Annotated in this window: 44 protein-coding genes (2 of these 44 running past the window's edge); 21 read left to right on the top strand and 23 right to left on the bottom strand. The window is 64.5% G+C overall.

The window, feature by feature from the left end; translation table 11 throughout:
* Positions 1 to 11,713, top strand: the 3' portion of a protein-coding gene (locus FQ746_RS07190) for an AIDA repeat-containing protein (RefSeq protein WP_144108246.1). It extends 1,286 nt beyond the left edge of the window; the window shows 11,713 of its 12,999 coding nt (coding positions 1,287-12,999); its start codon lies beyond the left edge, outside the window; it ends in the stop codon at positions 11,711 to 11,713.
* A 142-nt stretch (positions 11,714 to 11,855) separates the two neighbouring features.
* Here the strand turns inward: FQ746_RS07190 and FQ746_RS07185 are convergent, their stop codons facing one another.
* A complete protein-coding gene (locus FQ746_RS07185; protein ID WP_409932377.1) occupies positions 11,856 to 14,753 on the bottom strand; it encodes an EAL domain-containing protein in 2,898 nt (965 codons plus the stop codon).
* Positions 14,754 to 15,195: 442 nt separating this feature from the next.
* Here FQ746_RS07185 and FQ746_RS07180 point away from each other — a divergent pair, with 442 nt between their 5' ends.
* From FQ746_RS07180 to FQ746_RS07165, 4 genes are read left to right on the top strand one after another with little or no spacing between them, the layout of a single operon-like run.
* Positions 15,196 to 15,864, top strand: coding sequence for an arylsulfatase (locus FQ746_RS07180; RefSeq protein WP_144108244.1), 669 nt, complete (start codon positions 15,196 to 15,198; stop codon positions 15,862 to 15,864).
* The gene (locus tag FQ746_RS07175) at positions 15,861 to 16,565 is read left to right on the top strand and encodes a molybdate ABC transporter substrate-binding protein (RefSeq protein ID WP_144108243.1); all 705 of its coding nucleotides are present in this window, start codon (positions 15,861 to 15,863) and stop codon (positions 16,563 to 16,565) included. The genes FQ746_RS07180 and FQ746_RS07175 overlap by 4 nt, the downstream gene beginning before the upstream one ends.
* 33 nt (positions 16,566 to 16,598) lie before the next feature.
* Complete coding sequence (locus tag FQ746_RS07170) at positions 16,599 to 17,012, top strand: RidA family protein (RefSeq protein WP_144108242.1); 414 nt, start codon at positions 16,599 to 16,601, stop codon at positions 17,010 to 17,012.
* Complete coding sequence (locus FQ746_RS07165) at positions 17,009 to 17,851, top strand: hydroxypyruvate isomerase family protein (protein WP_144108241.1); 843 nt, start codon at positions 17,009 to 17,011, stop codon at positions 17,849 to 17,851. The genes FQ746_RS07170 and FQ746_RS07165 overlap by 4 nt, the downstream gene beginning before the upstream one ends.
* Here the strand turns inward: FQ746_RS07165 and FQ746_RS07160 are convergent.
* The 7 genes from FQ746_RS07160 to FQ746_RS07130 form a co-directional block, all read right to left on the bottom strand.
* Complete coding sequence (locus FQ746_RS07160) at positions 17,829 to 18,794, bottom strand: LysR substrate-binding domain-containing protein (RefSeq protein WP_144108240.1); 966 nt, start codon at positions 18,792 to 18,794, stop codon at positions 17,829 to 17,831. The genes FQ746_RS07165 and FQ746_RS07160 overlap by 23 nt on opposite strands.
* 78 nt (positions 18,795 to 18,872) lie before the next feature.
* Positions 18,873 to 19,760, bottom strand: a complete 888-nt coding sequence (locus FQ746_RS07155) for an alpha/beta fold hydrolase (protein ID WP_144108239.1) — start codon at positions 19,758 to 19,760, stop codon at positions 18,873 to 18,875.
* Positions 19,761 to 19,793: 33 nt separating this feature from the next.
* The gene (locus FQ746_RS07150; protein WP_144108238.1) at positions 19,794 to 21,470 is read right to left on the bottom strand and encodes a hydantoinase B/oxoprolinase family protein; all 1,677 of its coding nucleotides are present in this window, start codon (positions 21,468 to 21,470) and stop codon (positions 19,794 to 19,796) included.
* Complete coding sequence (locus FQ746_RS07145) at positions 21,467 to 23,587, bottom strand: hydantoinase/oxoprolinase family protein (protein WP_186310663.1); 2,121 nt, start codon at positions 23,585 to 23,587, stop codon at positions 21,467 to 21,469. The genes FQ746_RS07150 and FQ746_RS07145 overlap by 4 nt, the downstream gene beginning before the upstream one ends.
* 49 nt (positions 23,588 to 23,636) lie before the next feature.
* Positions 23,637 to 24,941 carry a TRAP transporter large permease gene (locus tag FQ746_RS07140; protein ID WP_144108236.1) on the bottom strand — a complete coding sequence of 435 codons (1,305 nt, stop codon included), beginning with the start codon at positions 24,939 to 24,941 and terminating at the stop codon, positions 23,637 to 23,639.
* Between the two features lie 33 nt (positions 24,942 to 24,974).
* Positions 24,975 to 25,553 (bottom strand): TRAP transporter small permease subunit, encoded by a 579-nt coding sequence (locus tag FQ746_RS07135; protein ID WP_144108235.1) that lies wholly within the window; start codon positions 25,551 to 25,553, stop codon positions 24,975 to 24,977.
* Positions 25,554 to 25,603: 50 nt separating this feature from the next.
* Positions 25,604 to 26,596: a TRAP transporter substrate-binding protein gene (locus FQ746_RS07130; protein ID WP_144108234.1), complete on the bottom strand. Its 993-nt coding sequence runs from the start codon at positions 26,594 to 26,596 to the stop codon at positions 25,604 to 25,606.
* A gap of 255 nt (positions 26,597 to 26,851) precedes the next feature.
* Here FQ746_RS07130 and FQ746_RS07125 point away from each other — a divergent pair, with 255 nt between their 5' ends.
* The 5 genes from FQ746_RS07125 (at position 26,852) to FQ746_RS07105 (ending at position 31,621) form a co-directional block, all read left to right on the top strand.
* Positions 26,852 to 27,832 (top strand): LacI family DNA-binding transcriptional regulator, encoded by a 981-nt coding sequence (locus tag FQ746_RS07125; RefSeq protein WP_144108233.1) that lies wholly within the window; start codon positions 26,852 to 26,854, stop codon positions 27,830 to 27,832.
* A gap of 164 nt (positions 27,833 to 27,996) precedes the next feature.
* Complete coding sequence (locus FQ746_RS07120; protein WP_222105857.1) at positions 27,997 to 29,211, top strand: MFS transporter; 1,215 nt, start codon at positions 27,997 to 27,999, stop codon at positions 29,209 to 29,211.
* Entirely contained in the window at positions 29,208 to 30,350 is a 1,143-nt protein-coding gene (locus FQ746_RS07115; protein WP_144108231.1) for a Gfo/Idh/MocA family protein, read from the top strand. The genes FQ746_RS07120 and FQ746_RS07115 overlap by 4 nt, the downstream gene beginning before the upstream one ends.
* Positions 30,347 to 31,330: a BadF/BadG/BcrA/BcrD ATPase family protein gene (locus FQ746_RS07110; protein ID WP_144108230.1), complete on the top strand. Its 984-nt coding sequence runs from the start codon at positions 30,347 to 30,349 to the stop codon at positions 31,328 to 31,330. The genes FQ746_RS07115 and FQ746_RS07110 overlap by 4 nt, the downstream gene beginning before the upstream one ends.
* 39 nt (positions 31,331 to 31,369) lie before the next feature.
* The gene (locus tag FQ746_RS07105; RefSeq protein WP_260853925.1) at positions 31,370 to 31,621 is read left to right on the top strand and encodes a hypothetical protein; all 252 of its coding nucleotides are present in this window, start codon (positions 31,370 to 31,372) and stop codon (positions 31,619 to 31,621) included.
* A 48-nt stretch (positions 31,622 to 31,669) separates the two neighbouring features.
* Here FQ746_RS07105 and FQ746_RS07100 read toward each other — a convergent pair whose 3' ends face one another.
* The 5 genes from FQ746_RS07100 to efeU form a co-directional block, all read right to left on the bottom strand.
* Entirely contained in the window at positions 31,670 to 32,350 is a 681-nt protein-coding gene (locus tag FQ746_RS07100; RefSeq protein ID WP_144108229.1) for an MgtC/SapB family protein, read from the bottom strand.
* A 183-nt stretch (positions 32,351 to 32,533) separates the two neighbouring features.
* On the bottom strand, positions 32,534 to 33,361 hold the full coding sequence (efeO, locus tag FQ746_RS07095) for an iron uptake system protein EfeO (protein WP_144108228.1): 828 nt from the start codon (positions 33,359 to 33,361) through the stop codon (positions 32,534 to 32,536).
* 38 nt (positions 33,362 to 33,399) lie between these two features.
* A complete protein-coding gene (efeB, locus tag FQ746_RS07090) occupies positions 33,400 to 34,752 on the bottom strand; it encodes an iron uptake transporter deferrochelatase/peroxidase subunit (protein WP_144108227.1) in 1,353 nt (450 codons plus the stop codon).
* 18 nt (positions 34,753 to 34,770) lie between these two features.
* A complete protein-coding gene (efeO, locus tag FQ746_RS07085; protein WP_144108226.1) occupies positions 34,771 to 36,027 on the bottom strand; it encodes an iron uptake system protein EfeO in 1,257 nt (418 codons plus the stop codon).
* 3 nt (positions 36,028 to 36,030) lie between these two features.
* On the bottom strand, positions 36,031 to 36,870 hold the full coding sequence (efeU, locus tag FQ746_RS07080) for an iron uptake transporter permease EfeU (protein WP_144108225.1): 840 nt from the start codon (positions 36,868 to 36,870) through the stop codon (positions 36,031 to 36,033).
* A 59-nt stretch (positions 36,871 to 36,929) separates the two neighbouring features.
* Between efeU and FQ746_RS07075 the strand changes: the two genes are divergently transcribed.
* The 7 genes from FQ746_RS07075 to FQ746_RS07045 all read left to right on the top strand — a co-directional run bounded on the left by FQ746_RS07075 (position 36,930) and on the right by FQ746_RS07045 (position 42,782).
* A complete protein-coding gene (locus FQ746_RS07075; RefSeq protein WP_144108224.1) occupies positions 36,930 to 37,334 on the top strand; it encodes a hypothetical protein in 405 nt (134 codons plus the stop codon).
* Between the two features lie 11 nt (positions 37,335 to 37,345).
* The gene (locus FQ746_RS07070; protein ID WP_144108223.1) at positions 37,346 to 37,939 is read left to right on the top strand and encodes a nitroreductase family protein; all 594 of its coding nucleotides are present in this window, start codon (positions 37,346 to 37,348) and stop codon (positions 37,937 to 37,939) included.
* Between the two features lie 166 nt (positions 37,940 to 38,105).
* Complete coding sequence (locus tag FQ746_RS07065; RefSeq protein WP_186310662.1) at positions 38,106 to 38,528, top strand: MarR family winged helix-turn-helix transcriptional regulator; 423 nt, start codon at positions 38,106 to 38,108, stop codon at positions 38,526 to 38,528.
* Positions 38,525 to 39,949 carry a DHA2 family efflux MFS transporter permease subunit gene (locus FQ746_RS07060; RefSeq protein WP_260853924.1) on the top strand — a complete coding sequence of 475 codons (1,425 nt, stop codon included), beginning with the start codon at positions 38,525 to 38,527 and terminating at the stop codon, positions 39,947 to 39,949. Before FQ746_RS07065 ends, FQ746_RS07060 begins: the two co-directional genes overlap by 4 nt.
* Before the next feature lie 94 nt (positions 39,950 to 40,043).
* Entirely contained in the window at positions 40,044 to 41,090 is a 1,047-nt protein-coding gene (locus FQ746_RS07055) for an aldo/keto reductase (protein WP_144108222.1), read from the top strand.
* Between the two features lie 106 nt (positions 41,091 to 41,196).
* A complete protein-coding gene (locus FQ746_RS07050; RefSeq protein WP_144108221.1) occupies positions 41,197 to 41,880 on the top strand; it encodes a TetR/AcrR family transcriptional regulator in 684 nt (227 codons plus the stop codon).
* Between the two features lie 206 nt (positions 41,881 to 42,086).
* Entirely contained in the window at positions 42,087 to 42,782 is a 696-nt protein-coding gene (locus tag FQ746_RS07045) for a mobilization protein (protein ID WP_144108220.1), read from the top strand.
* Between the two features lie 79 nt (positions 42,783 to 42,861).
* Here the strand turns inward: FQ746_RS07045 and FQ746_RS07040 are convergent, their stop codons facing one another.
* A complete protein-coding gene (locus tag FQ746_RS07040; RefSeq protein ID WP_144108219.1) occupies positions 42,862 to 43,695 on the bottom strand; it encodes an aldo/keto reductase in 834 nt (277 codons plus the stop codon).
* A gap of 170 nt (positions 43,696 to 43,865) precedes the next feature.
* On the opposite strand from FQ746_RS07040, the gene FQ746_RS07035 reads away from it, so the two are divergent.
* Entirely contained in the window at positions 43,866 to 44,456 is a 591-nt protein-coding gene (locus tag FQ746_RS07035) for a TetR/AcrR family transcriptional regulator (RefSeq protein WP_144108218.1), read from the top strand.
* 40 nt (positions 44,457 to 44,496) lie between these two features.
* On the opposite strand, the gene FQ746_RS07030 is transcribed toward FQ746_RS07035, so the two are convergent.
* Positions 44,497 to 45,084 (bottom strand): hypothetical protein, encoded by a 588-nt coding sequence (locus FQ746_RS07030; protein ID WP_144108217.1) that lies wholly within the window; start codon positions 45,082 to 45,084, stop codon positions 44,497 to 44,499.
* A gap of 625 nt (positions 45,085 to 45,709) precedes the next feature.
* Here FQ746_RS07030 and tkt point away from each other — a divergent pair.
* The gene (gene tkt, locus FQ746_RS07025) at positions 45,710 to 47,761 is read left to right on the top strand and encodes a transketolase (protein WP_144108216.1); all 2,052 of its coding nucleotides are present in this window, start codon (positions 45,710 to 45,712) and stop codon (positions 47,759 to 47,761) included.
* A gap of 54 nt (positions 47,762 to 47,815) precedes the next feature.
* On the opposite strand, the gene FQ746_RS07020 is transcribed toward tkt, so the two are convergent.
* The 5 genes from FQ746_RS07020 to FQ746_RS07000 all read right to left on the bottom strand — a co-directional run bounded on the left by FQ746_RS07020 (position 47,816) and on the right by FQ746_RS07000 (position 52,933).
* Positions 47,816 to 49,132: an MFS transporter gene (locus FQ746_RS07020; protein ID WP_144108215.1), complete on the bottom strand. Its 1,317-nt coding sequence runs from the start codon at positions 49,130 to 49,132 to the stop codon at positions 47,816 to 47,818.
* 23 nt (positions 49,133 to 49,155) lie between these two features.
* A complete protein-coding gene (locus tag FQ746_RS07015; protein WP_144108214.1) occupies positions 49,156 to 49,920 on the bottom strand; it encodes an enoyl-CoA hydratase in 765 nt (254 codons plus the stop codon).
* Positions 49,917 to 51,083, bottom strand: a complete 1,167-nt coding sequence (locus tag FQ746_RS07010; protein ID WP_144108213.1) for a CaiB/BaiF CoA transferase family protein — start codon at positions 51,081 to 51,083, stop codon at positions 49,917 to 49,919. The genes FQ746_RS07015 and FQ746_RS07010 overlap by 4 nt, the downstream gene beginning before the upstream one ends.
* 201 nt (positions 51,084 to 51,284) lie before the next feature.
* On the bottom strand, positions 51,285 to 52,181 hold the full coding sequence (locus FQ746_RS07005; protein ID WP_144108212.1) for a LysR family transcriptional regulator: 897 nt from the start codon (positions 52,179 to 52,181) through the stop codon (positions 51,285 to 51,287).
* Positions 52,178 to 52,933 (bottom strand): IclR family transcriptional regulator, encoded by a 756-nt coding sequence (locus tag FQ746_RS07000; RefSeq protein ID WP_144108211.1) that lies wholly within the window; start codon positions 52,931 to 52,933, stop codon positions 52,178 to 52,180. The genes FQ746_RS07005 and FQ746_RS07000 overlap by 4 nt, the downstream gene beginning before the upstream one ends.
* Positions 52,934 to 53,084: 151 nt before the next feature.
* On the opposite strand from FQ746_RS07000, the gene FQ746_RS06995 reads away from it, so the two are divergent.
* Complete coding sequence (locus FQ746_RS06995; RefSeq protein WP_186310661.1) at positions 53,085 to 54,314, top strand: multidrug effflux MFS transporter; 1,230 nt, start codon at positions 53,085 to 53,087, stop codon at positions 54,312 to 54,314.
* A 95-nt stretch (positions 54,315 to 54,409) separates the two neighbouring features.
* The gene (locus tag FQ746_RS06990) at positions 54,410 to 54,811 is read left to right on the top strand and encodes a hypothetical protein (RefSeq protein WP_144108209.1); all 402 of its coding nucleotides are present in this window, start codon (positions 54,410 to 54,412) and stop codon (positions 54,809 to 54,811) included.
* Positions 54,812 to 54,833: 22 nt separating this feature from the next.
* On the opposite strand, the gene FQ746_RS06985 is transcribed toward FQ746_RS06990, so the two are convergent.
* The 3 genes from FQ746_RS06985 to FQ746_RS06975 form a co-directional block, all read right to left on the bottom strand.
* Entirely contained in the window at positions 54,834 to 55,793 is a 960-nt protein-coding gene (locus tag FQ746_RS06985) for an AraC family transcriptional regulator (RefSeq protein WP_144108208.1), read from the bottom strand.
* Positions 55,794 to 55,859: 66 nt separating this feature from the next.
* Entirely contained in the window at positions 55,860 to 56,963 is a 1,104-nt protein-coding gene (locus FQ746_RS06980; protein WP_144108207.1) for a porin, read from the bottom strand.
* A gap of 299 nt (positions 56,964 to 57,262) precedes the next feature.
* Positions 57,263 to 57,671 carry the 3' portion of an IclR family transcriptional regulator gene (locus FQ746_RS06975; protein WP_144108206.1) on the bottom strand. Its footprint extends 368 nt past the window's final position, so 409 of the gene's 777 nt are visible here — the last part of the coding sequence; its start codon lies beyond the right edge, outside the window; its stop codon occupies positions 57,263 to 57,265.

The raw sequence follows: 57,671 nt of genomic DNA, 5'->3' as shown, positions 1-57,671 counted from the left end.
GCAAAGCGGCGGCGTCGCCAGCAACACGGTGGCGGCCGGCGGCACGCAGAACGTCGCCGCAGGCGGCAGCGCCCTTGGCGCGAACATCACGAGCGGCGGTGTGCAGAACGTCGCCGGCACCGTTACCGGCACGACCGTATCGGCCAGCACGCAGAACGTGTCCGGCACGGGCGTCGCCAGCGGCACGACCCTCACCTCCGGCAGTACCCAGAACGTGACCTCGGGCGCCATGGTGTCGGGCACGACCCTGACGTCGGGCAGCACCCAGAACGTGGATAACGGTTACGCGCTCAGCTCGACGCTAACGTCGGGCAGCACGCTCAACGTGTCGAATGCAGGCGTCACCTCCAGCACCGTCCTCAACTCGGGCAGCACCGAGAACGTGCTGAGCAACGCCGGGGCTTCCACGACGACGGTCAACTCGGGCAGCACGCTCAATGTCCTGTCGGGCGGTAACGCGGACGTCGTCAGCGTCAATAACTCGGGCAACGCGATCGTCGCCGGATCGGCTGCCGCCGTCACGGTCAACAGCGGCGGCTCGCTCACTGTCAGTGCGGGCGGCTCGCTGTCGAATGCGGTGCTGTCCGGCACGATCGTCTACTTCGCGCAGGAAACCAACAGCGGTACGGAACTGCACACCTCGGTCGGCAACTACTCGACCGACACGGTGGTATCGGGCGGCGTCGCGACCAGCTCCGTCGTGTCCGGTTATTACGCGGAACAGATGGTCTACGGCGGCGCGCAGACCAATAACGCGACGGTCGTGAGCAACGGCGGGATCTACCTGCAGTCCGGCGCCAGCGCGGATTCGACGACCATCGATGCGAATGGCACGCTGAGCGTCGCGGCGGGCGCGACGGCCACCAACGTCATCCAGAACGCGAGCGGCGGCCTCGTGGCCAACACTTCGTCGACGGTCGACGGCAACAACACGCGTAGCGACGGCACCGCATTCACGATCGCCAACGGCGTCATCTCGCACGGGCAATCGGTCGACACGGGTCACCTCACGGTGCTCGCCGGCGGCAGCGGCATCGACAACGTCTACTCGGCGGGCGGCATTTTCGAAGTCGACGCGGGCGGTGTCGCCGATTCCCTGGTACAAGGCGCCAGCGGCCAGATCATCACCAACACGTCGGCGACCATCACCAACGCGACGAACACGTCGGGCGCGTTCACCGTGCAGAACAACGTCGCGTCGAACCTGGTGCTCGATGGCGGCAGCGCGAAGCTCGAAGTATTCAGCGGCGGCCTGGCGAGTAACACGGTGGTCAGTGCCGGCACGCTGCAGGTGGATGCAGGCGGCACGGCCGATCTGGTCGCGATGAGCGCGAATGCCGCGCTCATCACCAATACTTCGGCGCTCATCACCAATGCGACGAACCGCCTCGGCAGCTTCACGGTCAGCGGCAACTTCGCGTCGAACGTGGTCGCGGAAAACGGCGGCGCGCTCACCGTGCTGGACGGCGGCTCGGCGACGTCGACCACGGTCGGCACTTATGGCAGCGCCACGGTCAGCAGCGGCGGCATCGCGACCTCGGTGACGGTAGCCAATTCGGGCGGTCTCGAAGTGGATGCGGGCGGCGTCGCGGATACCGTCGCCATCTCGTCGGGCGGCGCGCTCGTCACCAACACGTCGGCCACCATCACCAACGCGACGAACCGCCTCGGCAGCTTCACGGTGAGCGGCAATGTCGCGTCGAACGTGGTCGCGGAAGACGGCGGCCAACTGACGGTGCTGACCGGCGGCACCGCCAGCGCGACCACCGTCGGCAGCGCCGGCACCATCACCGTGTCGGGCGGCCTTGCGCAGGACGTGACGATCGGCACGTACGGCACCGGCGTGGTCCGCGGCGGCACGCTCAACAACGTCAGCGTCGGCAGCGATGCGCAGCTCTATGCCTACGGCGGCGTGACCAGCGGCGCGGTCATCGGCGCGTCGGGCTTCCTGATGGTGTCCGGCACGGCCTCCGTGCAGGACACGCAACTGAAAAGCGGTGCAGAAGAATACGTGCTCGGCGGCACGACCACCGGCACGGTCATTTCGGCCGGCGCGGTGGACTACGTCGAAGGCGGCGTCACGAGCGGCGCGACGCTGGCAGGCGGCACCCAGGTCGTCTACGACGGCGTCACCAGCGACACGCAATTCAACAGCGGCTCGCTGACCGTGAACGGCGGCACGGCCGTCGGCACGGTCGCGGCATCCGGCACCACGGTCAACCTGATCACCGGCACGACCGTCGGCACGCTGCTGTCGGGCGGCGCGACGGAAACCGTCACGAGCGGGATGGCTAGCGGCACCGTCGTGAGCAGCGGCGCCAGCCAGACCATCGGCCAGTACGGCGCCGAATCGGGCTCGCAGATCCAGAACGGCGGCACGGTCACGGTCAACGGCCAAAGCACCGGCTCGGTCGTTTCGAGCGGCGGCACGCTGACGGTCGCCAACTCCGGCGCGCTGGCCACCTCGGCCACGCTGCTCGCGGGCGGTTCGATGACGGTGCAGAACAGCGCGACGGTCGATTCGACCCAAGTGGACGGCGGCACGCTGTCCGTGCTGACCGGCACGACGGCGAGCAACACCGATGTAAGCAACGGCGGCAGCCTGCTGCTGTCGGGCGGCGTCGGCTACGGCACGACGGTGTCGAGCGGCGGGACGGAAACGGTGTCGGCCGGCGGCTACGCCAGCGGTACGACGGTCGAGGACGGCGGCAACCAGTTGATCAGCGCAGGCGGCCTCGCCAGCGCGACGACGGTGTCGGGCGGCACGCAAACGGTGACGAGCGGCGGTGTCGCGGCCGGCACGCAAGTCCAGTCCGGCGCGCAGATCGTCGCCTCGGGCGCGGTGGCGACCGGCGCGACCATCGACGGCGGCGAACAGCAGGTGCTGTCCGGTGGACGCGCTTCCGGCACGGTGGTCAATGCCAGCGGTTCGGAACAGGTATCGTCGGGAGGCTACGCGTCGGGCACCACGGTCGCCTCGGGCGGCAACCTGACGATCGTCGCGGGCGGCTCGGCGCTCGGCGTCACGCAGCAGAGCGGCGCGGCACTGTACGCCGATACCGGCGCGCTGGTGTCGGGCACCAACCCGGACGGATCCTTCCGCATCAGCGGCAACGTCGCGTCGAACGTGGATGTGGAGAACTCCGGGGTGCTCACCGTGTTGTCCGGCGGCACGTCCATCAACACCCACGTGGGCAGTTCGAGCGCGGAGGTGGTGAACTCCGGCGGCGTGACCAGCGGCGCGACGGTGGACGCCTTCGCGGAACAGTACGTCTCGGCCGGCGGCACGACGGTATACGCCGACATCGCCGGTTATCAGGACGTCGACGGCACCGCGTCCGGCACCACGGTGCTGGCGGGCGGCAATCAGAACGTGCATAGCGGCGGCGTCGCCTCCGGCACGACCGTCGAAGCCAACGGCGCGATGACGCTCGGCGACGGCGCGAGCGGCACCGACGCCATTCTCGCCGGCGGTACGCAGGTGGTGCAGTCGGGCGGCACGGCAACGGGCACCACGATTTATAGCGGCGAGCAGGACGTCGAAGGGTCGGCGAGCGGCACGCTGGTGAGCGGCGGGACGCAAAACGTCAGTTCGGGCGGCAGCGCGGGCGGCACGCAGGTCTTCGCGGGCGGTACGCAGAACGTCACGGGCGGCACGGCCACCACCACCACGGTCTCTTCCGGCGGCGTGCAGGCCGTCACCGGCAACGGTATCGCGACCGGGACGACGGTTGCGACCGGCGGTTCGGCCAGCGTCGGTTCGGGCGGTACGATGAACGCGGCCACGGTAGCGGGCGGCACGCTCGAAGTGGCCGACGGCGGCGTTGCCTCGGCCACCACGGTGCAAAGCGGCGGCACGCAGCAGATCGACAACGGCGGGCTCGCCAGCGCGAGCACCGTGAACAGCGGCGGTCAGACCGTCGTGCTGGCAGGCGGCAGCGCGGCGGCGACCACGGTGGCCGCCGGTGGCGCGCTGTCGGTGCAGGGCGGCGCAACGGCCACCGACGTTAATCAGATGTCGGGCGCGGCACTCGTCGCGAATACCGACGCGACGGTCAGCGGCACCAACGCGAACGGCAGCTTCTCGGTGGCGAACAATTCGGCCACCAACGTGCTGGTCGAAAACGGCGGCGCCTTCACCGTCGAAGCGAACGGCACGGCCAGCAACACGCACGTCGGCTCCGCGGGTCTCGAAGACGTGGCATCGGGCGGCGTCGCCACGGGCACGATCGTGTCCTCCGGCGGCTCGCAACTGCTCGACGCGGGCGGTTCGAGCACGGCCACCACGGTCCTCGCAGGCGGTGTGCAAACCGTCGCCGCGGGCGGCGTGGCGAGCGGCTCGCTGTTGTCGGGCGGCAATCAGATCGTCGACGGCACGGCCGTCGATACCTCGGTCGTCTCCGGCAGCAAGCAGATCGTGTCCAGCGGCGGCACGGCGAGCAACACGAGCGTCGGCGCGAGCGGCATCCAGCAGGTGCTGTCGGGCGGCGTCGCGAGCGGCGGCACGGTCGCCACGGGCGGCGAGCAGGTGGTCACCGGCGGCAGCACGGTGAACACGGTCGTGACGGGCGGCGAACAGAAAGTCACTGCCGGCACGGCGAGCGGCACGGTGGTTTCCGCAGGAACGCAGGTGGTGGCCAACAGCGGCACGGCCATCGGTACGGACGTGAAGTCCGGCGGTATCCAGACCATCAACGCGGGTGGCACGGCAGCCGGCGGCGAAGTCGAAAGCGGCGGCACGCAGACCGTCAACGCGTCCGGCACGGCGTCGGACGGACTGATCGATGCGGGCGCGACGCAGGTCGTCTCCGGCAGCGCGGTGAACACCACCGTGTCGGGCACACAGACCGTCTACGGTACGGCCTCCGGTACCACCGTCGACGGCGCGAGCGCGCTGCAAACAGTCGCCTCGGGCGGCCTCGCGGCAGGCGGCAGCGTCGACGGCGGCGGCTCGCAGACCGTCGCGCTCGGCGGCACGGCAAACGGCACGACCATCGGCGCGTCGGGCACGCAGAACGTGTCGGGCACGGCGAACGACACGGTCGTCTCGGGCGGCACGCAGAACGTCGCGGCCGGCGGTCAGTCGATCGGTGCGAGCTTCACGGGCGGCGTCGAAAACGTCGCGGGCACGGCGTTCGGCACCTCGCTGACCTCGGCGACGCAAAACGTCCAGGTCGGCGGCACGGCGGTTTCCGCACAGGTCGGCGACGGCGCTTCACAACAGGTAGCCGGTTTGGCATTGGCCACCACCGTCACGTCGGGCGGCTCGCAGACCGTGACGGCAACCGGCGACGCGACCGGCACCAGCGTCGTCGCGGGCGGCCTCGAGACGGTTCAGTCGGGCGGTCACGCGACCTCGTCGACCGTATCGTCCGGCGGTCAGTTGACGCTGGCGGCAGGCGGCACGGTCGCCGGCCTCGATCAGCAGGCGGGCGCCACTCTGGTCGCCGATACGTCGGGCACGATCACCAGCGGCACCAACGCGTCGGGCGCGTTCTCGATCGTCGGCAACGTCGCTTCCGGCGTGCTGGTCGAGAACGGCGGCAGCTTCACGGTGCTGTCCGGCGGTCAATCGTTCGGCACGCAAGTAGGTAGCGCCGGGACGGAAATCGTCGCGGCAGGCGGTAGCGCCACCGGCGCGCAGGTCGACGGCGGCACGCAACGCGTGAGCGGCACGGCCACCGGCACCACCGTGCTGGGCAACGGTCAGCAGACGGTCGCGTCGGGCGGTATCGCCAACGGCACGTCCGTTAGCGCAGGCGGCGCGGTGACGGTTCAGGCGGGCGGCACGGCCAACGACGCGCAGATCGGCAGCGGCGGCGCATTGACCGTCGCCTCGGCAGGCCTCGCGAGCGGCAGCGTGTTGCAAGGCGGCGCGCAGACCATCGACGCGGGCGGTCAGGCAAGCGGCACGATCGTCGACGCGGGCGGTGTCGAAACCGTCGCCAACGGCGGTCTCGCCGTGGGCACGACGGTCTCGGGCAGCGGCCTGCAGAACGTCCAGTCGGGCGGCGTCGCCTCGGCCACGCAAGTACAGTCGGGCGGCACGCAGAACGTCGCGGCAGGCGGCAGCGCCGTGACGACGCAAGTGGGTAGCGGCGGCCTGCAGACCGTGCAGACCGGCGGTACCGCCATCGATACGACCGTCGCCAACGGCGGCGAGCAGGACGTCGCCTCGGGCGGCACGGCCACCGGCACCGTCGTCAGCGCGGGCGGTGTCCAGCGCGTGTCGGCGGGCGGCAGCGCGGGCGGCGTCTCGCTCGGCAGCGGCGGTAACCAGTACGTGTCGTCGGGCGGCAACGCGGACGGCGTCTCGATCGCCGACGGCGGCGTGCAAACCGTGCTCGCCGGCGGCAACGTCAGCGGCTCGCAGGTCTCGAGCGGCGGCCTGCAGGCCGTTTCGTCGGGCGGCGCATCGCTCGACGCGGTCGTGTCGGGCGGCGGTCAGCAGACGGTCACGGCCGGCGGTTCGGCCACCGGTTCGCTGATCCAGAGCGGCGGTTCGCTCACGGTGTCCAGCGGCGGGACGGCCAGCAACGTCGCCCTGACGAGCGGCGGCACCGCGACCATTACCGGCGCGGGCAGCGCGACCATTGCGCAGGCGTCGGGCGCCGCGCTCGTCACCGATACCTCGGCGACGGTGAGCGGCACGAACGCGAGCGGCACGTTCCAGGTGAGCGGCAATGTCGGCTCGAACGTGCTGGTCGAAGACGGCGGCGCGTTCAGCGTGCTGTCGGGCGGCAAGTCGGTCGCTACGCACGTCGGCTCGGGCGGCACGGAAACCGTGCTGGCCGGCGGCGTGGCGAGCGGTTCGCTGGTGTCGGGCGGCGAGCAGGTGCTCGACGGCGCGGCGGTCTCGGCGACCGTGATCGCGGGCGGTTTGCAAGTGGTGTCGAGCGGCGCGACGGCGACCAATACGAGCGTCGGCTCGGGTGGCTTGCAGCAGGTGCTGGGCGGCGTCGCCAGCGGCGGCATCGTGACGGCGAACGGCGAGCAGATCGTCGACGGCGGCAGCGCGGTGAATACGGTCATCGCAGGCGGCGAGCAGAAGATCGCGAGCGGCACGGCGACGGGCACCGTGGTGTCGGCGGGTACGCAATCGGTGGGTGGCACCGGCATGGCGGTCGATACCGACGTCAAGTCGGGCGGCTCGCAGACCATTTTCGCCGGCGGCACGGCGTCGGGCGGCGAGATCGAAAGCGGCGCGATCCAGGACGTGTCGACGGGCGGTGTCGCTTCCGGGACCACCATCGATGCAGGCGCGACCCAGGTCGTGTCCGGCACGGCGCTGAACACGCTCGTGTCCGGCACGCAGACCGTCTACGGTTCGGTGAGCGGCACCACGGTTGCAGGCGCGAACGCGTTGCAAACTGTCGCTTCGGGCGGCAGCGCGAGCGGCGGCAGTGTCGACGGCGGCGCGGCGCAAACCGTCGCGGCTGGCGGGTCGGCAACCGGCACCGCCATCGGCGCGACGGGCACGCAAAACGTGTCGGGCACGGCGATCGATGCAGTGGTCTCGGGCGGTACGCAGAACATCGCGCCGAATGGCGAATCGATCGGCGCAAGCCTCGTCGGCGGCGTGCAGAACGTTGCGGGCGAGGCCGACGGCACGACACTCACCTCGGCCACGCAGAACGTGCAGGCCGGCGGTATTGCCGGCACGACCACGGTCGGTGCAGGGGCCGTGCAGGCGGTGGCCTCGGCCGGCGTCGCGTCGGCCACGACCGTCGACGCGGGCGGCGTGCAAACGGTGCAGGCCGGCGGCAGCGCGAACGCGTCGACCCTCGAGGCCGGCGGCGAACTCAAGCTGGTTGCGGGCGGCACCGTGAATGGCGTCGACCAGCTGGCGGGCGGCAAGCTCGTGGCCGACACGTCGGGCACGATCACGAACGGCATCAACGCGGACGGCGCATTCTCGATCGTCGGCAACGTCGCGTCGGGCGTGCTGCTCGAGAACGGCGGCAGCTTCACCGTGCTGTCGGGCGGTCAGTCGTTCGGCACCCAGGTGGGCAGCGCGGGGACGGAAAAAGTGTCGGCCGGCGGCAGCGCCACCGGCACGCTCGTGAGCGGCGGCGAACAGCTCGTCAGCGGCACGGCAGTCGGCGCGACGGTCGTTGCAGGCGGCGAACAGAAGATCGCAGCGAGCGGCGTGGCCAGCGGCACCACGGTCAGCGAAGGCGGCACGGTCATCGTCGCGGGCCTCGCCAACGGCACGCAGGTCGGCTCGGGCGGCACGGTCTCGGTCACCTCCGGCGGCAAGGCGGCGGCGACGCAAGTCGCATCGGCGGGCTCGGTTTCGGTCGGTGCGAACGGCAAGGCCACCGGCACGGTCATTAACAGCGGCGGCACCTTGACCGTCGCATCGGCCGGCCTCGCGAGCGGCAGCGTGTTGCAAGGCGGATCGCAGACCATCGACGCGGGCGGCAAAGCCAGCGGCACGACGGTCAATGCAGGCGGCGTGGAAACCGTCGCGGCGGGCGGTCTCACCGTCGGCACGACGGTCGCGTCGGCCGGTCTGCAAACCGTGCAGTCGGGCGGCGTCGCATCGAGCACCCAGGTGCTGTCCGGCGGCACGCAGAACGTCGCGGCGGGCGGTAGCTCCATCTCGACGCTGGTGGCCGGCGGCGGCCTGCAGACGGTGCAAACCGGCGGCACCGCCATCGACACGACCGTCGACAACGGCGGCGAGCAGGACGTCGCGTCGGGCGGCATCGTGACCGGCACCGTCGTCAGCTCGGGCGGTATCCAGCGGGTGTCCTCGGGCGGTAGCGCAGGCTCCGTCACGGTCGGCAGCGGCGGCAATCAGTACGTCTCGTCGGGCGGTGCCGCGAACAGCGTCACGGTCTCCGGCGGCGGCACGCAGACGGTCACCGACGGGGGCACCGTCACCGGCACGCAGGTGACGAGCGGCGGCACGCAGGCCATTTCCTCGGGCGGCAGCTCGACGGACGCCACGGTGTCGAGCGGCGGCACGCAGACCGTCACGGCAGGCGGCACGGCGAGCGGCACCACCGTCAACAGCGGCGGTTCGCTGACGGTGTCGAGCGGCGGTACGGCCGGCGGCGTCACCTTGACGAGCGGCGGCACGGCCACCGTGACCGGCGCGGGCAGCGCGACGATCCAGCAGAGCGCGGGCGGCGCGCTCGTCACCGATACCTCGGCGACGGTGAGCGGCTCGAACGCGAGCGGCACCTTCCAGGTAAGCGGCAACGTGGGTTCGAACGTGCTGGTCGAGAACGGCGGCGTCTTCAACGTGCTGTCGGGCGGCAGCGCGCAAAGCACGCATGTCGGCTCGGGCGGCACCGAGAACGTGCTGGCAGGCGGCGTGGCGAGCGGTTCGCTGGTGTCGGGCGGCACGCAGACGGTTTCGTCGGGCGGCTCGGCCGTCGACGCGACGGTCGCCGACTCGGGCACCCAGCAGGTCGCGGCGGGCGGCAGCGCCACCGGTACCAGCGTGAGCGCGGGCGGCAGCCAGACCGTCGCGGGGACGGCGAGCAACACCACCGTCACGGGCACGAGCGGCACCCAGACGGTCACGTCGGGCGGCGTCGCGCAGAACACCACCGTCGCGGACGGCGGCACGCAGAACGTGAGTTCGGGCGGTGTCGCCAACTCGACGACCGTGGCGGCGAGCGGCACGCAAACCTTGACCGACGGCGGCGTGGCGAGCGGCACGACGATCAACGGCGGCACGCAGAACATCCTGGGCGGCGGCGTCGCGACCGACACCACCGTCAACGCGGGCGGTCTGCAGTATGTGGACGGCGTGATCGAAGGCTATGCGTACAACACCGTGGTCAACAGCGGCGGTGTGCAGCAGGTGGCGTTCGGCGGCGCGGCGGTCAATGCGGTCGTGAACAGCGGCGGTCTGCAGGAAGTTCAGGCGGACGGCGTCGCCACCAGCGCGACGCTGAACGGCGGCACGCAGGTGGTCAGTTCGGGCGGCACCGCCACCAGCACGACCGTCAACGCGGGCGGTTTGCAACAGGTGCTCTCGGGCAGCCTCGTGAGCAACACGCTGGTGAATAGCGGCGGCACGGTGACCGGCGACGGCGACGTGGCCGGCCTCGTGGTGACGAGCGGCGGTCTCGTGACGGATCTCGCCAGCGCGAGCCTCGGCATCGAGGACGACGGCGGCACCGTGCAGGTCGACACGCTGACGACGGCGAACGTGGCGGTGAACAGCGGCGGCACGCTGCTGGGCAGCGGCACGTTGACCGGCAACGCGACGGTCAACGCGGGCGGCACGCTCGCGGCGACCACGCCGGGTCAGACCTTGCACGTGAACGGCAACCTCGCGCTCAACGACGGCTCGACCTTCGTGGTCAGCGCGACCGCGGCGGGCCAGGCCGGCAGCGTAGCGGTGACGGGCGACGTGAGCATCGCGCAGAGCGGTGCCGACGGCGGCGCGAAGGTCAGCGTGATCGCCTCGCCGGACACGTGGAAGTCGGGCACGAAGTACACCATCCTCTCCTACACGGGCACGCTGACGGGCGCGTTCGCGGGCGTCTCGATGGATTACGCGTACCTCACGCCGACGTTGTCGTATGCGGCGCAGGAAGTCGACCTCACGTTGAACATCACGTCGCTGTTCTATCAGAGCGGCGCCTTCGCGGGCTTCGGTCTGGTCGGTCAGAACCAGAACCAGTTGCAGGTGGCGAGCGCGCTGAACCGCATCTATGCGGCCGGCGGCAACACGATCACCGACAGCCTGCTGCTCGAATCGAAGACCGGCGCGCAAACCGCGTTGAACGAGATGTCGGGTCAGGAAGCGACCGGTCTGCTGCGCGTCGCGCGGCAGAGCACGGAAGCATTCGGCAACGCAGTCGGCGATCGTCAGACCGCCACCGCGCTGGCGCGTCCGTCGGACGACGTGTGGGCGACCGTGCGTTACGGTCAGTCGCATACGGCGGGCAGCGAGTCGGTGGGCAGCACCGCGCTCGACGCACGCACCAGTTCGCTGACCATCGGCGTCGATCACGAAGTGGTTCGCGACGTGCGGGTCGGCGTGGCGGTCGATGCGGACTACAGCGACCTGAGCTTCGGCGAACCGGGTGCGAGCGGTCATGCGAACGGCTGGCAGGCGCTGGTGTACGGCGCATGGCAACCTGCCGCGCAACCGTTCTATGCACGGGCGACGGCGGGGATCGGCCGCTGGAGCAATTCGGTGAACCGTGCGATCGCCTTCGGCGACCTCGCGGGCTCGCCGCAAGGCAGCACCGAAACGCGCGCGGCGACGGCTTACGCGGAAGGCGGCCTGAACCTGCATCTGCGTGACGACATGACGTTGCAGCCGTATGTCGGCATGCGCGTGGGTCGCTATAGCCAGGACGGTTACGGCGAAGGCAACGGCAACGTGTTCGATCTCGTCTATCAGGGCAGCAGCCAGGCCGCGACGACGGGTGTGGCAGGCGTGCGGTATCTGTTCACGCAGAAGCGCGCCGACGGGGCGAGCAACACGTGGGAAATCGATGCGAACATGCAGCAGCGCATCGGCAGCCTCGGACAGTCGCTCAACGCCGCGTTCGCCAGCGCACCGGGTACGGTCTACCAGGTGTCGGGCACGCCGCTCGCCCGCACGGTCGCGCACGTGGCGACCGGCGGAAGCTGGGAGATCGGCCGTCACGCGTCGGTGTTCGCCCATGTTGCCGTCGATGCCGGCAAGCACGAGCAGGACTACAGCGGTGCGGTTGGCCTGAACTGGAAGTGGTAAAGCCTGTCGGGCCCTGCGGGGCCCGACGCTGGCGCCGCTGCTGTTGCGGCGGTCCCAACGAAAACGCCGGTGCGCTTTGCAGCGCACCGGCGTTCTTTTATGTCGATTCCTTCGTCAGGCCGGGCGGGAATGCAACCGCCCGCTAGCCTGCCATGGCCTCGCCGCGCGGGTCGGGCGCGAGCCACTGTTGCGCCTTGCCCGCGCGCAGCGCTTCGGTAAGCGCCTCGAGCGGCATCGGCTTCGCGATGTAATAGCCTTGCGCATGCGCCGCGCCGATTTCGCGCAACGCGGCCAGCGCCGCGACGTCTTCGACGCCTTCCGCGACCACGCCGAGATCGAGCGACTCCGCCATCCGCACGATGGCGCGCACGAGCGCCCGCGTGCGCGGACTCGATGTCAGTCCGAAGATGAACGACTTGTCCACTTTCAGGCCGCTGAAGCGGTACTGATGCACGTAGCTGAGCGACGAGAAGCCCGTGCCGAAATCGTCCAGCACCACCGACACGCCGTGATCGGTCAGACGCTGCATGGTTTGACGCGCGATCTCCGGCTCCGCGATCAACGCGCCTTCGGTCAGCTCCAGGCAGATTCGCGACGGCGCGACGCCGTGCTGTTGCAGCAGCGCGAGGATATCGTCGGCGAAATCCTCGCGCGTCATGCTGTAGCTCGAACAGTTCACGTGCACCGGCGGCCAGCCGGCATGCTCGGGCTGCGCGAGAATCGCCGCGACGCTGTTCAGCATGTACAGGTCGAGCCGGCCGATCAGCCGCATGCCTTCCATCGCGGGGAGGAATTCGCCGGGCGCGAGCAGCCGCCCGTCCGGCTGCCGCCAGCGCACCAGCGCTTCGAGCGCCGTCAGACGGCCGGTGACCGTGCAGACGATCGGCTGGAAGAACGGCACGAGTTCGTCGTCGCGTTTGAGCGCGCTGCGCAGCGCGCCTTCGCGCTGCATCTGGTCGGACACTTCGCGGCGCAGTTCCTGGTTGAACACCACGTAGCTGTCGCGTCCGCCGTTTTTCGCGCGATACATCGCGGTATCGGCATCGCGCAGCAGGTCCGCGGCTTCCGTGTGAAATTGATGCTCCGCCGTCACGATGCCGATGCTGCACGACGAGAACACCACGTGGTCGTCGATATGAAACGGCAGGTCGAAGGCGGACAGGATGCGCTCCGCGACCGCCACGGCCGCTTCGAGCGAGCCGGCCGGCGAGAGAATCGCGAACTCGTCGCCGCCGAGCCGCGCCAGCATGTCGCCCTCGCCGAGACAGTCGCGCAGACGCCCCGCCGCCAGCACCAGCAGTTGATCGCCGAAATGATGACCGAGACTGTCGTTGACGACCTTGAAGCGGTCGAGGTCGAGAAACATCACGGCCAGTTCATGACCGAAGTCACGATGCTCGATCCATTCCGCGCCGAGCCGCTCGAGCAGATGGCTGCGATTCGGCAAGCCCGTCAGCGCGTCGTGATAGTTCTCGAACAGTAGTTGCGCATTGGCCCGGTCGAGTTCACGCGTGCGGTCCTGCACGCGGGCTTCGAGTTCAAGATTGGACGCATGCAGCGCGTCGGCGGCGCTGCGTCGCGACAACGCGGTGTCGATATGGCGCGATACGAACGTCAGCAGTTCCTGATCGCGCGCGGTGTACCGCACGTCGTCCGAATAGCTTTGCACCGCCAGCATGCCGCGCACAATACCGCCTTCGAATAGCGGAATGCCGAGCCACGAACGCAGATGAAGCCGGTCGTGGTCGACTTCGATCCGGCCTTCGCGAATCAGACGCTCGGCTTCTTCCCGATCGAACAGACAGGGGCGACGCAGCGCGATGACATACTCGGTGAAGCCGCGCTTGTAACGCCGCGGGCGCGGCTGTTCCTGAACCAGTTCGTCGACGTAATACGGAAACGACACGGTCGCCGTTTTCTCGTCGTAAAGCGCGATATAGAAGTTATGCGCGTACAGCAGTTCGGCCACGATGCCGTGCAAACTGCGAAAGAACTCGACCATATCGCCCGACGCGCTGGAGAGTTCCGCAATCTTGAAGAGCGCGGCTTGCAGATGCTCCGCGCGCTTTCGTTCCACCACTTCCTGGCGCAGCGCGGCGTTCAGTTCGGAGAGTTCCGAGGTCCGGCGCGACACCGTGTCTTCCAGATTCGCGCGGTGAAGGATCCGGTCGAGCGCCATTGCGACGTGACGCGCGACTACCAGAAACAACGCGCGGTCTTCCGCGCTGTAGATACGCGACACGTCGTACACCTGCATGGCGATCATGCCGAACACTTCGTCGGAAGCGTTCTTGAGCGGCGCGCCCATCCAGAATTCGGGCCGGTCGCCGACGCAATGGAAACGCCCTTCCGACTCGGCCTTCAGCATGTCGGCGGCGTCGATCAGCAACGGTTGTCCGCTCGTCAGAACCTGACCGGTCAGCGAGAGGCGGTTCGGATCGAGAATGTCGTAGCTCTCCGATTCGAGCGCTTCGACGTCGATGACATCGACGTAATAGGGGTAGGTAATGCGGCGGGTTTCCGGCTCGTAGAGCGCGAGATAAAAGTTCTCCGCGTCGATGATGGTGGCGAGTTGCCGGTGCACCGCATGCAAAAAAGCCGAACGCTCGCGGATCGAACTGGCGATATACGCGATTTCGTAGAGCACGCGTTGCGTGTTCTGGGCCCGAACCAGTGCATCGGCCAGCAGTTGAAGGCCTAGCGCATTGGCGAATGCGGCGAGGGCTTCGTCCTGGGTTTCGTTGCCTGGGTCGTTGCTTGCGTCGCTATTTGCGTCGTTATTCGCGTCGGCCCGCGGCGCGAGCAGCCAGCCTTGCGCCTTGCCTTCACCGCCCGTCGGCCAGCCTCTCAAGCCACGCGATTCGCAAAACGCGTTGAACGCGTCGGGGGATATCTGCTCCGGCCACACAGTCTCCGTTTCCGCATGGGCGGCGAGCCGCAACGTCGATCCCGCCCGGTACCACGCCCAGTCGCGCGCGCGAATGCGGTTGCGTGAGGCTTCTAACAATGTGTCGATAGAAGGCGTCGCGGCGATCGGCATGGTCGGGCCGGGCGCCGGATAGACGGCAGCAGCACCTGGCCGATCGTTTTGATTCTCGTCCGGCAAATCGTGGTCCCCGGAAACACTCTTCATTAGCGCTCCATGCAATCAGTCATTTGCATGCATCCCAAACCGAATGACGAGGCACGCGCATTTAACAATTTGCAATTCGCTTGCCCATGAAATGTTTACGGCACGCGGCAAAGGCGGCTTTAGAAAGTCTTTCGCATTTTGCGTGTCGTTCGTGTCGTGCTTCTTGCGGCCATGCCGATCATAGCGCACCGCGCAAAGCGGAAATTTATAGCGGGTGGCCGCGCCTGCTCGTGACTCTCACTCAACCGGTGTTGAATTCTTTGCGTTGGAGCGATGCTGCGCCGGTCGATACGCTTTGGACCGTTGCGGGTGTCGCCCTGACAGCCGACCAGCAGCGAATCGACATCTCATGAAACAAGACCTTTCTATCGTGCTGTTGCACGCCACACCTGTCGCCATGGCGCCGATTCACGACGCCTTCACGCTCGACTGGCCGCAGGCGCGCTTGACCAATCTGCTGGACGACGGCTTGACTTCGGCGCGGGGCACCAGCAAAGACCTGAGCGCAGCGTTGCAAACACGTTTCGTGAATCTCGTGCGCTACGGTTACGAGAGCGGTGCGGATGCCGTGCTGGCGACGTGTTCCGCGTTCGGCCCCGCAATCGAGGCCGCCGACGCCGCGCTGCCGGTGCCGGTGTGCAAGCCGAATACCGCGATGTTTCGCGACGCGCTCCTGCAAGGCAGGAACATCGCGATGATTGCAACGTTTGCGCCCGCGTTGCCGACCATGGTGACGGAGTTCTTCGAGGAGGTGTCGCGCGTGAACCCGGACGCAACGCTGGCCACGTTCGTGGTGGACGAAGCCATCGACCGCTTGCGGGCCGGCGACACGGACACGCACAACCGGCTCGTTGCGGAGAAAGCTGCGAGCCTGCACGGGTATGACGCCATCATGCTGGCCCATTTCTCCACCGCTCAGGCACTCGACGCGGTGAAGCGCGTCGCGAGTTGCCCGGTGTTTTCCGCACCGCGCAGCGCGGTGGCGGATTTGAAGCGCCGTCTGGAATCAGCCCAATGAGCCGTCGTGTTTCGCTGATGAGCACGCTCGCAGTTAAAGCGGCGCTGGTCGACACGATTGTTCCCAGGTTCGTGGCGCGCACCGGCATCGACGTGCAATGTGTTTTCGATCCCACGAATGTGTTGCAACAACGCGTGTCGCATGGCGAACGAGCCGACCTGCTCATCGCGACACGAGCTTATGTGAATCAACTCGCTCAAGAGCAAACGGTGGTTGCGTCGACGGCGCGTGCGCTGGTTAGAACGGGTGTGGGCGTGGCGACGATTTTGAACGCGGATGCCTCAGCGGGCCGCCCAGCGTTGAAAACCATCGACGATCTGCGTGAACTTCTGCTGTCCGCCAAGTCCGTCGCCTATTCGAAAACCGGCGCGAGCGGTGTGTACTTTGCGTCGCTGCTCGACAAGCTCGGTATTGCGGATCGGGTCAACCGACGCGCGACGATCGTCGAAAAAGGCTTTACCGGCGAGTGCATTCTGCGCGGCGACGCAGACATCGCCATTCAGCAGATGAGCGAACTGGCCATGATCGCCGGCATAAAGATCGTCGGACCGCTCCCGGACGACGTGCAGTTCTATACGGATTTCCACGTCGCGATGTTTTCCGGGCGTGCACAAGCTATTCACGGTGCGCAATTACTGGAGTCGTTGTTCAGCGACTCCGCACGCGATGCTTATGAACGGCTCGAGCTGACCGTTCTGTGAGCCTCGCCTAATCGACATGGAACAGGAAACACCATGCAGCAGACACCCAGTCAACTCATTACGCCCGTCACCGTATTCGGCGATCTCGCTTTCGTGAGCGGCCAACTGCCGCGTGAAGATGGTGTACTCAAATATCGCGGCAAGGTCGGCGGCGAAATATCCGTGGAAGAGGCACAGCACGCGGCCGCGTTGTCCGCGAAAGCCTGTCTCGATGCGCTATCGCTCGCGCTGTCCGGACTCGACCGGATTGCGCAGATCGTCAAGATAACCGGCTTTGTCGCATCGGAAGCCGAATTCACGGGACAGGGTGCGGTAATAGACGGCGCTTCGCGCGTGCTGATCGACACGCTCGGCGAGCGCGGCAAACACGCGCGCAGCGCAATCGGCGTGCAGCAACTGCCGCATGGCGCCGCCGTCGAAATCGAAATGATCGTGGGATTGAAATGACTGCTGCGACCGGGTCGAAAAGTTCGCACGGTCCCCGTCGCGGCGAGATTCGATTTGCCGCGAATCTCAAATGGCTATTCACCGAGCTTTCGTTTCCCGATCGATTCGAAGCCGCTGCATCGAGCGGCTTTACTGCCGTCGAATACGCTTCGCCTTATGAATACGATCCCGCGGTGTTGCAACGTGCGTTGCAGAAATGGAACCTTCAGCAGGTGTTGATCAACACGCCCGCAGGCGATGCGGGCACGCTGGGCGTCAACGGATATGCGTGCATTCCGGGCTATACCGAGACCTTCCGCAGTGGCGTCCACCGCGCGCTCGACTATGCAAGCGCATTGAACTGCCGCTTGATTCATCTGATGGCCGGCAGAATGCCGGCGGGTTGCTCGCAGTCGGAAGCGGAAGACGTTTTTCGCGCGAATCTGGTTTGGGCCGCTGAGCGGGCCGCAAATTGCAACGTGACTTTCGTACTGGAGTGCCTGAATCAGCAGGACGCACCGGGCTACTTTCTTTCGAGTCTCGACCACGCGAGTACCTTCATACGCGAAATACCGAAACGCAATGTCAAACTGCTTTTTGATTTCTATCACGCAGGCATGAGCGGCGTGAATCCGCTGGACGCGTTTGCCAGGCACCGCGCCGACATCGCGCATATTCAGGTCGCAGATGTACCGGGTCGACATGAACCCGGCACCGGCACGTTGCCCTGGGCCGCCATTGCACGCGCCATTGCACGCGCCGATTACCCAGGCTGGATCGGCTGCGAATACCGGCCCGAATCCACCACCACCGCCGGTCTGCACTGGCGACGCGAATTCAGAAAATCGTTCGAAGATTAGCCAGTTCGAGTTCGGTGCGCAGCCACTTTTCGAAGACATCGGCTTCCGCGGAATTGCGCAGACTCGACGAGCGCAGCAGATAGTACGAGATGTTCTCGACACAACATGCCGGGTCGGGAAAAGGCTCGATCAGGCGGCCATCGCGCAACTCCTGCTCGGCCAGAATCTCGCTTTCGAGCACCACGCCCAGCCCTTCTACCGCGGCTTCGATCGCCATGGCGGAACGGTCGAGCCACAAATCGTGCGCGGGCTTCACGACGAAATTGCCGATGCGACGAAAGTACTCGACCCAACTCAACGGATTGTTCGAATGAATGAGGGTCGCTTTCGCCAGATCCTTCGGGCTTTTCAGGCGCAGTTCGCGCGCGAGTTGCGGACTGCACAGCGGCCTGAGACGCTCGACCAGCAGTGGCTCGGCCAGCTTGAGACCGGGTGTCTGGGGGCCGTGCGCAATTGCGATGTCGTAGCGATTCGCGTCGAGTTCATGCGTATGAAGCGTGGCAAGCCGCACCCGGAACAGCGGATTGGCCTTCAGAAAGGTCTGCAAACGCGGTTGCAGCCACTTCACCGAAAAGCTGTTGGGTACCGCGATCGAAAGATGACCGCCCCATGACTGCGGCGCAATCAGGCTGGTTGCGTTCGCAATCAGGTCGAATGCCTTCTTCACTTCGACTGCGTAAGTCCGGCCCGCGACCGTAGGCACCGCGCGTCCGGCGTGCCGTTGAAACAGCGGCACGCCGAGAAACTCTTCGAGTTGCTGGATGTGATGACTTACCGCGGACGTGGTAATACCGATCTCGTCCGCGCCTTGCGTGAAGCTGCCATGCCGCGTCGCCGCTTCGAAAGCAATGAGCGATTTGAGCGGAGGAAAGCGCGCGCGGCGCGTGTCCGAAGTCGACTCGACTTCGTCCTCCGTCTCCTTCTTTTTCGGACCGGTCCTCATTTACGCTCTCGTCGCAACTCGATGTCGGCAAGCATAAAGCATTTGCCTGCCAAGAAGAAAAGCGCGCGCCGATTGCCGTCAAGCCAGGCAGGCTTCGAAGAAAGTCATGAGTTCGGCCGCCAGTTTCTGCGGATGCTCTTCGGGAATGTAATGCCCGCAATCTTCGATCACGCCGCCGCGAAGATTCTCGCAAAGCGGCTTCATCAACTCATGAATGGTCGGCGCGCTGCCTACGTCGCCGCCCAGCGCCAGCACCGGCGTCGTGATGCGACTGGCGAAGCGTTGCTGGTTCTGCCGCATATCTTCTTCCACGGCACGGTAATAGCCGAGCATGCCGCGCAGGCCGCCGAGCGACGCGTAGGCCTTCACATACTCGTCGATATCGGCCGGATCGAAAGTCGTCATGGCGTTAGCGGTCTTCTTGTTGAAGAACCATTCGATCAGAATGCGCTCTCGTCCGGCAATCAGCGCTTCCGGCAGATCGTCCACCGCGTTGAAGAGAAAATGCCAGCTCTTCCAGTTCGAAGGCGCCGTGACCGACACTTCGGGTTTGAGCGTAATGCCCGGAATATTGCCGTCGATAAAGACGACGCCGTCGAGATCCGCCGCATACCGATGCGCGTACGGATAGGCGATCCACGAGCCGATGTCGTGCCCGACGTAGAAGTGCCGCCCGACACCCAACGTCCGTAGCAGATCGTGAATGCGGGCGGCCGCGGTTTCCGTGTCGTAACCGCTCATCGGTTTGTCCGAGTAGCCCTGGCCCGGCAGATCGATGGCGATGGTGCGGTAGGAACCCGCCAGCAGCGGCTGGACGCGGCGCCATGCATAAGCAGTCTGCGGAAAGCCCGCAATCAGAACTACCGTCGGGCCGACGCCGCCATCGACGAGATGAAAGCGGATATCTCCGCTGCGAACGAAGCGCCGCTCGAACGGCTTGCCGCCAAGATCTATCGTGCCTGCCATGTCCGTTTCCTCGGTGGAAAAAGTGGAATCATCTTACGGCCTCCGGGCGCGTTGCGTGAGTTCGCCGGATTGACGCGGATAATGATCCGCGACGAACTGCGGACTGATCAGGCCGGCTTCGAGATCCGCTTCGATGCTTTGCAGCGGCCGGCGTGCCGGGTCGCCATAGCCGCCGCCGCCCGCATCGCGAATCTCCACGACACCGCCGTCGGGAATCAGTACCCGCGCTTTAGGATCGGTTTCCACGCCGTCGACAAAAATAAACCGGTGCGCGCCGGCGCGAGCGCCCGCAAAACCCTTCGCCGCAATTTTGGTGCGCGACGCCATGAAAGACGCCTCGAGTGCGTGACCCGTGTCGTTCCTGATCGCGAAGATCTGGCCATTGCCGCCCTGAAACTCACCGGGGCCACCCGAGTCTTGCAAAATCTCTTTTTGCAGGAACGTGCAGCCGATCTGCTGCTCCCAGAACTCGATCGACCCGCCGATGATATTGGCCGGCGCGGGCAAGGCCGGCCTTCCGTCATAGCCTGCGAGCGCACCGTAGCCGCCGGCCGAAAAGTAGATCGACGAATAGTGCTTTCCCGCGCGGGTCTGTCCGCGCAGGTTCATCTGGAACACCATGCCCGAGTCGGCCTGTACGTCGTTCGGAAAAGCATCGGCCAGCGCATTGAAAATCAGCGGGCCGACGAAATGGCCGAACACGTGCCGCGCGCCGGTCGGGTTCGGTCTGAGCGCATTCAGAATGCAGTTGTCGGGCGCTTCGATCGCGACGAAGTCCAGAATGGCCTGGTTATTCGGAATGTTCGGCGCGACCAGCACCTTCGTGCAGAAATAGCAGAACGCCCGCGTATAGCAGATCGGCACATTGACGCCCCGCGCGACCACTGGGTCCGTGCCGGCGAAGTCGTAAGCGAAGCCGCTTTCGCTCAACGTGACCGTGACGGAGAGAGAAATGTCGGGAAAGTCCTTGCCGCCTTCCACGGGTATCGTGGCTCGATAAGTGCCTTTGGGCATCGACTGCAGCTTCGCATTGATCGACTTGCGGGTGAGCGCGAAGATCGCATCGGCCGCGTCGGTCGTCGTGGACAACTCGTGCTCGGCGAGAATCTTCACGAGCCCCTGAGCGCCGACATTGCACGCGGCCACATTGCAATAGATGTCGCCCAGCACGTAATCTACGGTGCGAACATTGTTCCTGATGAAGTCGAATACGAAGCGGTTCTCGACGCCGGCTTCGAACAGCTTGACGGGTGGCAGCGAGAAGCCTTCTTCGTACACGTCTTTCGCGACCGAGCCCATGCCGACACCACCGACATCCGCGAGATGCGAAACCGTCAGGCAATAACCGGCAATGCGGCCTTCGTAAAACACCGGCTTGACGACGTTGATGTCGAATGTATGACCCGTGCCGATCCATGGGTCGTTGGTGACGATAATGTCGCCGTCGCCCAATCCGGCAGGGTCGAACACTTTGAGAATATGGGCGAGCGTACTCGGCCCGGTGCCCGTGAACGACGGCACGCTCGTCGCGCCTTGTGCGATCAGCTTGCCGCGTGCGTCGAAGAGCATGCAGGAAAAATCGCCGCTCGCTCGCACCATCGTCGAAAAGGCGGTGCGCTCCATGGCCGACACCATTTCGTCGGCGACGGAAACGAAGCGCGACCAGATAATCCCGGCGTCCACCGGGTCCATGCTGACTGGAGAATTCACGACTTGAGCTCCGCAATGAGATCCAGCGTCGAAGCGATACGCGCTTCTGCAAAGGCCGGAATATAGATAGTGGTGTCGTTTTCTTCGACGAGCGCCGGGCCGGCGCACTGCCAGCCGACCGGCAACGCGTAGCGGTTGAACACGGGCACGGAAGTCCAGACTTCGGTTTCGCCATTGCTGATGAAGCAGGACCGCGACTCCTTTTCCAGCTTCGCGTCGGGCGTCAGCGCGTCGTAGGTGTACTCGCGCACCGACTTGAGATGCTCGGGCAACGAGACCTCGACAATCCACGTACTGATCTCGATGCCATAGTCGGGAAAGTTCAAGCCGAAAATGTCTTCATAGGCGGCGAGGAACTGGCTGCGAATGTCGGCGGCGTTCAGGTAATGGCCATCATCCCCGGATATTTCCACCGTCACTTCCGAGTCCTGCCCCTCGTAGCGCATTCCGAGTTTCACGATGCTCCGCGCGCCGCCGCTCACCAGTTGGCTCGCGTACGGTTCGGCTTGCACGAGTTGCGCGACTTCTCTTGCGATCACTTCGTCGCTCACGTCGGCGAGGCTCATCTTGCGCGTTTGCTGCAGGACGATGCCCTCGCTGCTCGCAAACTGTCCCATGGCCGACGCCACGCCTGCGGCAAACGGAAAGATCACGCGTCGAATCGACAGAAGTCGTGCAATCGGCAAAGCGTGAACCGGGGACGAACCGCCCGTGCAAACCAGCGTCGCGCGCCGATAGTCGACGCCGAGTTCCGCGGCATGCACGCGGAACGCACGCGCGACGTTCTCGTTGATCGTGCGGTGAATGCCGACCGCGGCGCGCTCCACGGAGATATCCAGCTGCTCGGCGATATTCCGCTGAATCGCCTGCTTCGCTTCGACTTTCGTTGCGGCGATTCCGCTATTGCGGAAGTTCTGCTCGCCGAGAAAGCCCAGGAAAAGATTGGCGTCGGTCACCGTCGCCTGCGTGCCGCCGCGCGCATAACAGGCGGGACCGGGCACCGCGCCGGCGCTTCGCGGCCCGACGGCAATCGCGCCGCGCTCGTCGATCTCCGCGATGCTGCCGCCGCCCGCGCCGATTTCGATCAGATCGAGTGCCGGGATCATCAGCGGAAAACCGCTACCCGCTTCGAATGCGCCTTCGCGGGCCACTTCCAGACCCGCTTGCACATCGACCTTGCCGGCAATCAGGAACGCGCCCTTTGCGGTGGTGCCGCCCATGTCGTAGGCGAGTACCGTCTCGTCCAGGTCGTCGGCATGGCCGTCGCGCAGCGCATTGCGCGCGGCGATTTCTCGCGCGGCCAGCACGCCTGCGGCGGGACCGGACTCGATCAGGCGAACCGGTGCGCGTACGCAGTGGCCGATGGGGAGCGGCAGGCCCGACGACGTCATCATCAGAAGCCGGCCGGTAAAGCCCGCTTCGTTGGCGCCCTGTTCCAGCCGGCTCACGTACTGACTCAGTAGAGGCTTGGTGAACGCGTTCACCGCACAGGTCATCCAGCGCTCGTATTCGCCAGAACGGGGAGCGAGCGCACTGGAAGTCGAGACGACCGCGTCCGGGAAAGCTTCCAGAAGCCAGCCTTCCACGAGTTGTTCGTTCGCCGGATTCTGGAAAGCATGCAGGAAGCACAGCGCAAAATTCTTCACGCCGGTTTCTTCCACCAGACGGCGAACCTCGGCGATGAGTTCGGTCTTGTCCGGTCGCTGCACGACGTCACCCGTGTACGCAATGCGCTCGCGCACCGGGATTTTCAGCCCGTGACGGGTTAGCGGTTTCGGAAACGCGAGCCTCAGCGTCGACACGTTGTAGCGGTGCTCACGGCCCGTTTCCAGCGTCGTCCCGAACCCTTCGGTATGAAGCAGAATGAAATCGTGCCCCTTGCGCTCGATGACCGCATTGGTAATCACCGTCGTCGCATGCAGAAAGACATCGCAATCGGACAGGTTCAATCCAGCCGCATCACGCAGATGCTCGAAGCCGGTAAAGATCGCTTCTTCCGAACGCTGCGGGGTACTCAGAACCTTGGCGGTCGTGACACGCTTCTTCTCGCTGTCCAGCAGGACGAAGTCGGTAAACGTTCCGCCGATATCGACGGATATAGCAAACCTGGACGTCATTGTTTTTTCCATTGTTAATGTGCCAAACCCAGGCACAGACCTCACGCATTCATTTCAGGCCGAGATGCGTAGGCAACCAGAGCGCAATCTGCGGAAACGCGATCAATGCGATGCCGAACAGAATGAGCAGCACGAGGTACGGCAGCGTGGCCTTCGTAATTACCGCGAGCTTTTCGCCGGTAATGCCCTGAATCACGAAGAGATTGAAGCCGATGGGCGGATGCACCTGAACGATCTCGACGGCGATCACCAGAAAGATGCCGAACCAGATGGCGTTGAAGCCGGCGGCCAGCACCATCGGCAGTACGATAGGCAGCGTAATGACGATGATCGAGAAACCTTCGAGAAACGAACCGAGCAGGATGTAGCCGAGAAACAGCACGAACAGCAAAGCGAAGGGCGACAGATGCAGTTCCTGCACGAAGGCGGCGGCCGCCTGCCCCACGCCCAGAAACGCGGACGCGCTGCCGAGAATGGAGGCGCCCAGAATGATCAGCGCGATCATCGAACAGGTCTTGACCGCACCGAGCCCGACTTCCTTCAGCTTCGCGAGACTCAGGTCGCGCTGGAACGTCGCGATTGCGAGCGCACACACCACGCCGGCCGCCGCGGCTTCGGAGGGCGTGACGAGACCGCCATACATGCTGCCGAGCACCGCGACGATCAGCATCGTGACCGGCGCCAGATGTTTCAACGAAGCCCAGCGCTCACGCCATGTCAGATTGGCGAAGCTTTCCTCTTCCGGTACGAGGCTTTTGTTCCAGGTCGTGTGAATCATGATCCACGCCATGAAGCACGACGCGAGCAGGATGGCCGGCACCAGGCCGGCCGCGAACAGCTTCAGGACCGATACCTGCGCGAGCACCCCATACACAATCATGATGTTGGACGGCGGCACGAGAAAGCCGAGCGTACCCGCGCCCGCGAGACTGCCCATCGAGATCCGCTTGTCGTAGTGACGGCGGTTCAGTTCGGCAAGCGTGACGCGGCCCACGATCTGCGTGGTCGCCGCGGACGAGCCCGAAATCGCGGCAAAAATCGAACAGCCGATCACGTTCGAATGCAGCAGCTTGCCGGGTAACAGGCTCGCCCACGGCGCGAGTCCCTTGAAGAGCGAGGTCGAAATACGCGTGCGGAAAAGTATCTCGCCCATCACGATGAACAACGGCAGCGCGAGTAGCTCCTGCGTCGTCATCACGTTCCACGCGTATTGCGCGATCAGCCGGTCGACCGGAATGGAACGGAAGATAAACAGGGCGAGCGAACCGGTGATCGCCAGTGTCAGTCCGACCCAGATACCAATAGAGAGGCCACCGAACAGCAGCGCCGCCATCGTCGTCAATATGGTTGCCATTTCACTTACCTCTGCGGGTTCGCCTGGCGGCGTTCACCGGATCATGTTCTTGTCTTCGACGGGCTCGTCCAGCAACAACTGGCCGAGACGCGCGAGCAGTTGCAACGCCAGCAGCAACGCGCCGAATGCAACGAACGCTTTGGGTATCCACAACGGCGTGCTGCTGGCCAACGAGCGTTCATCGGTCACGAACGACTGCCAGGAGAAATGCGTCATGGCGATCGAGAAGAACGTCGCGAAGGCGAAGCCCGCCGCCGCCGACAGGCCCTCCAGCAGCTTGAGCACCGCCGGCGACGCGTTGGACAGCAACACCCTGACGCGAATGTGACCGCCGGCACGCAGTGTCAGCGCGGCGCCGAACGTAAAGGTCACCGCCATCAGATACGAGCTGTACTCCCACGCGATCGGAATGTCCCTGGGTAACCAGCTCACCACGGCCGACAGCGTGCGCACCACGATGCCGGCGATCATCAGCAGGCAGAGCAGCAACAGGCAAAGGGCGCCGAGCCAGCCGTCCAGCCTCGCCAGCAGATCGATGGCGTTCAGCGTTTTCTTCACGAACGCGCGTCCCTTCGAGCTCGCGACGGGTGCGACGGTGTCGATATGTTCCATTGGCTTTTCCCTCCCTACGTCCGTGGGTTTGACAGGAAAGACGTGACGGTTCACTGCTTGCCGACTGCGCTCAGATAACTCTTGAGTAGCGGCCTGGCCGCGGGCACCGAGTCTTCGAATGCCGTCCACGTCGGCTTGGCTTTGGCCGCCATTGCACCGCGAACATTGGCGGGCGGCGTATAGATTTCCATGCCCTTCGCCTTGAGCGTCTCGAAGTTCTTGCCGTCTTCCGCTTTCGCCGCGTCCCAGAACACGGGCTCGAGTCGCGCCGCGAGTTCTTCGATCGCCTTCTGGTTTTTCGGGCTGAGCTTGTTCCACGCGTCGAGATTGACCGACACGCCTTCGAAGTTCGACTGCCAGTTGACGACGTTGCAGACCTTCTGGAAGTCCCAGAACTGACCGTCGACCGCTGACGAAGTCGACGTCGACACGCTGTTGATCACGCCGGTCGACAGCGCGGGCACCACTTCTCCCCAAGGGATTTGCGCGGGCGATGCGCCGAGGCTGCGGAAAAAGTCGCTGCCGTTGCGGTCGGTCGTGCGGATCTTCATCGTGCCGAAGGTGTCCGCATTCGACAGTTCGACTTTTGAAAACACGTTCTGGCCGGGCCACGGAATCGTGAACAGCAGCTTCTGGTTGAACTTCCTGAATTCGGCGTCGTAGTAGGGCCTCGAGATGGTGCGGAAGGTCTTCATCTCGTCGAAACCCGACACCAGATACGGGACCGACGAGCCGCCCAGAATCGGCGAGATGCCCACTTGCTGCGCGAACTGGAACGAGCCGATGGGCACGAGTCCATCGCGAATCACGCCGAGCATTTCCGGGCCTTTGAAACCGAGTTGGCCGCCCGCGTGAATATTGATCTTCACTTCGTTGTTGGTGGCCGCGGCGACACCGGCGGCAAACTTCTCGTCCAGCTTCGTCTGGTAATTACCCGGTGCGTTGGCGGTGGCGAAATCCCAGTCCACTGCGAACGCGGAGGTTTGCATCGTCAACGCACCGGTCAACGCCAGCAGTGCACCGAGTTTTTTGAGTCCGTTCATGTCGATCCCTTAACGAAAATGAATGCGATGGCGGCGTGTGTCATGCGCCTGTTCCTGATCCGCAGTCAGATTAGTTAGAGGGGTAAAGCGCTGCCAGTTGAAAAAAGAAATGATGTGTTGAATGAAATTCAACGGGTGAGCCGGACTCACCGGGCGGCGTTGTATGATTGTCGCGCCGCGCGCGCTCGTTCGCGGCGCGGTCCCGTGCACTGCACGGCAGTTCGAAACCCCCACTTCAAGCGGAACACACGCTGTATGAATATTCGCCAGGTGGCCCGTATCGCGGGAGTGTCCACTGCAACGGTTTCGCGAGTCATCAACGGCACCGGGCCGGTGAAACCGGAGACCTATGAAAAGGTGATGCGCGTGGTGCAGCAGGAAGGGTTTCATCCCAACCTGCTCGGTCAGAAGTTGAGGAATGCGCAAACAGGCATGCTGCTGGTGCTTGTTTCCAGCATCGCCAACCCGTTCTGCGCGCTGACAGTTCGCGGCATCGAGCACGAAGCCGAGCGGCGCGGCTATCACATCCTGTTGTGCAATTCCGAATCGAATCCCGAGCGCGAAAAAGCCTATCTCGAACTGCTGCGCGGCAAGGTGGTGGATGGCGTCATCACGATGGACGCGACTACGCGAACCGCCGCGCTCAAAGAACAGATCGGCGACCGCCCATGGGTCCAGTGCGGTGAATTCGAGCCCGGTGTCGCGCCGTATGTGTCGATCGATAACCATGCTGCGGCGCTTGCCGTCGTGGCTCATCTGGTGGCATCCGGCCGCACGCGAATCGGCCTGATCGGTGCGAAGGGCGAGTACATGTATGCGCGCGAACGTGAACGCGGCTATCGCGATGGACTCGCCGCGGCAGGTTTGTCGTTCAGTAAGGTCGAGCATGCGGACAGCGTGACGGAGTTTGCCGAAGGCTCGAAGGCCTATGCGGCAATGCATGCACGAGGCGAATCCTGCGATGCGGTGTTTGCCATCTCCGACGTGCTGGCATGCGGCGCACTTAACGCCGCGACGCGCGCCGGTCGCCACGTCCCGGGCGATCTCGCAATAGTCGGATTCGACGATCTGCCCTACGCGGAGATCACCTCGCCCATGCTTACCACCGTGCGTCAGCCCATGTTCGACCTGGGCTCGAACTGCGCCCGTCTATTGGTCGATCAGATCGTCGGCGAGGAACGGCACGACGGCGGCGTCATCCTGCCGTGGGAATTGATCCGTCGCGGTTCCGCCTGAAATCCCCTGTTCCTGCACTAGCGTAAACCACGATCGCAAACAATTTTGATCGAATTATGTAACGCGTTACACTCCATTTTGGTACTCGTGTAACGCGTTACATTTACAACTGAGAGGCAAGGATGCCAAGCAGATATCCGCTAGTGGTTCCCCGACTAGCTTTCATGATGTTCATGCAGTTCTTCGTGTGGGGCGCGTGGTACGCGACGCTCGGGTTAGTGATGTCTCAGGCGGGCTTATCCGGTGCGATTGGCGATGCGTATTCGACCGGGCCCATTGCTTCGATTCTCGCGTCGTTCCTGATGGGCATGCTGGTCGACCGGTTCTTTTCGTCGCATCGCGTGCTCGGCGTGCTGCATCTGGTCGGCGCCGCTCTGCTCTGGACGCTGCCCGGTCTCCTGCATGTGGAAGCGCGCGGCTGGTTCCTCGGGGCGTTGCTCGCCTACCTGTTGTGCTACATGCCGACCCTCGCGCTCTCCAACAACGTGGCGTTCCATCACCTCGCCGATGGGCAATCGCGCTTCCCCGTCGTGCGCGTATTCGGCTCGCTGGGATGGATCGCTGCGGGTGTGCTAGTCGGCACCGCCGGCTGGTCCGCCAGTCCGCTGGTGTTTCATGTGGCCGCTATCGCTTCGTTGCTACTCGGCCTGTATAGCTTCTCGCTGCCGGCCACCCCGCCGCCGGCCGCCGGCAAGCCGCTCGCATTGCGCGACCTGGTTTGCGCGGACGCCTTGGCGCTATTGCGGGAGCGGCACTTCCTGGTCTTCATCGTCTGCGCGATGCTGATTTCGATCCCGCTCGCCACCTTCTATGCGTTCGCCGCGCCCTTCGTCGGCGCAGTCGGATTCCGCGACGTCGGCTCGGTCATGTCGCTCGGCCAGGTCGTCGAAATCGTCTTCATGCTGCTGATTCCCTGGTTTTATCGGCACATCGGCATGAAGGGCATGCTGTTGCTCAGCATGATCGGATGGGTCGTACGGTATGCGTTTTTTGCGTTGGCGGCGCAACCGGGATTCGCGTGGCTGGTGTATGCCGGTGTGTTGATGCACGGCATCTGCTACGACTTTTTCTTCGTGGTGGCGTTCATCTACACCGACATGGTGGCGGGCGCCCGCATCAAAGGTCAGGCGCAGAGTCTGACGGTGCTGTTCACGTACGGCATCGGCATGTTGATCGGCGCGCAGGTGTCGGGATGGATGTTTGCGCATGTCGTCGATAACGTCGTCGGTCAGCAGGCGTCGCTGCTGCAATGGCAGCGCTTCTGGATCTATCCGGCAGCCGGTTCGGCCATCGTCGCTATCGGCTTCTATTTCTTCTTCAATTTTCGCTCACAGCGACAACAGGCCGGCCATGGCTCGCCGTCGGAGGTCAATCCATGAGTCCGGCTTCTACAGTTTTATCCATTCCAACGACAACACCGCTGCGCACGCTGGTGGTTGGGTGCGGCAACATGGGCGCGTCGCATGCGCTCGCTTACGACGCCATCGACGGTTATGTGTTGTGCGGTCTCGTGGCGCGGGGTCGAAGCAAAGTCGATCTGAATGCGCGCCTCGCCAAACCGGTTCCGTTATTCGACGACTACGAAACCGCGCTGCGTGAATTGCGTCCCGACGTCGTGTGCATTGCGAGTTATCCCGACACGCACGAGGCTTTCGCATTGCGGGCGCTCGAGGCAGGCTGCCACGTATTCGTCGAGAAACCGCTGGCGACCACGGTAGAAGGCACGCGACGCTTAATTGCGGCGGCCCTCGCTGCCAATCGTCAATTGATGGTGGGCTATGTGTTGCGGCAACATCCGTCATGGCAGCGGTTCATTGCCGAGGCACAAAGGCTCGGCAAACCGCTCGTCATGCGGATGAATCTGAATCAGCAAAGCTCGGGGCTCGCCTGGCAGAAGCATCGGGCGATTCTCGACACCCTCTCGCCGGTGGTCGACTGCGGCGTGCATTACATCGACGTGATGTGCCAGATGACCGGCGCGACGCCGGTGCGCGTCTCGGCTATCGGCGCGGCATTGGCATCTGACCTGGCGCCGGGCACGCTCAATTACGGCCAGTTGCAAGTGTGCTTCTCCGACGGTTCGATTGGCTGGTATGAAGCCGGCTGGGGTCCGATGATCAGCGAAACCGCGTTCTTCGTAAAAGACGTGATGGGTCCGCGCGGGTCGGTGTCGATCGTCGCGGACGGCGTCGCGCGCGGAAGGTCCGCTGACATCGCCGCGCATACCGAGACGCAGCGTCTGCTGGTTCACTGCGGCGAACTCGATGCAGAAGGACGGCTTGTCGAAGCAGACCGCGAACTTTCGTGCGAAGACGAACCGGACCACGACGGCTTGTGTGCGCTCGAACAGCGACACTTTCTCGCGCGGATTCACAGCGGCGAACCGGACTACGAGCACTGGAATTCAGTCGTAGACAGCTTGCGCGTGGTGCTCGCGGCCGACGAATCCATGCGAACGGGGATGATGCAGTATCTCGAACCGGTGGAGCGCTTCATGCCCGAAGAAGCGCATCGATGAACCGCGAGCGTCTTGAATCCGGCGCGCCGGTACGTTGCATCGGCGTCGATGGCGGCGGCACTGGTACACGTGTCGTACTGGGCGACGGGATGCAGGTGATTGCCGAGGCGCAGGGTGGACCGGCCGCATTGTCGCGAGGAGTCGAAGCCGCATGGCGCACGATCGAAGCGGCGTGCGTCGCCGCGTTCGTACGAATCGGCGAGCCCTTTGCATGGGACTCGGTCACGGTGGGTATAGGGATCGCGGGCGCGCACAACGAGCAGTGGCGACGCGAGTTCATCGCTTGCGCACCGGTCACGCTGGGGATCGTCGTCGAGACGGACTCGTACACGTCGTTGCTGGGCGCGCATGGCGGCGAACCGGGTATCTGCATTGCAACCGGTACGGGCAGCGTGGGCGAAGCGCTGTATGCCGATGGTTCGACACGCGTGGTCGGCGGCTTCGGTTTTCCCGCCGGCGACGAAGCGAGCGGCGCGTGGTTCGGGTTACACGCTGTCGGGCATATGCAGAAAGTCGTGGATGGACGCAGCGGCTTCGATGCGCTTGCGCGTGACCTGTTCGCTCTCGTCGGCATCGACGGTTCGCAGCCGTGTCCCGCCGAACTCGCGCAGCGGTATCGATCGACGTTGATGCGTTGGCTAGCAAGCGCCGCTGCATCGGACTACGCGCGGCTCGCACCGACCGTGTTCACGCACGACCGGCATCTGCTTTCGCGCGAGTTGATCGGCACGGCAATCGACGACGTGCTTTCGATGGTGGATACGCTCGATCCCACACACGAGTTACCCGTTGCGTTGAGCGGCGGCTTGGCGTCCTGTCTCGCGGCTTATCTGGGGGATCGGCTTGGCGGCCGACTCGTCAGCGCGCGGGCGTCGTCGGCACATGGGGCGCTGTCGCTGGCGTACCGGACGCGGGGCGCTGAATTGAAGCAGCGGCAAACCTGGAACGCCATGCATGGTCGCTCGAAGCCGGCCCGTTAATGAAGAGTCGACGCCGGAGCCTGTTTGTGTATAATGCGAATGATTCTCAATACCACGCAAACCGAAAGCGATTTCGCCGCCGCGACCATGCAAACTTTTCTCTGTAACGATCTGATCGAACGCTTCGGCTACGGTATGGCCGTCTATATTTCGGCGAAGGCTTCCGCGATGCAGAGAAGCATCGACGCACTCAACGCCGAGCGGCAACTTGCCGGCGGTCGTCTGCTGAAAAACGCGAGTATCGACGAAGTGGTCGGCGTGTTGCGCAGGAAAGGTCAATTGCCTGCGTGAGAGGTTCCGGCATGTCGTAACGACGGATTCGAGCGCGGCCCGGCCGCCTCACCCCGCGTCGCCATCGCCCTCCCTGACTTCATGCACGCCCGGCACCGCGCGCAGCCGTTTGCAGATGGCTTCGAACTGCACCGGCGTCACGCGCGACAGCGTGATGCCGATTTCATCCACGTCGTCGTCTTTCTGCTGCATCACGAACTGTTTGACGCGTGCGGTGCCCGAGCCGAGTTCCTCGTGCAGCGTGGCGAGCGACAGCGCATTCCTGTTGGTGTAAACCGTCAGTTCGCGCCGCTGGCGATTGCCGATGAAGCGCTTCTCCAGCGGCTTGATGCCGGCCAGAATGATCAGCATGACGACGGTCGCGGCGATAGCCGCCGTGTACAGACCGCCGCCGACCGCGAGGCCGACACCGGCCACCGCCCATACGCTCGCCGCCGTCGTGAGACCCCGTATCACCTCGCCGCGCGCGAGAATCGCACCCGCGCCGAGAAAGCCGATACCGGAGACCACCTGCGCCGCCATCCGCGAAGGATCGAGCACCACGCCTTCGCGCAACACCTCGCTGAACCCGTAGGCCGACACGATCATGATCAACGTCGAGCCGACACACACCAGCATGTGCGTGCGCAAACCCGCGGCCCACGACAACCGCTCGCGCTCAATACCGATGACGCTGCCCAACGCGGCCGATATCACCAGCCGTCCGACCAGTTCCCACTCGCTCGCCATACGTGCCTCCGTTTGCACGGCATCGAGCGCGTTGCGTGCTACATGGCCCGATGCCCCGATGTCCGACAAAGAGGACGAGTGTAACGAATCACCGTCGGTCACGAAAGACGAAGGGCGGTCGACCTGGACAACCTCTGCCCACGTCGACCGCCCTTCGCTCTTCCGAAGCCGGCTGGCTTGCGCTTACTTCAAGCCGAGCATGCCGCGCAGTCGCGACAGATCTTCGGCCAGCGTCTGCACCGGCCCGACGAGCGCCTTGCGATCCGCCGCGCTGAGCTTGTCGTAGGTCTCGTAGCCGTTGGCCGTCTTGTACTTGGCGAGAATCGCATCGACCGTCGCGAAGTTGGTGTCGATCTTCTTCGCGAACACGGCGTCCTGTTTCTGGATCAACGGTTCGAACAGCGTGACGATTTTCTTCGCGCCGTCCACGTTGCCCTGGAAGTCCCACAGGTCGGTGTGGCTATAGCGATCTTCCTCGCCCGAAATCTTCGTCGCGGCCACTTCTTCCATCAACGCAGCCGCGCCGCCCACCACCTTCGACGGCGGGAACACGAGGCCTTGAATACGCGTTTGCAGATCGAGCACGTCCTTCATCAGCTTGTCGGCCAGCGGCGCGAGGTTGGCCGTGCTGTTCTGCGAATACAGACCGTATTCGATACGGTGAAAGCCCGTGAACGACGGGTCGGCTTCTTTCTTCTCGTGATCGTCGGCGCGCGAGTCGACGGAGTTGTCGAGGTCGCTGAACAGTTCGGCGATCGGTTCGATCGATTCGTAGTGCACGCGCGTGGGCGCATAGAGCGCTTTCGCTTTCGCCAGATCGCCGGCCTTGATCGCGGCAACGAACGCCCGCGTGCCGTCGACCAGTTGTTGCGTCTCGACCGAAACGTAAATCTTGTAGTCGGACACCGGCTTCACCAGATCGAGCGGCGCAACGGCGGCATTGGCCATCGGCAGTCCGCTCGCGAGGCTCGTGAGCAACAAGGCAGCCATCAAAATGCGTTTGTGTTTCATGAATTTCCCCTAGATCGATGTAATCGCGTCAGTCGGCTTCAGGCACTCAGCAATCCGCGCCCGAGGTAATCGGAGCGGCTGGCAGCGCCCGGCAATACGAAGAAGTAGCCGCCGCCGATCGGCTTCAGATACTCCTCCAGCGGTTCCCCATTCAGCCTGGTCTGAACCGCGATGAAACCCTTGTCGAGATCGGCCTGGAATGCGATGAACAGCAGGCCCATTTCGAGTTGTCCATTCGACGCAATCCCGTTCGAATAATTGAACGGACGGCGCAGCAGCAGATGCGCGGCGGCCCCTTTGCTACGGTCGTTGGCGAGGCGGATATGCGCGTCGAGCGGCGTGACGTCGCCCTTCGGATCGCGTGCGTAATCCGGTACGTCGCTCTCCTTGTGGCCGTCGAACGGCGCACCGGTCGACTTGCGGCGGCCGATGATCGACTCCTGCTCCTGCAACGGCGTGCGGTCCCAGCGTTCGACGAAATTGCGGATGATGCGCACCGCCTGGTAGCTGCCGTTCGCGGTCCATGCGGGTTCGGGCGCGGCGCCGTCGCTGCCGGCACTGGCGCCCGCCGGCTGCACCCAGACGATCCGCTCCATCAACGCGCTGTCGTTGACGTCGGGGTTCGCCGAGCCATCGTGAAAGCCCAGCAGATTGCGTGCGCTCTTCGTCTCGCCGCGGGTCTGCGCGGGTGTCGGCGGCACCGTGCCTTCCTGCTTCCAGCGCAACTCGAGCAGGTCCGGGGTGTTCTTGACGATATCGCGCAACGCGTGAATGTTCGTGTCGGGCGTGTGCGCGCAGAACTGCAGCAACAGGTCGCCGTGACACAACTGCTGGTTCAACGCATCGTTCGGAAAGCCCGGCATGCGTGAGAGCCGCGCCGGCTTGTGCGGCGCGAGTCCAAAGCGATCGTCGAACAGGCTCGAGCCCACGGCGACCGTCACCGTCAAGCCGTCTGGCGCGATGACCGGTCCGAGAATGCCGGAGTCGGGCGGCGGAAACTTCGGATCGACTTCGGGCGCCTTGCCGCCTTGCGTCAGGAACGCGATGCGTTCGGTCAGCGTGCGGAACAGGCGCTCGAGGTCGGCGCGGTCGGTGCTGAGCACATCGAATGCGACCACCATGCCGGAGGCCGGCCGCGGTGTCGTAATGCCCTGCTGGCGCACGCCGAAGAACGGGTAACTTTGCGACTGGTCGGGCCGCGCCTTCGGCGCATCGGTGACCTGATGGCCGGTGTTGCCGGTATCGGCGGCACGCGCCCATTGCGTGGCCAGCACGCCGGCGCCGGCGCCGATGCCGGTCAGCAGTCTTCTGCGGCCCGGCGACGGCGCGCCGGCCGTTGCGGTAACGGCTGCCGTCGCCGCGTTCTGGTTGTCGTGGTCTGACTTGGACATGGTTCGTCTATTTCTGGATCAGTTCAGGCCGAGGGCCGGATTGATCCGGCGCAGGTCGGCGGCCAAGGTGGTGAGTTTCTTTGCGAGTTGTTCGCGCTGGCCGGCGTCGAGGCTCGCAAAGGTTGCGTCGTCGCCTGCCGCAGCGGACACGCTCTTTGCCTGCGCCAGCGCCGCATCGAGATCGCTGCCGAGCGTCGTGCCCAACGCTGCGTTGCTTTGCGTCAGCAACGGCTTGAGCAGACCGACGATCTCGCTCACGCCTTCGAGAGCCGGCGCGACATTGCCCGGGCTCATCGACGCATGCGCTTCTTCGTTGCTCGCCGTGAGCGCGGTGGCAATCAGTTCGACACGGCGCGCGGTCGCGACCGACAGTTGCTTCGGCTCGATCGACAGGTCGTCCATGCGCTTCTTCAGCGCGTCGGCGTCTTTGGCCAACTGCTGCGCGGGCGCGGCGAGCGTCGCGAGCGATACCGGCGCGCCCGCGCCGAACAAACCGTATTGCACGCGATGGAAGCCCGTGAAACCCGGGTCTTTCTCACGCTTGTCGTAGAAGTCGGCCGGTGCGTCGAGACGCTTGTCGAGATCGCTGAACAGATCGGCGATCGGTGCCAGGTGCATGTAGATGTGATGCGCGTCCGCATACGCCGTCTTTGCCGCCGCGACGTCGTTGCCGGCGATCGCCTGGTTCAGCGCCTGCACGGCACTCACCAGCGACATGGATTGCAGCGTCACGTACACGCGGTATTCCGACAACGGGCCGACGAAGTCGGTCATGGAAGGCGCCGCCTTGCTCGCCTGATCCGACTGCGCGGTCGGCGTGACGTGCAGCTTGCCGCGCGGATTGCTCAGCAGGCCGCAGGTGATGTCGTAGTCGCCCGGCGCGAGTTGCGCGGTCAAGGTTTGTGCGAATGCGGGCGCGATGTTCTCGCGTTCCTCGATAACCATTACGCCGTCGAGAATTTCCCATTCGACCGCGCGATCCGATGTGTTGACGATGCGGAACGTCGAGAGGCCGGCCGGGACGGTCAATTCGTTCGGGGTGCACTCGTGGGCGCCGACTTTCACGGTCACGACGCCCGCTTCGTTCTGGTTCGCCTGATGCGCTTCACGCGCAAAGCGCGTCGCCACGTAGAACGCGACGAGGCCGGCGATCACCAGCACGATGGCGACGATGAGCAGCAGCCACGTGGTCTTGCTGGGGGCGGGCGCAGCCTGTGCGCGCGCCGCGGTGTCGGCATCGGGACGATGGCCGGGAGTCTTGCTGGATTCGCTCATGTTTTACGTCTTGGTATGACTGGCCTGCTGGACCGGCAGCTTCGCCATCGGCCGCAGGAAACCGTAGAGGCTGACGACGAGGAACACCACGTACGCCAGCACTTCGCTTTGGGTCGGCGCGTCTTCATAGCCGAAGATGCCCGCGAACACCGTGCCGAGCGCGCTGTCGGCCGGCAGGATCGGACTCGCGTCGAACACGACGCCTTGCAGGTAGTTCCACACGCCGGCCTCGTGCAAGGCGCGCACGGAGCCCGCGAGAATGCCTGCGGCCACCACCAGGATGAACACGCCGGTCCAGCGGAAGAAGCGCTTGAGATTCAGACGCACGCCGCCCGCATAGATTGCATAGCCGATGATGCACGCGCAGATGAGGCCGAGCAGCGCGCCGACGGGGGCCGCGGCGCTCTCGCTCTGCTGGAACGTGGCCAGCAGGAAGAACACCGATTCGAGCCCTTCGCGCGCGACCGCGAAGAAGATCATGCCGACCAGCGCATAACCCTGACGGCGCGACGAAGCGAGGGCGGAGTCGACGGAATTGCGCAGTTCGGTAGCGATGGAGCGCGACACCTTGCGCATCCAGAACACCATCGAAGTCAGCACGCAGACGGCAATGCCGCCGACCACCGCCTCGAAGAACTCCTGCGCCTTCTGAGGGAATTCGGCGCTGATGAACTGCAGCGCGGCACCGACGAACAGCGAGAGCGCGGCGGCCAGCAGAATGCCGATCCACACCATGGGCATCCAGCGCGCCCGCCCCGTCTGATTGAGATAACCCGCGACAATGCCAACGATCAATGCTGCCTCGATACCTTCTCGAAGCATGATAAGAAACGGGACGAGCATGTTGATTGGGGTAACGGAGTGAAATACCGCGTCAGGAACGCAGCCGCGGACGAGCCGCGATGAGATACAAAATTTGTGACAAGCACGTGAACGCTGAAATGTACACCGTCGCATTTCTTATTGCAAGTAATTCTCATTACCAACGTTTAGTTTTTGCGGGTTTTGTGGTAGTTGGCGCGAGCGCGGCGTGTTTTCCGTCAGGCGGTCTCGCCCGCAACGGTGAGCCCTGCACCGGTGCCGGCGGAAGTGGCAACGCCGTGCAGATAGCGCAGATCTCGCATAACATCGGCGTCGCCGTGACCGAACTCGGCGCGACGCTCGGCGACATTGTCACGTATTCGACCTCGCGCGAACGACATGCTGGTCGAAATCGACGTGACCGTGATGGTGCCCGCGTCCGTCCGGGACCGCTAACCCGATTGTCCGGCTGCGCTTTTCCGGCGAAGCGCAGCCTTCAACATTGAAGAAGAGATTCATGACACACCGTCCTGCCACCACCGACCTCGACATCCATCCGCTGATCGCCGGACGATGGAGCACGCGCGCTTACGCCGACAGGCCCATCGACCACGCCAAGGTGGTCAACATTCTCGAAGCCGCGCGCTGGGCGCCGTCGGCGTTCAACGCCCAGCCCTGGCGTTTCGTCGTGTTCGAGAAGTCCGGCGACGCCGCCGCCTTCGCACGCGCCTTCGGCACGCTGGCGCCGTTCAACCAGGGCTGGAATACCAATGCCCAGGTGCTGGTCGCCGTGCTCACCGACACGCTGAACGCCAAGGGCGAACCGAACGCGAACGCCGCGCACGACGCGGGCGCCGCCGCCATGGCGCTGCTGCTGCAGGCGCACGCCGAAGGGCTCGCTGCGCACACCATGAGCGGGATCGACGCCGACGCGTTTCGTGCCGAGTTCGCGATTCCCGAACGCTTCAAGGTGCTGAGCGTGATTTCCATCGCGTATCACGGCGACCAGCAAACGTTGCCGGCCGCGCTGCTCGAACGCGAACAGGGACCGCGCGCGCGCCTGCCGCTCGAGACCATCGCGCAATTCGGCGGCTGGCAGACAGCGGGCTAAGCCTCCAGTTCCAGCCCGCCTGGCCTTGTGCAGTCGCATCGGGCCAGCCGCTATCCGAACAGTCCAACTTGCAAGCTAATCTTGGAAGATAAGCTTGCAAGTTGGACTGTTTACCTTCATGCTCGCCAAACACCGGAACCGCCCTGCTTTCGCGTTTGGAACGACCATGCCCACCATCGAACAATCCGCTGTCGATTTCATGCAGGCCATCGGCCTGCTGGTCCGGCGCACCCGCAACGAAGCGGGCTCGGACGAACTCTCCATGACGGAGTCGGTCGTCATGTCCCGGCTCGCCAACGACGGCCCCGCGACGACCGCCGCGCTGGCGCGCGCCGAAGGCATGAAGCCGCAATCGATGGGCACGACCATCGCGGCGCTGGAGGAACTGGGCTTCGTCAAGCGCACGCCGCATGCTACCGACGGCCGCCAGATGCTGATCGCGTTGACGCCCAAGGGCGTGCAGGTCCGCAAGAAAACCCGCGAGGCCAAGCAGATGTGGCTCTCGCAAGCCATGGCCGAACTGGACGCGCAGCAGCGCGACACGCTCGTGAAGGCGACCGGCATCATCAAGGCGCTGGCGAGCCGGTGAACGAGCCGAACCCGCCGGACGGCAAAGCCGAGCGGATCGACGCGTCGGTCTGGAAAGTCACCGTGGTCGCGGTAATGGGCCCGTTCATGGCGCAGGTCGATTCGACCGTCGTCAACGTGTCGCTGTCCACCCTCAGCCATACGCTGGGTTCGCCCATCGCGATCGCGCAATGGATCGTCACGGGCTACCTGCTGGCCATGGCACTGACGCTGCCGCTGAACGGCTGGCTGGTGGACCGGCTCGGCGCGAAGCGTCTCTATCTGATCTGCTTTTCGACCTTCACGCTGGCCTCGTTTCTGTGCGGCGCCTCGTCCAGCATGAGCCTGCTGATCTGCGCACGCGTGTTTCAGGGGCTGATAGGCGGCGTCATGGCGCCCATGACGCAGATGATGATCGCGCGTGTCGCCGGCCGGCACATGGCGCGCGTAATGGGCTACGCGGCCTTGCCCATCCTGCTCGCGCCAGTGCTCGGTCCGGTCCTCGCCGGGACGATTCTCGCGCATGCGTCGTGGTCCTGGCTGTTCTATCTGAACGTGCCGGTCGGTATCGCCGGAGTGGGGCTGGCAACGTGGCTGCTGCCGCGCGACCTCGGCGCGTTGCAGAAGCGGCCATTCGACTTTTTCGGCTTCGCGCTCATCTCTCCGGGACTCGTCGCGCTCATCGACGGTCTGCAAAACTCGACGCGAGTGCAAGGCTTCGCGCTACTGCTTGCGGGCGCGCTGCTGCTCGCGGCATTCGTGTGGCACTCGGCGCGTAAGGGCGCCGCCGCGCTCATCGACGTGCGGATTTTCGCGGACCGGGTTTTTTCCACCGCCGCCGCGACGCAGTTTTTCACCAACGGCCTGCTATTTGGCCGGCAACTCGTCGTGCCGCTTTTTCTGATCGCCGGCTGCCAGATGTCGGTCGAACACGCCGGTTGGCTGATCGCCGCGACCGGCGTCGGCATGATGTGCTCGTTTCCGTTGCTTGGCTTTCTGACCGAGCGCTACGGCTGCCGCGCGGTCGCGGCGGGCGGCGCCTTGCTGGCTACGTTGGGCACGTCGAGCTTCGTGTGGATGATCGAATACCGGTTCTCGCCAGCCGTTGCGCTGGTCAGTCTTTTCCTTGCCGGTGCGGGTCAGGGGACGATCAGCATTCCGTCCATCACGGCTGCGTATGCATCCATTCCCAAAGCGCGGCTGGCGGTCGCCAATACCGCACTGAACATTGCTCAGCGAATCGGCGGTCCGGTGGCGACGACGTTGCTTGCGCTGGTGCTCTCGCTGACCATGGCGCACCCGGCCCTGCACGCGGCGAGCGTCGGGCCGCGGCCGTTCTTCTGGCCGTTCGTGCTGCTGGCCGTGCTGCATCTGCTGGCGTTCGCTACTGCCATGCGTCTTCCGCCGCGAATTCAACGCGAACCTGAAGCGGCCCGACCATGAGATTGCCTACGTTGACCCAATGCCGCTGCGCGCGTATATTGATTACGCTCATAATCAATAGAGCATCGTCGACTCATCGAACGGAGCGTTCAACATGCGTTATCGACTATTCGGAAAACACACTGGCCTGCGGGTCTCGGAACTGGTTTTAGGCGCCGGCAACTTCGGCACGCGCTGGGGTCACGGCGCCGAGCCCGACGAGGCCGCGCGCATTATCGACACGTATGCCGAGGCCGGCGGCAACTTCATCGACGCCGCCGACAGTTACCAGTTCGGCGAATCCGAAGAGATTCTCGGCGACCTGCTGGCGGGCCGCCGCGACGAGTTCGTGCTCGCGTCGAAGTTCAGTCAGCGGGCAAGTCCCAAAGACAGCATTCTCGTCACCGGCAACAGTCGCAAGGCGATGGTCTCGTCGGTCGAAGCGAGTCTCAAACGGCTGAAAACCGATCGGCTCGACCTGTACTGGGTTCACTATGCCGACGGCGTGACACCGGTCGACGAAATCATGCGCGGCTTCGACGACCTGGTGCGTGCGGGCAAGATTCTCTATGCCGGTTTGTCTGACTTTCCGGCGTGGCGTGTCGCGCGTGCAGCAACACTCGCCGAGTTGCGCGGATCGATTCCGCTCGCGGGTCTGCAGGTGGAATACAGCCTCGTGCAACGCACGGTCGAGTTCGAGTTGCTGCCGGCGGGTGATGCACTCGGCCTCGGCGTGGTCGGCTGGTCGCCGCTCGGCGGCGGCATGCTGACGGGTAAATATCGCAAGGGCGAGAAAGGCCGTGCCGAAGGGCTCGGCGGCAAGGTGTTCCAGGCGGAAAACAGCCAGCAACGCACCGCCATTCTCGACACGCTGATCGCCGTTGCCGGCGAACTGGGCGTGTCGCCCGGCGAAGTGGCCATAGCGTGGGCCGCGGCCAAGGGTCCGTTTCCGATCATCGGTCCGCGCAGTGTCGAACAGTTGCAGGCCAATCTCGCCGCCGCCCGACTCACGCTGCCGCCCGATGTCATGACCCGGCTCGACGCGGTGAGCGCACTTGCGCCCATCTTCCCGCATTCGATGCTGAACGACCCGGCCAACCGGCAGCGCATCACCGGCGGCAAGTTCGACGATTTCGTTCAACCCATCGAGGCGGTGGCTTGACGCGCGTTCGCCGGTCGGGAGTCGTGAGTTGTGAATCGGGAGTCGTGAGTCATGAGTCGCGCTTTACAATCACGCTCTATTCAACGAGTCGAACGGGAAGCATCCCATGAAGGTATCGCGCGAACAGGCTGAACAGAACCGGGCGTCGCTGCTCGACGCAGCGTCCCGGTTGTATCGCGAGCATGGTTTCGACGGCATCGGCGTCGGGCAGGTCGCGAAGGAAGCGGGCTTGACGCACGGCGGCCTGTACGCGCATTTCGATTCGAAAGACGATTTCATCGCCGAGGCGTGCACCCGCGCTTTTGGCAACAGCCTCGGCAAACTCGCGGCGATTCAACCTGGCGACGCCGCCGGGTTCGCACGCTTTCTGAAGAACTACCTGTCGGACAGGCATCGTGAAGCGGTCGGCGCCGGTTGTCCGGTAGCCGCGCTCGCCGCCGATTGCGTGCGCGAAGGCGGTCAGCCTGGCGCCGCGATGAGCGCGGGCATCAAGCGCTATGTCGAGCTTTTCGAGCCGCTGCTGGCCGCTTCGGAAGACGCAGCGAGCGGCAATGAGTCCCACGCTCACGACGAAGCGATGGTGCTGCTGTCGACGATCGTCGGCGCGCTCGTGCTCTCGCGTGCGACGCGCTCGGATGCCGCGCTGTCGCGCGGCTTTCTGGCCTCGGCGCGCGCGCATGTCGGGCAGAGGATAGAAGCCGGTCAGGCTGCCGGGACAGCGGATGACGCATTGCCGGTGGAAACTTTCCAGCTCGCCAAATCCCGCAAGCGGGCCAAACCAGCTGCGTGACAAGCGGCAAACCCCGGCCAATTTTCACCCACGTCATAAAATCCGCAGCGACTATCGGTACCATGCGCACTGGCGTCTGGCAAAGTCGGGCAAAAAATCGCACCTTCGAGAATTTTGCCCGGCTAGCCTGTGTGCAGGCGCGCTCGACCGGGCGCGCATCGCAATCGGACTCCGTCCTCCATCAGCACCATAAGGGATTCGAACACATGAGTTTCGTGCACTTCATCGGCGGGGAAAAAGGCGGGGTGGGTAAGTCGCTCGTCGCCCGCGTTCTGGCGCAATACTTCATCGACCGCAATCTGCCGTTTCTGGGTTTCGACACGGACCGCTCGCACGGCGCGCTGCTGCGCTATTACGGCGATTTCGCCGCCCCTGCGGTACTCGACGGACACGACAGTCTCGACCCGGTAATCGAGCACGCGCTCGAACAGCCGGAACGGCGCATTCTCGTCGATCTCGCGGCGCAAACGCAGCAGTCGGTCTCGAAGTGGTTCGACGATTCCGACGTGCTCGGCATCGCGCAGGAAAGCGGCATTGCGCTCACGTGGTGGCATGTGATGGATGCGGGCCGCGACTCCGTCGACCTGTTGCGGCAATGGCTCGACCAGTTCGGCGGCAAGTTGCGGCTCGTGGTGGTGCTCAACGAAATTCGCGGCGAGCGTTTCGAACTGCTGGACGCGTCGGGCGAACGTCAGCGTGCACAAGCGCTCGGCGCGCAGTTCGTTTCGCTGCGCCATCTTCCCGATACGACGATGCAGAAAATCGACCAGAAGAACGCGAGCTTCTGGGCCGCGGCGCATCACCCCGACCGCGCGACGACCGGTCTCGGCATGCTCGAACGGCAGCGGGTCAAGGTGTGGCTCAACCGCGTGTACGAAGAGATCGACAAGGTCGCGCCTTGAGCCGCGTATTGTTTGACACCCCGGCCTCGTCGATCGAGTGACCGACTCGGCGGCCGGCCTCGTCGATCGAGTGCCCGGCTCAGTGGCCGAACTTGTCGGCATCCAGCATGTCGGGGTCGGGCCGCTGCAGCGCGCTGATCGCCGCCAGTTCCTCGTCCTTCAAACGGAAGTCGAACAACGCCAGGTTCTCAGCCTGCCGCTTCGGATCCGCGGACTTCGGCAAGGGCACATAACCCCTCTGCGTATGCCAGCGCAACACGATCTGCGCGGGCGTGCGCTCATAGCGCTGCGCCAGATCGACGATGACCCGTTCCGCGAGCAAGCTGCCACCGCGGCCGATCGGGCTCCACGTCTCCGTCACGATGCCGTGTTGCGCGTTCACCGCGGCGAGATCGTCGCGCAAGTGATAAGGGTCGAGTTGAATCTGGTTCACGTGCGGCACGAGCCCCGCGTCGAACAGTTTTTGCAAATGCGCCTGCTTGAAATTCGACACGCCGATAGCGCGCACCTTCCCTGCATCGAGTAGCCGCACGAGGCCCTCGACCGCATCGACATAGCGGTCCTGATCCGGATTCGGCCAGTGCACCAGCAGCAGGTCGATATAGTCGAGGCCGAGGCGCGTGCGGCTTGCTTCCCAGGCCTGCTGCACGCCCTCCACGCTGTGCCATTTCCGGTTGAATTTCGTCGTGACGAAAATCTCTTCGCGGGCAATGCCCGACTTGCGGATGCCTTCGCCGACGCCGGTTTCGTTGCCATAGTTCTCAGCCGTGTCGATCAGCCGATAGCCGAGTTTCAGCGCGCTTTGCACCGCGCTTGCCGAGCCCGCGTCGTCGAGCGGCCAGGTGCCCAGGCCGATATGCGGCATGGTCACGCCGTTCAGTAGGGTGATCGAATTGGCAGTGTCCGTGGTCATGCAATAACTCCTTTGAGGCTGTGGGCCTGTGAGTAAAATGAGCGGGCGCCGAACATCGCGCGCCCGGAGACCGGACTGTGCGGCGCAGTTGGAATACCCGTTGGTATCTCAATTCGCGAGAAAGTTCCACGCATGTTCCGAACGAGAGTGCCCGTCCAAGGAATGCACCGATGGCTCGAATGACCCGAGAAGAAAGTCAGGCGCTCACCCGCGCCAAACTCATCAGCGTTGCGCAAACGCTTTTCACGCGCGACGGTTACGCGGCAACCTCGCTCGATCAGATTGCCGAAACGGCCGGCTTCAGCAAAGGCGCGGTGTACTCGAACTTCGAAGGCAAGGAAGAGTTGTTTCTGGAGGTGCTGGAAGAACACGGCCGCCTGAGCCTGAGCGGCATTCTGGCCGTGGTGAACAGCGCGCAATCCATCGACGATGCGATCGAGCGCATTGCGCAGTGGTCGGAGAAGAGTTCGCGAAAGGGCAACTGGCCGACGCTGATCCTCGAGTATTCACGCCAGGCGAAACCCACTGCCAGCTTTCGCAAATCGCAGGAGAAGGTTTTGCGCGCGCAATGGCGGGCGCTGGGTGAACAGTTGCTGAATCTGGACGATACGCCGGCCACGAAGAAACTCGCGCCGGAGACCGTCGGCGCGTTGATTTTCGAATTGACCTATGCGCCGGCTATGAGCTTTGTCAGTCAGCCCACTTCCGGCGATCTGCTGCGCGTCGCGTTGCGAGGCGTGTTCGGATCCGCCAACCCATGACCGCGATGAGGGATCCGCGCTGCCCGGCTTGTCCGGCTAGCTAGTGACGGGCCTTGTCGATCGCACTGACCGCCAGATCGCGCGCCAGGTCCGCGTACAGTTCGGCCCATTTACCGAGCAGACCCGGATCGTCGGTCAGAAAAAGCGGATGCTCGGCCCACGCGCTGACATCCGCGCCCTTCCACGCGACTTCGAAGATACGCAGATCTTCGTCCTCGCTGACGCCCGCATCGACCAGTTCGTGAAACGAAGCGAGATTATGCAGATGGACGTTATGCGCCGCGACGCCGTGAATGGCGGCGAGCGCATGCGTTGCCCGCGTGCGCGCATCGTCGCGACTGGCCGCGATCAGAAACACCATGCTTTCGCCGTGCGTATCGCCGGCAACCGCCCGGTAGAGCGACATCTTGCAGCGCTGGCTGAGGTGTGAGGCCATGATGGATTCCCCTCCCGAAAGTTCTTCTTCGTGTTGTGCGATTGCTTTCGTGCCGCCGGTCGATGCATGGCCTTGTCGCAGGCGCGCACGGTAGTGTTCGCTGCTCCAGTACACATACAAACCGCATACGAACAGACAGGCCAGCGCAAGGATCGCGACGCCTGCGAGTACCGCCAGATCGGCGCGCGCCATCTCAGGTCTCCTCGACTCTCGCGCGTACTTCGTCTGCGTTATGGGGGATAACTTCAGTCAATACGCGCCGTGCCCGGGGAATTACGGCGGTAGAACGGGTGTCTCTCATGGTCTACTCCCATCGTCGGTATTGCTATGATTTTGTAAGCGAAGGGGCGATGCCGCGAGTATCGGACGACGCAGGCCGTTGATCAACAGAGCACACGTCTCTATTGACCAATTCGCCTGGCTGGAGGAATCTATCTGGCTGCGGTTTTTGCGGGGTAGGTAGTCACCCCAGGTCCGTCCCTTGCTGACGCGTCACACGGACATCTCGTGCGCCGGTCGTCTCGCTGCATGTCTTCATTCGCCAGGCGCTGGATCCCGATGGCGTGCCGCCTCCGGGGAACGAAAACTGCTGCGCCGCCTCTACCCGAATGCATCCTATGCAGCGACGTGGCCCTACAGCGCTTTGCCTGAGCCACTCACGCGTGCCCGTCCAGATCCACGAGTACCCCGCACGAGTACCCCGTTCGAACCCGATTGCCGGCGTGCACTTCTGCGTCATGCGTTTCCATTCACCGTGCTATCGTGACCCGACCCCGGGTAGCGACCGCCTTCGTTACTGACCTGAAAGGATAGTCCGATGACCGAACAATCTTCCGCAAGCGCCTCGACACCCAAAGGCGTGCCCGCCCCACGCGATCAGCACCTTCGCGACATGGCCGACTGCATCCGCTTTCTCTCCATGGACGCCGTGCAGAAAGCGAAGAGCGGACACCCCGGCGCACCGATGGGAATGGCCGACATCGCCACCGTGCTGTTCAAGGACTTCATGCAGTTCGATGCCGCCGATCCGCACTGGATCGATCGCGATCGCTTCATTCTGTCCAACGGCCATGGCTCGATGCTTCTATACAGCCTGTTGTATCTGACGGGCTATAAAGACATGACCATCGACCAGATCAAGAACTTCCGCCAGGTCGGCAGCAAGACGGCAGGTCACCCGGAATACCGTCACGCGGACGGTATCGAGCTGACCACCGGGCCGCTGGGTCAAGGTATCGCCGAATCGGTCGGCATGGCGCTCGCCGAGCGCATCATGAACGCGAAATTCCATGACGATCTGGTGAATCACTTCACCTACGTTTTCCTCGGCGACGGCTGCCTGATGGAAGGCATCAGCCAGGAAGCGATATCGCTCGCCGGTCACCTGAAGCTCGGCAAGCTCATCGCGTTCTGGGACAACAATTCCATTTCGATCGACGGCGCCACGAGCCTGTCGGTTTCCGACAACGAGGTCGAACGGTTCCGCGCATCGAACTGGCACGTGCTGGAAATCGACGGCCACGACACCGACGCCATCCGCGAAGCCATCAAGACCGCACGCGCCACCACCGACAAGCCGACGCTGATCGCATGCCGCACGATCATCGGCTTCGGCTTCCCGACCAAAGCCGGCACGCAGAAAGCACACAGCGACGCCCCCGGCGAAGAAGAAATCGCGGGCGCCCGCAAGACGCTCGGCTGGACTTCGCCGCCGTTCGAAATTCCCGAGAATCTGCTGAACGAGTGGCGCGAGATCGGCGCCAAGGGCCGCACCGCGCGACTCGCGTGGGCCGACCGCGTGAAGCAGGCGCCAACCGAATTGCGCGGCGAGTTCGAGCGACGCAACAACGGCGAGCTTCCGCCCAACTGGAAGGAAGCGATCGCCGCGGCGCGCGCGGAGTTCATCGCGAGCGGCAAGGAAATGGCGACGCGCCAGGCGAGCGGCGCGGTGCTCAATCACCTGTTCGACGCCATCCCCGAACTGCTCGGCGGGTCGGCCGACCTCACGCCGTCGAACAACACCAAGGCGAAAAATCAGGTCGAAATCAAACCGGGCGACTACGACGGCTCGTACATCCACTACGGCGTGCGCGAACACGGCATGGCGGCGGCAATGAACGGCATCGCGCTGCATGGCGGGCTGATTCCGTACGGCGGCACGTTCATGTGTTTCTCCGACTACTGCCGGCCCGCCATCCGTTTGGCCGCAATGATGCGCATCCGCACGACCTTCGTGATGACACACGATTCGATCGGTCTCGGCGAAGACGGTCCGACGCATCAGCCGGTCGAACACCTCGCTTCGCTGCGCGCGATTCCGCATCTCGGCGTGTACCGTCCTGGCGACCCCGTCGAAACGGCGGAGTGCTGGGAGCTCGTGCTCGATCAACCGCGCCGCGCGGCATTGCTGGCGCTGTCGCGCCAGCCGATGCCGCTGCTGCGTAAAGAGGCCGGCAACGAGAACAAATCGGCGCGCGGCGCTTACGTGCTGCAGGAAGCGGAAGGCGGCCCGCGCCGGTTGACGCTGCTGGCTACGGGCTCCGAATTGCATCTCGCCGTCGAAGCCCGCGAGATCCTGCAGAAGGAAGGTGTGCCAACGGCGGTCGTGTCGATGCCGTGCCGTCTTTTGTTCGAAGAACAGGACGTGGCGTACAAGAAGTCGGTATTGGGCGAGACCACGGCGCGAGTCGCCGTGGAAGCCGCCGTCGAATTGGGCTGGGACAAATATCTCGGTCTGGAAGGCAAATTCGTCGGCATGCACGACTTTGGCGAGTCCGGAAAGATTCAGGACGTGTACGCCAAATTCGATATCACCACCGATGCGGTCGTTCGCGCTGCAAGGGAAGTGCTGGCGAACGTGAAGGGCTAGAAGCGTTTGAATCGCCGCGCCGCGATTCCGTCGAATCGCGGCGCGCGCTAGCAATTAGCGCTTGTCCACCACCGGATAACCCGCCTCGTGACTCACCCGCGCGGCCGGCACCGAAGGCTTCAGCTTCGCGATGAACGGCACGTCCGGTTTCATGATGAAGGTCATGAGCACGCCGCAGGCCATCACACCGATCGACAGCAGGAAGGTGACGTTCCAGTTGCCGATATGGTCGATCACATAACCCGCCACCACCGGACTCACGATCGCCGCCGTGAAGCCCGTGCCGCTCATGATGCCGCTAGCGGTGCCCGAGCGGTCGTACGCCACGTCCATCGGAATGGCCCACATCGGGCCGACATTCATTTCGTTGAAGAACATCGCCGCCGCGAGAAACACGAGCGAATACATCGGATCGTGAATCAGCACGACCGGAACCAACGCGAGCCCGGTCATCGTCATGCAGAACGCCACCAGATAGCTGCGCGCGAGTTTCAGATTGCCGGTACGGCGCAGCAACCGGTCGCTGACGAGGCCGCCCACCAGATCGCCGAACACACCCGCGACGAACACGCCGGACGTGAAGATCACCGCACGCTTGATGTTCAGATGGAAGCTGTGCATGAAGTACAGCGGCATCCAGTCCAGCATCAGCCAGAGAATCCAGTTGTAGCAGAAGTACACGCCCGAGACCGGCAGCAGCCGACGATAAAGCGACGCCCACGTGCCGGGCATTTCCGCCGCGCGGATCGTGGGCGGCGGCAGGCTTTCGATTTCCGCCGTCGTGATGCGCGGATGGTCCGCCGGCTTCTCCGTATAAGTCACGTACCACAGCACCAGCCAGCCGAAGCTCAGCGCGCCCAGCAGGTAGAACGCGAAGCGCCAGTCGAACGCGGTCATCAGCGCGAGCACCAGCATCGGCGCGATTGCATTGCCGAGCCGCGCCGACGAGTGCGTAATGCCTTGCGCCATGCCGCGTTTGTCGCGGCGAATCCACGACGCCATCGCGCTGGTGGAAGCCGGGAAGGTCGCGCCTTCGCCGAGACCCAGCAGCAGGCGCGCCGCCACGAGCGTCGTGAAGCCACCGGCGAGGCCCGTCAGCGTCGTCGCAACCGCCCAGATGAACGCGCAGGCAATCAGCGTGCGCTTCGCACCGAAGCGGTCGCTAACCCAGCCGCCGATGAACTGGAACACCACGTAGGGATACGCGAACGCCGAAAACACGAAACCGAGTTGCGTGTTGCTCAGCCCGAGTTCCGACTTGAACTGTCCGGCGGCGGTGCTGATGTTGACGCGATCGACGTAGGTGATGAAGTACATCAGGCACAGCATCACGAGGACCGTCGTGGTCGCTTTCAGCTGGAATCGTTTCATGTCTCACTCCACAGTATTCGTTGTTATTTTTTCGACGATCCCGAGGTGAAGGCGATCACGGCCTCCTTGAAACGGCTGCTGCCGTAGACCTCTTCGACCAGGTCTTCATCGTCCAGACGCTGTTCGACGACGATACGGCGCGAACTCTCCTTGACCGCTTTCTGCGTGACCGGCGACAACGCGATCAACCGGTGTGCGAGCGTATGCGCGGCGTCCTGCAGTCTGGCCGCTTCGCTCACCTCGTAGACGAAGCCGCATGCGAGTACTTCCTGAGCCGTGAGGTACTCCGCGAGCAGCAGCATCTTCTTGACTCGCGGCACGCCTAGCGAGGCCTGCAAACGCGCGATATTGCGCGACGACAGCGTGTTCGACAGCGTTTTGGCAATCGGCGCGCCGAAGCGCGAGCCTTCGCTACAGAGACGGAAGTCGCAGGCAGTCGCTAATGCGAGGCCGCCGCCGACGGCCCAGCCGTCGATCACCGCGATGGTCGGCAGCGCAATGCGCTCGACCGTGTCGATCACGCGTTCGACGAAGGCCTCGTAGGCGACGCCGTCGCGGCCATCGCGGAAGTCCTTGAAGTAACCGATATCGGTGCCGGAAATGAAGGACTTGCCGCCCGCGCCGCGAAACAGGATCGCGCGGACCGAGCTATTGCGCTCGCATTCGGCAATTTGCGCGAGCAGCGACTCGTACATCTCGATCGACATCGCGTTGTGCCGCTCGGGCCGGTCTATCACGATCTCCGCGGCGCCCGACTCGTGCACCGTCAGCTTGACGAATTCGCTCATGGCGCGGTCCCATCGAGTTCGGCGAAAATCTCCGCGTTATGCTCGCCGAGCAGCGGCGGATGACGCCGCACCGTTTGCGGCGTGCCGAGCATTTTCACGGGGAAGCCGATGTTCTTCACCTTCCCTTCGTTCGGATGGTCGATCTCCATGCACATGCGGCGATGCGTGGCGTGTTCGCTTTCGAAGGCTTCGGGGTAAGTCAGAATCGGGCCGGCCGGAATGCCGGCGGCGAGCATCGCGTCGACCCACTCGGCGCTGTCGCGCTTCGCAAATTCGCGCTCGAGTTCTTCGATCATCACTTCGCGATGCTTCAGGCGTAGCGAGACGCTCGCGTAATCCGCGTGATCGAACAGATCGGGGCGGCCGAGCAGTTCGCAGAGCTTCGCCCACAGCTTCTGATTGGTCGCGCCGAACACGAAATAGCCGTCGCGCGCTTTCACGGCCTGGTAAGGTGCGCTCATCTTGTTGCTGGTGCCGAGCGGCGTCGGCGGCACGCCCGTGCCCCAGTATTCCGACATATCCCAGATCGAGAAGGCCATCACCGAATCGAACAGCGACGCGTCGATATGCTGGCCTTCGCCCGTTTTTTGCGCGCCGATGTAGGCGGACAACAGGCCGTAGACCGCGAACAGCGCGCAACCGATATCCGCGACCGGCACACCGGCCTTGACCGGCTTGCCGCCTTTATAGCCGGTCACGCTCATCACGCCGGACATGGCCTGCGCCATCAGATCGAAACCCGGACGCGTGGCCCACGGCCCGCTCTGGCCGAAGCCGGAGATGCTCACGTAGACGATCTTCGGATTGATCTTTTTGATGGTCTCGTAGTCGACCGCAAGACGCTGCACGACACCGGGCCGGTAGTTTTCGACGATCACGTCGGCGGTTTTCGCCAGCTGATAGAAGCGCTCGCGCCCTGCTTCGCTTTTCAGATCGAGCGTGACCGAGCGTTTGTTGCGGTTCATGTTCAGGAAGCCCATGCTGTCCGGGCCCTTCATCTTGAAGCCCATCGCGCCGCGGGTCTGATCGCCTTCGAGCGGTTCCACCTTGATGACGTCGGCGCCGAGGTCGGCCAGCAGCATGCAGGCGAACGGTCCGGCCATGACCTGGCTGACGTCCAGCACGCGAATACCCTGCAAGGGCAGATGCTTCGATTCGCTCATCGCGAGTCTCCTGTAGGAATAGTGAGGTGAACCGCGCGGCCACGTCGGGCGTGGCCGGCCGGTTCTTTTCCTTACTGTCCGCTACAGCGGAAAGCGCCGCAAGAATGCGAGGAGCATGGCTGGTTTCGCGGATGGCGAAACCGGAGAGGGGAAGGGGGAAAGGCGATCAACCTGATCGAGCGGCCGTGCTTATCTGAACGGTTACGCCGAATGCGCCCCCAGCAACTCCTTCACCACATTCGTCAAAGTCTGCGCCTGCGCATGCCCTTCGACACACGACAGCACATAACTGCGGTGATGCCAGTCGCCCTGCAACTCCGCCGACGCCAGTGACGCCTCCGGGTGAAAGCTGCGCAGCACCTCCGGCGGCATCAAACCGACGCCGAGACCATGGCGCACCATGGCGAGCATGGTGTCGAATCCGCTGACCGTGAAGTTGCTGGGAAACGCGCGCCCGCGACTCCGATAAGCACGCTCGACCGCCGACAGCACCGCCGACCCTTTGCCAAGACTCACGATAGGCAGGTCGAGAATCTCGTCGATTCCAACGGGCGCGTCGTCTGGAAAAGCGAAATGCGAACGGTGATAAACCAGCACCAGCCGGTCTTCCTTGTACGCCGACTTCGCGAGATTCAGAAAGCCGCTTTTCTTCTCGTAGATGCCGATGTCGATCACCTTGTCGCGCAGCAGTTGCTGCACGATCTTGCTGTTTTCCTCGACGATTTTCAGCGAGATGCCGGGGAATTTGCGCTGGATATCCGTAATCTCGCGCGCCAGAAACTGGATCACGACCGCCTTCGGCGCGCCGATGATAATGCGGCCTTCGAGCCCGTCGTTCATCGCCCGCGCGTCGCCGGACAAGCGGTCGATCAGGTTGTCGATCTGCCGCACGTACTCGAGCAGCTTCGCACCCGACTCGGTGATCTCGACACCGTGTGGCACGCGCTTGAACAGCTTGGCACCGAGTTGCTCTTCGAGATCGCTTACGCGGCGCGACGCCGCCGCAACCGCCAGACTCAGCTTGTCCGCCGCGCGCGAAATGCTGCCCTCTTCGACGATGGCGAGGACGAGACGCACGGTTGTCGTATCGAATTTCACAGCGGCTCCTTTGTCTTCGCGATCAGATCGGCGACGATGCGCTGCGTCGCTTCGAGCAACGCCGTCTGCAGACTGGCCAGATTCTCTTCGAAGCGCATTTTCGGCACGGCAATCGATAATGCATGCGGCGTCAGCCCGTCCACCTGGATCAGCGCGGCGACGGCGCACACGCCGAGCCCATGCTCTTCGTAATCGAACGCCACGCCCTGCTGGTGCACGCTTTGCAGGTCGATCCGCAGTGCGTCGATCGAGCGGATCGTATTCGGCGTGAGCGGTGCGAGATCCGCGCCGAGCAGTTGCCGCAGTTGCGCGTCGGACATGCCGGCCAGAATCACCTTGCCGGCCGCCATCGCATACAGAGGACGCGGCTTGTCCATGATCGGCACGACGCGCAGTTCCTGATCGGAAATGATGCGGTCCAGAAACGACACCTCACGCCCGGCGCGGCAGGTGATGTCGATGGTTTCGCGCGTCGTCTCGAACAGCCACTCCATGTGCGGACGCGCGGTCGCCAGAATGTCCGACTGCGCCAGTTGCGCGAGCCGCGCGATGCCCCAGCCGAGCCGCACACCGTCCTCGCCCGCTTCCACGAAATGCTCGAGCGCGAGCGCATCGACGATGCGCTGCACCGTCGAGCGCGGCAACCCGGTTTCTTTGGCGAGCGTGCCGAGGCTCGATCCCTCCCGTCCCAACGCCCGCAGGATGGCCGCCGCGCGCGCGATGACCTGTATTCCGCCAGTTTCTTTTTCCATGTCTCTTGTATCGCATTGCGGTACACTGCCGTACCGTTTTGTGACAACAGTGTCGCACAAAACCCGTGGCGCTCACCAGCCGCAGTCCGGTGCGGCCCACGCTGCAGCCATTTTCCGAAGGCGTTTTAACGCCGTATCAGAGCCGATTCCCATGCCCCAGATGCAGCCTCAACGCGCGTATTTCATGCTGTTTCTCGGCGCACTCGCCGCGTTGCCGCCCATTTCCACCGACATGGCGCTGCCCGCCCTCGGCTCGATCGAAGACGCGCTGCACACGTCGGCATCGGCAGCCGGCCTGACGTTGAGCCTGTTCATGCTCGGCTTCGCCATCACGCCCATCGTGCTCGGGCCCATGTCCGACCGGCGCGGCCGGCGGCCCTGCCTGATCCTCGGGCTCGCGCTGTTCGTGCTCGGCGGTCTGGGCGCGACGTTCGCGCATTCCATCGCCGGCCTGCTGGTCGCGCGACTGGTGCAAGGCGCGGGCGCGGGTTCGGGCATGACACTCGCGTTCGCGGTGGTGCGCGACAAATTCGAGGGCCGCGCCGCGCAGACGCGTCTCGCGGCTATCACGGTGGTCTGCAACGTCGCGCCCATCGTCGCGCCGGCGATCGGCGCGGCGCTGCTGGCGCCGGTCGGGTGGCGCGGCATTTACGCGGTCATGATGGGCTGCGGCGTGGTGCTCGCGGTCATCGTGACGACGCTGTTCGCCGAGACCTTGCCTGCTGCGCCGGGCAAACCAGGCAGACCAGGCGAAGCGCGCGATGCACGCAAGCCCGTGTCGTTGCCTGCCGCGTATCGGCAGATTCTCGCGAACCGCACGGTCATGGCGAACGTGATGATCAACGGCTTCGGCTTCGCGTGGATGTTCAGCTACGTGGCGGGCTCGCCGCTGGTGCTGATCGGCGAGTATCACGTGTCGCCCGCGAAATACGCGGGCATGTTCGCGATGACAGGGCTCGGCATCGTGGTGGGCGCGACGCTCAACGGCAAGCTGGCGCAACGGGGCGTGTCGTCGCGGCTGCTGCTGGGCGCGGCGATCGCCATCGCGGTCGGTGCCAGCGCGATACTCACCGTGAGCGCGTTCATCACGCAGCCCGCGCTGCCGCTGACCATGGCGCTGCTCGTGCTCTGCACCTTCAGCTTTGGACTCGCCGCGCCCAGCGCGACCCATGGCGCGCTGGAACCGATGCCGGAGTTCGCCGGCGTGGCCGGCGGCCTGCTGACCTCGGTGCAGATGGTGGCGGGTGCGTTGGGAAGTTCGGCGGTCGCGTTGCTGTTCCCGTCGTATCAGCTCGCGGCGATGACCGGCATCATGCTCGTCACCGCGTTGCTCGCGGCCGCGAGTCTGTTCGCGCTGCCGTCGGAAGCTAAGGCGCACTAGTCGCCCATCGGTCGCCCAATAGTCGCGCTCGCCGACTCGCCGGACCGGATGCCTTTACAATCCAGCACTTCGAATCGACTCAGGCGATGGGCATCATGAACTACCTTCTGGTTTCCACCTGCGCGGCGGCAATCGCGCTCGCGTCCGTGGCGGCGCAGGCCGACGAGGCAGCCTCGCCGGTTTCGGCGCAATCCTGCGCGATGGGCTACGTGACGGGCGTCGGCGGATCGAATCAGAGCATTCACGAATACCTCGCCGCGCCGGATCGCGACAAGTACCGCTATGTCGCGGAAAACCCGATTCAATGCAAGGTGTCCGACGACGGCCGCGCGACGGACTGCACCGGCGTCACCAACCTCAAGCGCGAAAAGGTCAGCGTGTACGACGACGTCGACAGCGCGACGATCGCCGTGGTGGCGCGCATCGAACTCGATCATGGCGACGTTTATCCCGCGATCATCGTCGTGCCGAGAGCGGACGTGAAGTGCACGCAGTAGCGCGCATTTCACCCGTCACATTTCACGCCTCCGAACCCGACAACCCGGCGTGCGTACTGCGCGCATAACGGCGCGGCGCCATGCCCGACCAGCGGTGGAAAGCGCGCGCAAACGCTTTCTCCGACGTATAACCGGCGCGCTCGGCAATCTCGATCAGCTTGAACTTGCCGTGCGTCAGATCGCCGCTCGCGAGATACATGCGGTAAGCGGTGAGATGACCGATCGCCGTATCGCCCACTAGTTCGGTAAACCGCGCGCTGAAGCGCGAACGCGACATGCCCGACGCGCCGGCCAGCGTCGCCACGGTCCAGTCGCGAGCCGGCTCGCGATGCATCATCGCCATGGCCCGGCCGATCTGCGGATCGGCGAGACCGCGCAGCCAGCCCGTGTGATTCGCCGACGACTGCAGATGCGCGCGCAACAACTGCACGAACAGCACGTCCGCGAGACGCGCCGCCGCGATCGCCCAGCCGGGCTGACACGACATCGACTCCTGAATGAAGCTCTGCAAGGTGCTGGAGAGCCACGGCGCGACGGCCGGATCGTTCGCGCGCACGTGAATTAGCGGCGGCAACACCGAAAACAGCGGACTCCGGATGATGTCCCGATACCCGACGATGCCCGTGTACAGATCGCTGGTCTCGCCACCGCCGCCCGCGGCGAATTCGAGCGGCGTATCTAAGCGCGGCTGAATGCCTTTGTCGGCCATCAGCGAATCGAACGGCACGGGCGGCTCGTCCAGTGAAGACGCCAGCACGTGCTCGTGACCATGCGGCAGCAGCACGAAATCACCCGGCTCGACATATACCGCCGGCTCGCCCGCGACCGCAAGATAGAACGGGCGGCCCGCGCCCATGCGGAACGGCGCGCCCGACACTGCGGGCTTACGGATAGCCCAGGGCGCGCTCAACGTGAAGCGGCCCGTGACGACCGAGTCGGCGCGCAAATCGGCGAGGATATCGCTCAACAGATCGGTCGCCATCGCGGGCCTCGGTGAATCGGGTTGGTATAGCGCGCGCTCGAACTTCGCTTTGCGCGCGCCGCTGCATCAGAAGCGCTGCTGAATGCCGGACATGACACCCAACTGGTTCTGCCCGACGCCGACCGAGCCGCCTGCCGCAACCGGTGCCGCGCCACGCGAGCTATTCGTCACGTAGCCCAGCGACGTATAGACCGTGGTGCGTTTGGACAGCGAATAATTCACGCGGGCCACCACCAGCGTCGAGTCCGACGTTTCGCGCAACAGATAGCGCAGCGCCTGAGCGTCGAATGATAACGCCGGCGTCACGTGGTACGTCGCGCCGACAAAATAGATGTCCGACTGGCTATGCGTCGCCGCCGACGTGTTGCGGCGAATCCAGCCGCCGCCGACCTTCGCCGGGCCGAACGTGGCGTACGCATCGACGATCGTGCGGGTGTCGGTGTCGCCCGGGTTCGAGAGCGGCGCGGTGGCGCCCGTGCCGCCGCGCATCACGTCGTACGAAGCGGCGACACCGAAGTGCGGCGCATCGTAGGCCAGCATCATCGTGTACTGGCGGCATGCGACCGGGTCGCCCGCCACGTTGCCCGCGCAATTCGTCGCCGACGGTCCGGCCGGTCCCGCGGCGTCGCGCCCGGTGCTGTACGTCGCGCCGACCGTCAGGCCGGCGAACTTGCCGAGGTAGCCCGCGGCGTTGTCGCTACGGGCGTTCGGCAGATAGGTGTCGAAGCTCGCCATCGAATGGATGGACGGACCGATCACGTCGGCGTTCAGCAGCACGTACATCGACATGTTCATCTGCCGGCCGAGCGTCAGCGACCCGTACGGCGAACTCACGCCGACATTGGCCTGACGGCCGAACAGACGTCCGCCGTAAGAGAGTGCGCCGGTGTTCGTCGCAAAGCCGTTCTCGAGCACGAAGAAGGCCTTGTAGCCGCCGCCGAGATCTTCGTTGCCCCGCAACCCGAAGCGCGACGGCACTTCGCCGGTCAACGTCGGCATGCCGACGAACGAGCCGCCGCCCGACGCGTTGTTGTAGTACTCGATGCCCGTATCGACGATGCCGTACAGCGTCACGCTGCTTTGTGCGTGAGCGTCGAGTGTCGGGACGGCGGCGATGGCGGCGGTTGCGGCGAAAAGCGCGATAGAGCGAGCGATGCGAGTGACCTTCATGTTTCTCCAAGCCTCTTTTTATGCAGCCCTGCTTGTCATTGTGGGTGGGGAGACCACCGCGACCGACGGCCTCCCGGGAGCGCGCACGTCATTCGGTGAATGGGCGCACGCGTTGGAGCGAATTCTTGGGGACTCAAAAAGTCACGCCAAGGACCCTGGCTCCCGAAGAAGTAGCCGATCGTCTCGCAATGGGTTTTATCGGCGGCGAGCGTAGGGCGTGATTCGGCCCGCGATGGCGGGCGCGTGAAGAGAAGCGGCTGAGGGTGGAGAAGCGGGCTGAGAAGCCCGCGAAACGCGGGTTAGAGGCTGGAACGCGAAAGCGCCAGGGCGGCGGCCTTGACGCTGGTTTCGACGGTGCCGCGCAAGGTGTCGTCGGCGGCAAACGCGGTGTTGGGGCCGGCGACGCTCAATGCCGCCTGCACGACCCCGCGACTATCGGTGACTGCCGCGGCGCACGAATCGATGCCCGCTTCGAGTCCCGAAAAGCTCCATGCGCAGCCGGCGTCGCGCACCGTATCGAGCGCGGCGTTCAGCACGCGCCAGTCGGGTTCGTCGTGGCCGGGATGCGCAGCATAGAGCGTCTCGACGGCACCGCGCGGCAGAGCGGCGAGCATCGCCAGTCCGGGCGTCGCGCGATGCGCGGTGAGCCTGCTGCCTGCGCGAATCCGGCTCACCAGCGGCGTATCCGGCGTCTCGCAGAGCAGGTAC

It is taken from the genome of Paraburkholderia sp. BCC1886, assembly GCF_900996245.1.
Classification (GTDB): Bacteria; Pseudomonadota; Gammaproteobacteria; order Burkholderiales; family Burkholderiaceae; genus Paraburkholderia.
The sequence above is the reverse complement of the archived record's forward strand: the minus strand, read 5'-3'. Positions and strand labels throughout refer to the sequence as shown.

Coding starts and splice junctions, on each gene's coding strand:
- FQ746_RS07185 (WP_409932377.1), bottom strand. CDS start 14,753: ATGCCGATCGCCGCGACGCCTTCTATCGACACATTGTTAGAAGCCTCA.
- FQ746_RS07180 (WP_144108244.1), top strand. CDS start 15,196: ATGAAACAAGACCTTTCTATCGTGCTGTTGCACGCCACACCTGTCGCC.
- FQ746_RS07175 (WP_144108243.1), top strand. CDS start 15,861: ATGAGCCGTCGTGTTTCGCTGATGAGCACGCTCGCAGTTAAAGCGGCG.
- FQ746_RS07170 (WP_144108242.1), top strand. CDS start 16,599: ATGCAGCAGACACCCAGTCAACTCATTACGCCCGTCACCGTATTCGGC.
- FQ746_RS07165 (WP_144108241.1), top strand. CDS start 17,009: ATGACTGCTGCGACCGGGTCGAAAAGTTCGCACGGTCCCCGTCGCGGC.
- FQ746_RS07160 (WP_144108240.1), bottom strand. CDS start 18,794: ATGAGGACCGGTCCGAAAAAGAAGGAGACGGAGGACGAAGTCGAGTCG.
- FQ746_RS07155 (WP_144108239.1), bottom strand. CDS start 19,760: ATGGCAGGCACGATAGATCTTGGCGGCAAGCCGTTCGAGCGGCGCTTC.
- FQ746_RS07145 (WP_186310663.1), bottom strand. CDS start 23,587: ATGACGTCCAGGTTTGCTATATCCGTCGATATCGGCGGAACGTTTACC.
- FQ746_RS07140 (WP_144108236.1), bottom strand. CDS start 24,941: ATGGCAACCATATTGACGACGATGGCGGCGCTGCTGTTCGGTGGCCTC.
- FQ746_RS07135 (WP_144108235.1), bottom strand. CDS start 25,553: ATGGAACATATCGACACCGTCGCACCCGTCGCGAGCTCGAAGGGACGC.
- FQ746_RS07130 (WP_144108234.1), bottom strand. CDS start 26,596: ATGAACGGACTCAAAAAACTCGGTGCACTGCTGGCGTTGACCGGTGCG.
- FQ746_RS07125 (WP_144108233.1), top strand. CDS start 26,852: ATGAATATTCGCCAGGTGGCCCGTATCGCGGGAGTGTCCACTGCAACG.
- FQ746_RS07120 (WP_222105857.1), top strand. CDS start 27,997: ATGATGTTCATGCAGTTCTTCGTGTGGGGCGCGTGGTACGCGACGCTC.
- FQ746_RS07115 (WP_144108231.1), top strand. CDS start 29,208: ATGAGTCCGGCTTCTACAGTTTTATCCATTCCAACGACAACACCGCTG.
- FQ746_RS07110 (WP_144108230.1), top strand. CDS start 30,347: ATGAACCGCGAGCGTCTTGAATCCGGCGCGCCGGTACGTTGCATCGGC.
- FQ746_RS07105 (WP_260853925.1), top strand. CDS start 31,370: ATGATTCTCAATACCACGCAAACCGAAAGCGATTTCGCCGCCGCGACC.
- FQ746_RS07100 (WP_144108229.1), bottom strand. CDS start 32,350: ATGGCGAGCGAGTGGGAACTGGTCGGACGGCTGGTGATATCGGCCGCG.
- efeO (WP_144108228.1), bottom strand. CDS start 33,361: ATGAAACACAAACGCATTTTGATGGCTGCCTTGTTGCTCACGAGCCTC.
- efeB (WP_144108227.1), bottom strand. CDS start 34,752: ATGTCCAAGTCAGACCACGACAACCAGAACGCGGCGACGGCAGCCGTT.
- efeO (WP_144108226.1), bottom strand. CDS start 36,027: ATGAGCGAATCCAGCAAGACTCCCGGCCATCGTCCCGATGCCGACACC.
- efeU (WP_144108225.1), bottom strand. CDS start 36,870: ATGCTCGTCCCGTTTCTTATCATGCTTCGAGAAGGTATCGAGGCAGCA.
- FQ746_RS07075 (WP_144108224.1), top strand. CDS start 36,930: ATGAGATACAAAATTTGTGACAAGCACGTGAACGCTGAAATGTACACC.
- FQ746_RS07070 (WP_144108223.1), top strand. CDS start 37,346: ATGACACACCGTCCTGCCACCACCGACCTCGACATCCATCCGCTGATC.
- FQ746_RS07065 (WP_186310662.1), top strand. CDS start 38,106: ATGCCCACCATCGAACAATCCGCTGTCGATTTCATGCAGGCCATCGGC.
- FQ746_RS07055 (WP_144108222.1), top strand. CDS start 40,044: ATGCGTTATCGACTATTCGGAAAACACACTGGCCTGCGGGTCTCGGAA.
- FQ746_RS07050 (WP_144108221.1), top strand. CDS start 41,197: ATGAAGGTATCGCGCGAACAGGCTGAACAGAACCGGGCGTCGCTGCTC.
- FQ746_RS07045 (WP_144108220.1), top strand. CDS start 42,087: ATGAGTTTCGTGCACTTCATCGGCGGGGAAAAAGGCGGGGTGGGTAAG.
- FQ746_RS07040 (WP_144108219.1), bottom strand. CDS start 43,695: ATGACCACGGACACTGCCAATTCGATCACCCTACTGAACGGCGTGACC.
- FQ746_RS07035 (WP_144108218.1), top strand. CDS start 43,866: ATGGCTCGAATGACCCGAGAAGAAAGTCAGGCGCTCACCCGCGCCAAA.
- FQ746_RS07030 (WP_144108217.1), bottom strand. CDS start 45,084: ATGGCGCGCGCCGATCTGGCGGTACTCGCAGGCGTCGCGATCCTTGCG.
- tkt (WP_144108216.1), top strand. CDS start 45,710: ATGACCGAACAATCTTCCGCAAGCGCCTCGACACCCAAAGGCGTGCCC.
- FQ746_RS07020 (WP_144108215.1), bottom strand. CDS start 49,132: ATGAAACGATTCCAGCTGAAAGCGACCACGACGGTCCTCGTGATGCTG.
- FQ746_RS07015 (WP_144108214.1), bottom strand. CDS start 49,920: ATGAGCGAATTCGTCAAGCTGACGGTGCACGAGTCGGGCGCCGCGGAG.
- FQ746_RS07010 (WP_144108213.1), bottom strand. CDS start 51,083: ATGAGCGAATCGAAGCATCTGCCCTTGCAGGGTATTCGCGTGCTGGAC.
- FQ746_RS07000 (WP_144108211.1), bottom strand. CDS start 52,933: ATGGAAAAAGAAACTGGCGGAATACAGGTCATCGCGCGCGCGGCGGCC.
- FQ746_RS06995 (WP_186310661.1), top strand. CDS start 53,085: ATGCCCCAGATGCAGCCTCAACGCGCGTATTTCATGCTGTTTCTCGGC.
- FQ746_RS06990 (WP_144108209.1), top strand. CDS start 54,410: ATGAACTACCTTCTGGTTTCCACCTGCGCGGCGGCAATCGCGCTCGCG.
- FQ746_RS06985 (WP_144108208.1), bottom strand. CDS start 55,793: ATGGCGACCGATCTGTTGAGCGATATCCTCGCCGATTTGCGCGCCGAC.
- FQ746_RS06980 (WP_144108207.1), bottom strand. CDS start 56,963: ATGAAGGTCACTCGCATCGCTCGCTCTATCGCGCTTTTCGCCGCAACC.